The organism is Hyphomonas sp. NPDC076881, assembly GCF_050269995.1.
GTDB lineage: Bacteria > Pseudomonadota > Alphaproteobacteria > Caulobacterales > Hyphomonadaceae > Hyphomonas.
In genome coordinates this window covers 1-56,563 of sequence record NZ_JBNNJJ010000001.1, presented here as the reverse complement: position 1 = coordinate 56,563, position 56,563 = coordinate 1, and the positions used below count along the sequence as shown (strand labels likewise).

Below are 56,563 nucleotides of genomic sequence, written 5' to 3'. Positions count from 1 at the left end.
TGATCGGTGTTTCGGCCGTGGTCGCCATGCTGGCCATCGGGGAGGGTAGCCGCGCAGACGTGATGGCGCGGTTTGAGTCCATGGGGCCAAATCTTCTCTTCGTCCGACCCGGCGCCCCCGGCACGCGGATGCGGGGCGGGGCGATCGCCACGCTGACACTGGAAGACGCCCAGGCCCTCGGCGAACTCGACAACATCCTCGCCACTGTGCCCTCGCGCTCCAGCAGCGCCACCCTCCGCAATGGGGGAAAGGACTATTCCAGCTCCATTGAGGGCGTTTCGGAAAGTTGGCCCATCGCCCAGAACCGCGACATGCTCTATGGCACCTTCTTCGAGAAGGAAGATGTTGACCGCCGCATGGGCGTTGTCGTCCTCGGCACCACCACCGCCGGCAACCTCTTCGATGACATCGAGAGCGCCGTTGGCCAATATGTGTTTCTCAGCGGCGCGCCGTTCGAAGTTGCCGGCATCCTCGAATCCAAAGGCGCCTCCTCCTGGGGCCAGGATCAGGATGATATCGCCCTGATCCCCATCACCACAGGCATGATGCGCCTTTTCGGTCAGAGTTACCTCTCCTCGATCACCATTGCCGTGGATGATACGAAGCGCATCGCCGAAACGGAAGCCGAAGCGCAGGCGCTCCTGCTTGCCCGTCACGGCACGGAAGATTTCCAGATCCGCAACACCGCCTCCATCCTCGCTTCGGTCGAGGAAACGCAGAACTCCTTCTCCATCCTGCTCGGCTCTGTCGCGGCCATCTCTCTTCTGGTCGGGGGCATCGGTGTGATGAACATCATGCTGGTCAGCGTGTCCGAACGCACCCGTGAGATCGGCGTGCGCATGGCCACCGGCGCGCGGCGGTCAGACATCCTCACCCAGTTCATCGTGGAATCTCTCGTCGTCGGCGGCCTCGGCGGCATCGCTGGCGTCGCCATCGGCTTCGGCATTGTCTTCATCCTGGCCCAGTCCGGCATGAGCGTCGCCGTCACCCCGCTTCCTGCCATCCTCGCCTTCAGCTCGGCGCTCGGCACCGGCCTTGTCTTCGGCCTCCTGCCAGCCCGCAAGGCATCGCGCCTCGACCCCGTCGCCGCGCTCGCTTCGGAGTAGTTTCATGATCCGTACACTGCTCATCTCCGCCTCCGCGCTCACCCTGGCAGGCTGCGCCAGCATCAACCCCATCCAGCGGGAAACCGCCACGGATGCCGGCATTACCTTGCCCGATGGCTATGACTATGCCGCCGAAATCGCCGCCCTCAGCGCGCCCGAGCAAGCCTGGTGGGCAGGCTTCAACTCCGCTGATCTCGACGCCCTCATCACCGAGGCGCTCGCGGCCAACAATTCGCTGGCCCAGGGCCTGGCGAATGTCGATGCCTCCCGCGCATCGCTGAAGACGGCCAACGCCGCCTTCCTCCCGCAGGCCAGCGGCAGTCTCTCCTCCAGCAGCGACACCGAGGCAGGCCTCGATGATGTGGACGCCAGCGCCCGCCTCTCGGCCAGCTACCAGCTCGACCTGTTCGGGGCCAATGCCGCCAGCCGCAATGCCGCGCTGGCCAACCTTGATGCCGCCATCTTCTCCCAGCGCTCTCTGGAATTGACGGTACAGTCAGATGTCGCCGCCGGTTGGTTTAACCTGCTGTCTGCCCGCGAACAGCTCGCCGTCGCCCGGCGCAACCTCGAAATCTCCGAACGCATCTTCGAGATCGTCCGGGTGCGGTACGAGGCCGGCACGATCTCCGGCTTTGATGTGTCCAGCCAGTCGGCCCAGCTGGCCAATGCCCGCGCGCGCATCCCGCAGCTTGAATCCCAGATCACCAGCCAGGAAACTGCCCTTGCCATCCTCCTCGGCCGCGTGCCGCAGGGCTATACTGCGCCGCAGGCCGATGTGCTGGCCATTGATTTGCCCACGGCCGATCCGGGCATGCCGTCAGACCTGCTGCTGCGCCGGCCAGATCTGATGCAGGCCGAAGCCAGCCTGCGCGCCGCCAATGCCGACATTGACGCCGCCCGCGCGGCCTTCTTTCCCAGTATCGATCTCGGGGCAGGGCTCTCCACCGCGCTGACCGGCGGCACCAATCTTATCGGTTCGCTGTCGGCCTCCGTCGCGCAGACGATCTTCTCCGGCGGCCGCCTTGATGCCCAGCTTGAAAGCGCGCAGGCCCGCCGCGAAGGTCAGATCGCTGCTTATCGCCAGTCGATCCTCAACGCGCTGCGCGATGTCGATGTCAGCCTCAAGGCGATTGATGCCAATGCCGCGCGGGAGGAACAGCTTCTCATCGCCCGGGATGCGGCCCAGGAAGCGTTGCGGGCTGCTGAAATCCAGTATCAGGCAGGCACAGGCGATCTCACCAGCCTCCTGAACGCTCAGCAGAACTATTTCGATGCAGCCAACACCTATGTCCTCGGCCGGCTCGATCGTCTGACAGCGGCCATCAACCTCTATGTCGCGGTGGGCGGCGGCTACTGACCGCCAACTCCGCGACCGGAAGGTGCGGGCTGGACGGATGCCTGAACGGGCGGGGTGGCGATCCCTTAAAATCTCCTGCGACACCTTGCACAAATGCAATTTTGCACATGAGAATGACTTGCAATTGCGCATAAACTCGGGCAGTGGCTGTCTCGGATCACCAAGGGTTCGGGCCTTTCGCATTGAAACAGATTTTTGCCGCCGCACGCTCTTCCTCCGCCTGGAGCAAATCGCCTCTCCGCCATCTGGAGAAGTGGTCCACCTATGCATTCTGGAAGCGGCAGGCGCGCACCTGGCACTGGATGTCGGGCGCCATCTGCCTCATCGGCATGTTGCTGTTTGCGCTCACCGGCATCACCCTCAACCATGCCCACCAGATCCCCGCCAAACCGAAGGTGGAGGAGATGGAAATGGTCCTCTCCGAGGCGGCCCTCGCTGCGCTTTTACCTGAGATCGAAATCGCGGACGGCGCTGCCGTGCCTGGTGAGGCCGCCGCCGAAATCCGCCGCCAGATCGGCGCCGATCTCTCCGGCAAGAAGGGCGAATGGACCGATATAGATGTCTATGTCAGCCTGCCGCGCCCCGGCGGTGATGCCTGGCTCAGCATCGACCGGGAAACCGGCGACGTGCTCTACGAAGTCACCTCCCGCGGTCCGATCTCCTATCTGAACGACCTGCACAAGGGGCGCAGTGCCGGGGCCATCTGGTCGCTGTTCCTCGATGTCTTTGCCGCCGCCTGTATCGTTTTCTGCATGACGGGCCTCTGGCTTCTCCAGATCCATTCCCAGCGGCGCGGGTCCACATGGCCGCTCGTTCTGGGCGGGCTCGCCATTCCCGTCGTCATCCTTCTCTTCTTCCTTCACATATGAGGTGCTCTGTATGCGTGCAGTTCTGACAATTGCCGGTCTTTCCCTGCTCACGGGGCAGGCGATGGCGGAGGATGTCTCCATCGAAGTCGGCATTCCCCGCCTTGATGTGGCCGAATATCACCGCCCCTATGTCGCCATCTGGATTGCCAATCCCGATCACTCCGTCGTCTCCAATATCGCGGTCTGGTATCAGGCCGGCGAAACCGGTGAGGGCAAGGGAGAAACCTGGCTGAAGGACATCCGCCAGTGGTGGCGCCGCACGGGCCGCGAGCTTTCCATGCCGATCGACGGCGTGTCCGGCCCCACCAAGGCGCCAGGCACCCACGAAATCGTTCTGCCAACGGACAAAGGCCCCTTCGGAGAGCTGAAACCCGGAAACTACCAGCTTGTCGTGGAGGCCGCTCGCGAAGTCGGTGGCCGTGAACTCGTCAGCGTGCCGTTCACCTGGCCGCTGAAAGGCGCTGCCCAGACTGCCACGGGCGAGCGCGAACTCGGTAAAGTTACCCTCCGCCTTGCGGGCAAATAGCGCCCAGCCGGGCAACATCATCATGGGAGTCACGAAATGAAACCGACCTTTCTCAAAGCCTGCGCCGTTGCCGCCTTGGCACTCACCATTGCCGGCTCTGCCAGCGCCCACCGCGCCTGGATGCTGCCGTCGTCCTTCACGCTCTCCGGCGAGAACCAGTGGGTTACGGTGGATGGCGCCATCTCCAACAACCTCTTCTATCCCAACCACCACGCGATGAACCTCGATACGGTCACCGTGATCGGCCCGGATGGCAAAGCGGTGGAAGCGCAGAACAAGGCATCGGGCAAATACCGCTCGGTGTTCGATGTGGCGCTGGAAAAGGAAGGCACCTACCGTATCTCCTCCGGCGGCGCCGGCTACATGGCCAGCTGGGAAGAGGGCGGCGAGCGCAAGCGCTGGCGCGGCAATGCCGAGACGCTGAAATCCGAAGGCATCGAAGCCAAGCCCGGTGTTCAGGTGTCCGGCAATGTGCGCCGCATCGAAACCTTCGTGACCCTCGGCTCACCCACCACCACAGTTTTCGCCACCGAAGGCACCGGCCTTGAACTGAAGCCGGTCACCCACCCCAACGATGTGTTCGCCGGCGAGGAAGTGACTTTCCAGCTGGTTATGGATGGCAAGCCGGCTGCGGGCATCGAGGTCGACATCATCCGGGGGAGTGACCGTTACCGCAATTCCGAGGACGGCCTCAAACTCACCACCGACGCCACCGGCACGATCAAATTCACGCCGGAAGAAGCGGGTGCCTACTGGCTCAGCACCGACAGCGAAAGCAAGGGCATGCTGAACGGCAAGGAAATCCAGGTCCGCTCCAGCTACGTCTTCACCTTCGAGGCTCTGCCTCTTTGAGTGAGGTTCGCCTCCTGATCCCAGACGATTTCGGCCGCGGCGATATTACGCCGCGGCCGGATGCATTTATGGGCCTGCGCCTTCAGGGCCAGACGATGGGCACGAACTGGTCGGCCAGCTGGTGCTCCGCGCCGGGCCTGCCGGAAGAAACCGTCAGGGCCGCGCTTGAGGCCGGCTTTGCCAGCATGATCGCTTCGATGAGCCCATGGGAGCCGTCCTCTCTCATCTCCCGCTACAATCGCCTCGCGCCCGGTGAAAGCCTCGCCATCGACGTTCCGTTTGCGGAGGTCATGGTCATTGCGCTGGACGTTGCGCGGGCCAGCGGCGGCGCGCTCGATCCCTGCCTGGGCGGCGAAGTGATGCGCCGGGGCTTTGGGCCCGCCGGCATCGGCGCCGGGGAAGAGGGCAGGGCGCATGGCCCCGCCATCTGGGATCAGCTCTTGCCGGAGCCTGCCCGCCTCTACCAGCCGGGCGGCGTGACGCTCGATCTCAACGCCGTTGCCAAAGGATATGCCGTCGACCAGATGGCCGCCACGCTGGAGCGCTTCGGCATCACCCAATACCTTGTCGAGATCGGCGGCGAGTTTGTGGGCCGGGGCGTCAAGCCGGACCGCTCTCCCTGGTGGGTCGATCTGGAAAACCCGTCACCGGTGGAGGCGCCCTGGCGGCTCGCTCTGGTCGGCCATGGCGTGGCCACGTCTGGCGATTATCGCCAGCAGATTGTCCGGGATTGTCACAAGCTGTCCCATATTGTCCCGGCCGTGTCCCGGGCGTGCCGGTTCGGTGACCTCGCCAGCCTCTCCGTGATCGACAAAACCTGCGCTCTGGCAGATGCCTGGGCCACGGCCCTCTTCGCCATGGGCGATGCGGCCGCCCTTGCCCTGGCAGACCGTCTCGGCCTCGCCGTTCTCGCTCAATACCGCGACGCCCCCGCACGCGCTTCAGCCCGTCTTGCACGCTGGCAGGACTGAAGAGGCGAGGCGCCTTTCAAGGGGCGGCTAACTGCTTTCCGGGTGCCAATCAGCCTGCGTCAAAATGGACAAAGATCCATGAATTCGGAAAATATTCCATAAAACATTGAAAACATTTGACTTAATAATTGCGAATGATAGTCATTAAAACTTGAGTCTCCGGCCTCACCCCTATAGGGAGATTGAGATTAATTCTCAATTGCAGGGGTCTGCCATGAAAATCTATCTCGCCCGGAAAGCCGTTCTCAGCGGCGCTATCCTCGCCGCCGTTCTCTCTGGCCAGACTGCCATTGCTCAATCAGAAGCTGCGACCGGCGAGGACGACGCAGGCGCCGAACGCCTGATGCGCCTCAATGAAATCGTCGTTACCGCTACCGGCTTCGAACAGAAGCTCGTCGATGCTCCCGCCAGCATCAGCATCGTCACCGAAGAGGAGCTCAAGGAACGCCCCTACATGACGCTGATCGACGCCGTCCGCGATCTGGAAGGGGTGGATGTTGGCGAAACCGCCGACAAGACCGGACAAAAAACCATCAGTATGCGGGGTATGGGATCTGACTACACCCTGATCCTGATTGACGGCAAACGCCAGAACAATCATGGCGATATTTATCCAAACAGCTTTAGCGGGAACCAGTTCAATCATATCCCGCCCCTCGACACGATTGAGCGGATCGAAGTGATCCGCGGTCCGGCGTCCACGCTCTATGGATCTGATGCTCTCGGCGGGGTGATCAACATCATCACCAAGAAAACGCTCGACCGCTGGAGCGGATCGGCCACCCTTGGCCGCACCTTCCAGGAGAATGACGATTTTGGCGACGACACGACCGCTGATCTCTTCGTCTCCGGCCCCTTGGTTCCGGGCAAGCTCAACCTCAGCGGCCGGGGCAGCTGGTATAACCGGGAAGCCTCCAATCCGGAATACGCGCCCGTGACCGACCCCGCCGGAGTGGTTCAGACCCGATCCCTCGGCTTCGGCGGCGGCGGCAAGACTGTGGACAATACCAATATCAGCTATGGCTTCACGCTCGACTGGCTGATCGCTGAAAACCAGACCCTCAGCTTTGACTTTGACGGCTCCAAGCAAGACTATGACAATACGCCAACCGTGACTTCTTCGGGCGCTCTCGAATACCCGCTCGGCACTGTGGATGATTACGGCGCCATGCTCCGCATCGGCAGCACTGGCCGGATTGAGCCGCGCGCGGGCTACTCCGAAACGCAGGAGTTTACGCGCGACAGCTGGTCTCTGACGCACAATGGCAGCTGGGGCTTCGGCAAGAGTTTAGTTTCGCTCGCCTATATCGAAACGGACAATAATGGCCGTACACTGCCTTTCAGCGTGGATGAGCGCCAGGCGCTGCAGGGCCTGTGGAACGTGGCCTGCGCCAATGCTGGCGGCACGGTGAATGCCAATGGTTTCTGCCCGACCGCGGGCACCGGCTTTGCCAATGTCAACGCTTGGAACAATCAGTCTGAAGAAGCCAAACTCGCTTTCATGCAGGCCAATCTGACGGCAGATCAATATACGGCGCTTCTTGCCAACCTGCCGCGCCCGAAGCGGACGCTGGAAAGCTCGCAATATACACTGGATGCCAAGCTCGACATGCCGTTCCAGTACGCAGGGGAGCATATTGTCGTCGTCGGCACTCAAGTCATCCGGGGCGAGTTGACGGACGGCGTGTTCGGCCTTGAGCAGGGCCGCGCGGGCGCCGTTCAGGAGCACAATATGTATTCGCTCTTCGTTGAAGACACCTGGACGCCGATTGCGCCCTTCGCGATCACGGGCGGCCTGCGTTATGACGATCATGAGGTGTTCGGCGATCAAGTCAGCCCGCGCCTCTATGGCGTTTATACCGCCTCCCCAAGCCTGACGGTGAAGGGCGGTGTCAGCACCGGTTTCAAAACGCCGAAAACGACGCAGCTTTATGCCGGCGTGGTCGGCTTTGGCGGCCAGGGCACTTCGCCGCAATTCGGCAACCCGGACCTCAAGCCGGAAACCAGCACCAGCACCGAACTGGCTGTCTACTGGCAGCATTCAGGCGGTCACAATTTCAACGCAACGATCTTCCGCAATGAGTTCGAGGACAAGATCGCGTCCCAGCCCTGCGGTGGCAGCCTTGCGCTCAGCTGTGTCAGCACGGGCGACTATGCCGATCTCGGCTATGCCAACAGCAGCAAGACGGTGAACATCGACAAGGTGGTGATCGAAGGCGCGGAGATTGCCGGCCGTTACATGATCCTCGACAGCCTGAGCCTTCGCGGCAACTACACCTATACCGACAGCGAACAGAAAAGCGGGGCCAATGCCGGCCAACCGCTGACCAACACGGCCAAGCATATGGCCAACGCCACGCTGGACTGGAGCGTCACCGACAAGTTCAGTACACAGCTTTCCTCGGAGTTGCGGTCCAAACGGTTTCGTGGCGTCAGCAGCGTTACCGGCGAGCATCTCTACTACAAGGATTATGTCGTCTATAATCTGGGCGCGCAGTACCGTCTGAATGATCGCGTTACGGTAAGCGGGCGCGTCAACAATCTGCTGGACGAGGATTTCACCTCCTACCAGTACAGCTTCACCGACAATGGCGATGGCAGCTGGGCCCTCTCGACCGAGGACGACTATAACAACAAGGACAAGGCCCGCAGCTTCTGGGTGAGCGTCAATCTGAGCTTCTGAAGGAGGCTGGAAAGCGCTTCGCTTTCTCCAGCATCATCATTCCCGAATTCCCGGCAGGCACCCGCACATTGCGGGTGCCTGTTGTTTTTCTGGGGAATTCTGCTGATCCGGCGCCATTGTACTTGCAGTTTTGCAGTCTCGTGGATGCCTATACAATTATTGATGATACCAAATCGGCATGATTTCAGATGCCGCCCTGATTCGAGACCTGAAGACGATTGCCGGCGCCGGGCATGTGTATACCGGCGCACGCGGCATGCGGCGGTTTGTGATGGGATACCGGCACGGAGAGGGGCGGGCGCTTGCGGTTGTGCTGCCTGGATCCTTGGTCGATCTCTGGCGGACGGCGCGGGCCTGTGTGCGGGCGGGGCGGATCATCATCATGCAGGCCGCCAATACCGGGCTGACGGGCGGCTCTACCCCCGATGGCGTATATGACCGCGGCGTGGTGGTGATCAACACGATGCGGCTGAAGGGCATCCACATGCTGAATGCCGGGGCGCAGGTTGTCTGCCTTCCGGGCGCGACGCTGTTCGAACTGGAGCGGGAACTAAGGCCGCTGAACCGGGAGCCGCATTCCGAGATCGGATCATCCTGCCTGGGCGCATCGGTGCAGGGCGGGGTCTGCAACAGCTCTGGCGGCGCGCTGGTGCGGCGGGGGCCTGCCTATACCGAGGCGGCAATCTATGCGCGGGTCGACGAGACAGGTGACCTGCGGCTGGTCAACGAACTCGGCATCGAACTGGGCCGGGACCCGGAGAAACAGCTTGAGAATCTGGAGCGCGGGAACTTTGCGCGTGTGCTGAGTGACATGCATGAGCGTGCCTGTTCGGCAAAGGCTTATGTGGACCATGTGCGCGAAGTGGATGCGGCCACGCCTGCGCGGTACAATGCCGATCCGCGTTTCCTCAAGGGCGTGAGCGGAAGTGCGGGCCGGGTTGTCGTGTTTGCTGTGCGGCTGGATACTTTCCCCAAGCCGGTGGACTGCCGGGTGTTCCATCTGGCAACGGACGATCCGACGGTGTTGGCCGACATTCGCCGGCGGATGCTGAAGGATACGGCGCTGGTGCCGATTGCGGCGGAATACATGCACCGGGATATGTTCCAGATGGCGGAGCTCTATGGGAAGGATACCTTCCTGGCGGTGCGGATGCTGGGCGTTGACCGTTTGCCGATGCTTTTCCGGCTGAAGGCGGCGGTTGACGGCTTGGCAGAACGAATGGGGTTTGGCGGATTGCATGTCAGCGACCGGGCGCTGCAATGGCTGAGCCGGCTGGCGCCGCAGCATCTGCCGGACCGGTTCCGCCAGATGGGCGCGCGCTATGAGCATCATCTTCTGGTCAGGGTGGATGGGGAGCAGGTGAATGCCATTCGCGCGCTTCTGGCCGACAGACTGCCGCCGGAAAAGGGCGAGGCGAATGAATGCAGCCCGCGCGAGGGGCGGAAGGTTTTCCTGCACCGCTTCGTGGCGGCGGGCGCGGCCATCCGGTATGCTCTGCTGCGCGGAAACTCCGCTGGCGGACTGGTGGCGCTCGACGTGGCGCTGCGCCGGAACGACAAGGTGTGGTGGTATGTGTTGCCCGATCACCTTCGAGAGATGGTGGACCGCACCCTCGTATACGGCCATTATTTCTGCCATGTGTTTCATCAGGATTTCATCCTGAAGAAGGGCGCAGATGCCGAAGCCTTCAAGCGCGGGATGCTGCGCCATTATGAGGCGCGCGGGGCTGAATGCCCGGCGGAACATAATGTGGGGCATCTCTATGAGGCCAAGCCCGCGCTGGCGGAATTTTACCGCGACCTTGATCCCACCAACTCGCTCAATCCCGGCATCGGCAAGACATCCCGCCTCAAGAACTGGCGCTGAAACGTTCAGCGATGCTCGTGCCAGAGGACGGGCCGCGCGATTTCACGGGGATATTCCGTACGCATCGTTGTGAGGTATCGCCTTTCCAGGCTGCGCAGGGTTTGGGTGGCGAGCCCTTCATCGCCCGCTGCGATGGCATCCCGGATGAGGCAGAGGCCATCGAGCGCGGCTTCACGCTGGGCTTCATTTGGGCGGATGCCAGTCGTCCAGGTGATGCGGCGCAAGGCTGGCATCAGGAACAGGAACAGCGGGTTGCGGGCGGAAAGCGTCATCTGCTCCCAGAATTCCAGATAGAGCTCGTAATAGGCATCATAGTCGCCAAGATTGGCTCTGAGCGCATCGAGCAGGGCATTCATCTCTGCGATGTCCTGCGGGGTGGCGCGCTGGGCGGCAAGGGCGGCCATGCCCGGCTCGATCGCGATGCGGGCCTCGATCAGCGACTCGATGGTGGCGCCGGAAAACTGCAGCAGCAGGGCCATCGTGGAGGCGAGGCTTTCCCAATGGGGGCAGGCGACAAAGTGGCCGCCATTGGGGCCTGTGCGGATTTCCAGAACGCCCTGGATCTGGAGATAACGGAGCGCCTCGCGCAGTGTGCCGCGGGCGACACGGTATTTCTCCAGCGCCTCGGCCTCCGAGAGGTATTTCTGGCCGGCGGCGATACGCTCCTCATGGATATGGCGGACGATTTCGCGGGCAACCTTCAGGGCGCCCTTTTCGCGCGGCTTCCGGGCCGCTTGCGGCTGGGTGGCCTGCGGTGCTTCCGCCAGGCCATTTGCTAACTGTTTGGCTTTCATTCCCAGTCCAGACTTTCTAACCCGCGCCGCCTCTTTTTCCGCCGTTCCGGCAGAGACAGCGCGCCCCTTGGTTCTGGCAGTGTCCTTTCGCTGTGATGGTTAATCCAGTCAACTACTCTATGAGTTTAGCCAGAGGTGGCGCGAGGGAAGGTGGAAGGGCGCTGCGGCCAGCAGCTTTGCCCGGATCACGCGAGTGGCGTGGCCGGTAAATGCAACTGATTTCAGAGGTGGCGCTGCGGCGTCAGGATGTATCGGCGCGCAGGCCGGAGGATGGACCGGCAGGCGCCCGGGCGGCGGTGTGATTGAGGAACGCCCAGATCTCGCCATTCGGGATCATGGGTTTGAGGCGGCGCGCGCAGAGGCCGGCGGCCTTCAGAATGGCCGCCATGCGGGCGGCATGGGGATAAGGATCATCCAGCACGGCCTTGAGCGCGGCGAGGCGCGCGCCGAGCAGGGCCGCAGGATCAACCGGACAGGCGGCGGGGCCGGGAAGCGCTGGCACGGGGCGGGCCACAGGGCGCGCGCGGGACTGGCGTGCCTTCCAGGCTTCCAGCAGGGGATCGGCCTTGCCGGCCTGCTCAAAGCCCCGGGCGAGGCTCCAGAGGCTGAGTGAAAACTGTTTGGAGGCGCGGCGCGGACGGCGCGTGCGGCCGCCAGCGGGCAGCGTGTGGCTTACCACAAAGGGGGCGGGCTTGGGCGCCGCCGGGCGGGCACGCAGAACGATCAGCAGGCAGCGGAAGATATGTTCCAGCCAGCGCGTGCGCACGGCGGCAAAGCGCAGGACGCTGTTGCGGGCTTTGCCCGGCGCCATCTGCCGCGCCCAGGCCGCCGTTGCCATCAGCATAAGGAGCACCATGCGCGCCGCGACCCACACGGCCTTACCGGGTGTGCGGGGGCGCCGGGGCGCAGAGGAAGGGCGGCTGGTGATCATGCCGCAAAGTCTGCCCGCTACTGAAGGCAGGCGGATAAGGGCATGTGATTTGCCGCCAGATCCCCGATGGCAGCAGGCAGAAGCCCCGTGGATAGGCGGGGCGCCTATCCACGGAAATTTCCGTCAGCGGTCGATTTCCAGATCGTTTTCGCCCGCCTCACTCATGGAGAATTCGTTCCAGAGCGCGTTGAGGATGCCGAAGGTCAGCGCGAAGCCGAGGCCGAGAATCCAGGTGAAATACCACATTGTTCAAACTCCTCAGTATTTGCCTTCGCTGGTGGCTTCCTCGATCGTCAGCCGGCCCCAGAGCACCTTGAAGACCCAGGCCGTGTAAGCCAGCACGATGGGCAGGAAGATAACCGTGGCGATCAGCATGATGAACAGCGTGACATGGCTCGATGAGCTGTCCCAAACGGTCAGGCTGGCAGTGGGATTGACGCTGCTGGGCAGGATGAACGGGAACATCGAGGCACCGACCGAGGCAATGATGCCGGTGGCGGCGAGGCCCGAGCCCGCCATCGCCAGCGGCGACTTCCGGCCCAGCGCCCAGAAGGCGAGCAGGCTGCCGCCAAAGCCCGCGAGCGGGGCGAGAATGAGGAAGGGATACCTTCCGTAATTGCCCATCCAGGCGCCTGCCTCAACGAGGACTTCCTTGCGCAGCGGGTTTGCCTGGCCGTGGGGATCGATATCCGACACGATGCGGTAGCCCATGCCCGACTGCCACAGCCAGATGCCGGCGAGCGCATAGAAGACAATGACGGCGAGGGCGGCGATGCGGCCATATTTCACCGCGCGGTCCATCACCGGGCCATGCTCGAGCTTCACCACGAGCCAGGACGCGCCGTGAACCACCAGCATGGCGACAGAGGCGAGACCTGCCAGCAGGGCGAAGGGGTTGAGCAGGCCGAAGAGGCCGCCGTCATAAGTGGCGCGCATGGTGCGGTCGATGTCGAAGGGGACGCCCTGCAGCACGTTTCCGAGGGCCACGCCGAAGATCAGCGCCGGGACGAAACCGCCGATGAAGAGGGCCCAGTCCCAGTTGCGCCGCCAAGCTTTGCCGGCACGTTTGGAGCGGTATTTGAAGCCGACCGGACGCAGGATGAGCGCGGCAAGCACCACAAACATCGCCAGGTAAAAGCCCGAGAAGCTGACCGCATAGACAAATGGCCAGGCGGCGAAGAGCGCGCCGCCGCCGGTGATCAGCCAGACCTGGTGACCTTCCCACATCGGGCCGATGGAGTTGATCACGAGGCGGCGTTCCGCATCCGTCTTGCCGACGAAGGGCAGCAGGGTGGCGACGCCGAGGTCGTACCCGTCGGTCAGGGCGTAGCCGATCAGGAGGATGCCGACGAGCGCCCACCAGATGACTTTCAGAGTGGCATAGTCGAGTGGGATATCCATTGTTGTTCTCCCTCAGACGTCGAACTGGACAGAGCGCCCGCCGGTGGGGCCTTCGCTGGTCACACCCTCGGGGAGGATGCGCCCGCCAGGCCCGGCCTTGATGGCGCGAAGCATGAGGCTGATCTCGATCACGGCGAGTGTGCCGTAGAGGAGGGTGAAGCCGACCATCGTCATGATGACCTGCGAGGCCGACAGGCTGGAGACCCCCAGGAAGGTGGGCAGCACGCCGTCGATTACCCAGGGCTGGCGGCCGACTTCGGCCAGGACCCAGCCGAGTTCTGCCGCGATCCAGGGCAGCGGGATCGCCAGGATCGCCACCCGCAGGAACCATTTGGGCACCTTGCGTTTCATGCTGATGAAGAAGAAGGCGAGCGCAAAGATGCCAATGAAGAGAAAGCCCAGCCCCGCCATGATACGGAAGGAGAAAAAGGCCATCATCACATTCGGCACCGTGTCGAAGGAGGCCTTGGTGATTGTTTCCTTGTCTGCCGTCAGCGGATCATCGACATAGCGCAGCAGGAGGAGGGCGTAGCCGAGATCCTGCTTGGTCTGCTCGAAGGTTTCGCGGGCAGCGACATCCTCCGGATTGTCGTTGAGGCGCTGCACGGCTTCATAGGCGTGGAGACCATTCTCGATGCGGCTTTCGGCGATAGCGACGAGCGGCAGGATGCCTTCGACTTCACCGTCGAGCGAGCGGGTGGAGATCAGGCCGAGGATCCACGGGAACTTCACTTCGAAGTGGGTTTCGTGGGTTCTCTGGTCCGGAATGCCGATCAGCGTCAGCGGCGCGGGCGCTTCCTCCGTGTGCCACATGGCTTCGAGCGCGGCGAGCTTCATCTTCTGGTTATCGGTGAGCGCGTAGCCGCTTTCATCGCCGAGGACGACGACCGAGAAGGCAGAGAGAAGACCGAAGCTGGCGGCGACTGCCATGGAGCGCTTGGCGAGGCCAAGATGGCGCCCCTTCAGCACATACCAGGCCGAAACGCCGAGTACGAAGACCGAGGCAGTGACATAGCCGGCGCTGACGGTGTGGACGAATTTGGCCTGGGCGACGGGGTTGAAGATCACTTCCATGAAGTTGGTGATTTCCATCCGCATCGTCTCGGGATTGAACTCCGAGCCGACGGGGTTCTGCATCCAGCCATTGGCGACGAGAATCCAGAGCGCCGAGAGGTTCGAGCCCAGCGCCACGAGGAAAGTGACGAGCCAGTGAACCGGGCGGGAGAGCTTGTCCCAGCCGAAGAACATGAGGCCGACAAGCGTGGCCTCCAGAAAGAAGGCCATCAGGCCTTCGATGGCGAGAGGCGCGCCGAAAATGTCGCCGACATAATGGGAATAGTAGGACCAGTTCATGCCGAACTGGAACTCCATCGTGATGCCGGTGGCGACGCCGAGCACGAAATTGATGCCGAACAGCGTTCCCCAGAATTTGGTGATGCGCTTCCAGACTTCCTTGCCGGTCATCACATACGCGCCTTCCATGATCACCAGGATCATCGAGAGGCCGAGGGTGAGCGGCACGAAGAGGAAGTGGTACATTGCGGTGAGGGCGAACTGCCAGCGTGACAGGTCCGCTACGAGGAGATCGGGCATTTCCCAGCTCCGTTGTTGTGCAGCGTCATGCTGCGTATTTCACGAATCTCTAAAGTAATCCGTGGGTGAAGTCACGCCGCGATAAGTCGCATGCGTCACTTGGAGCGTCCACAGTAGAATTACGTACATGGCATCGTCAGAACTGCAGAAAGGAGCGCGGCTAAAGCGCTGGAGCGGCGCGGCAAAAGCGGCGTCGGGGCAGGCATTCCTGCTGCAGATGATCGGGCTTCTGGCCTGGGTGGGGATTGCGTTCGGCATCGGCTACGGGGTGGACAATTTGTCCAACCGCGTGCCGGCCGGGGGACTGCTGCTTCTGGCCGCAGGGTGCGCCCTGGTGCGCGCGCTGGCCGGATGGTTGCATGACGGCGCGGCGGCTCGCGCAGGGCTGGTGATTGTGGCAGCAGCGCGCGGCGAGATATTCGAGACACTGAAGGTCCGCGGCACCGGGATGCTGGAAGGCGCCGGGGCGGGCATGCGCACGTCACAGGTGATCGACCGTACAGGGAAGCTGGCCGGCTATGCCGCGCGCTGGGTACCGGGGCAGCGGATGGCGCTGGCCGGGCCGGTGATCGTGCTGGTGGCGGTGGCGACGCAGAGCTGGCTGGCGGCGGCGCTGCTGCTGGTTTCCGTGCTGGTGTTGCCGGCGTTCATCTGGCTGACGCTGAGCGAGGTGACGGCGGTGGCGCGGGCGCAGCAGACATCGCTGGATCAGCTGTCGGGCGCATTCCAGGCGCGGGCGGCGCAGGCGGGCATTATTCGCGCGTTCCGGGCGGTGACGCGGGAAACGGCGGCGCTGGCGGAAGCCTCCTCAGACCTCCGTAGCCGGACGATGAAGGTGTTGCGGGTGGCGTTCCTTTCCACAGCGGTGCTGGAGTTCTTCGCCTCAATCTCTGTGGCGATGGTGGCGGTGTATGTGGGGTTCAAGCTGCTGGGCGTATTTCCATTTGCGACCGGGGAGACGCTGACGCTGGCGGAAGGGATGACGATCCTTATCCTTGTGCCGGAATTCTTTGCGCCGATCCGCAAACTGTCGGCGTTGCACCATGACCGGGCAGACGGGACGGCTGCGGCAGGGTTTCTGGATGACTGGCTGGAGGCGGCGGCGGCGCGGCCTCTGCCGGAGCGGTTACCGGCACTCCGGGCGGCGCCGGAGATTGCGTTTCAGGATGTGGCGGTGGCGTTCGGCAATGACGCGCGGCTGGAGGGGGTAAGTTTTACAGCCCGGCCCGGTGAGATGGTGGCGCTGACCGGGCCCTCGGGCGCGGGCAAGACGACGCTGCTGAAGCTGCTGGTGGGGCAAGGCGGGGTGACCGGCGGCGCGGTGCGGGTGGATGGCGCGGTGCTGGCGCCGGGGGCGAGCCTTGCCGAAAGCGCGACCTGGATCAGCCAGACCCCCTGGATGATCGAGGGCAGCGTGGCCGACAATCTGCGGCTGGCGGCGCCGGAGGCGGGGGACGCTGACCTGCGCGCGGCGCTGGTGGCGGTGGGCCTGGCGGAGGCCGGAGAGGCAGATGCGCTGCTGGCGCGGCAACTGGGGCGGGGCGGCAGCGGGCTTTCGGGCGGGCAGCGGCAGCGGATCGGGCTGGCGCGGGTGATCCTGCGAGGATCTGGCCTTCTGCTGCTGGATGAGCCGACCGCGCACCTCGATGAGGGGGCAGAACAGGACTTCATCCGGACACTTCGGGACATTTCCCGGACAAGGACGGTCATTCTGGGGACACATTCGGACAATCTGCGCGCAGCGTGTGACCGTGTGGTCGATCTGGCCGCCCATCGGCAGGAGGCGGCGCCATGATGAAACTCTGGTCAGCGCTTGGGGCGCCGGGGCGCCTGCAGTTCGTGCTGGCGATGGGGCTGGCGGCGGTCGCCGCGATTGCCGGCGTGGTGCTGATGGGGCTGTCGGGCTGGTTCCTGGTTGCCGGCGCGCTGGCCGGCGTGGCGGGGGCGGGGCACAGTTTCAATCACCTGTTCCCGAGCGCGGGGGTGCGCGGGGCCGCCTTCACCCGGGTGCTGGGACGATATGGCGAGCAACTGGCCGGGCATGACGCGACCCTCAGCCTGTCAGCGCGGCTGCGCCCGCGCGTCTTCGAGGCCGGGGCGCGCAGCCGCAGGGGGCTGTCACCGATGGCGTCGGCAGACCTGACGGCGCTGGTGGATGACATGGACGCAGCCGAGGGCGCGTTCCTGAAAGTGGTGCTGCCGGGGATCGGAGTGATTTCCGGCTACGTGATTGCGCTCGGCCTGGCGCTGGCGAGCGATGTGGTGCTGTTTGTTCTGGCGGTGCTGGCCGCAGCCTTGGCGGCAGGGGCGCTGCCCTTCCTGGCCGTGCAGGCGGCGCAGCGGCGCGCGGCCGTTCTGAGCCTTCAGGCGGACGCCGCGCGCGGGGATGTGGCGCGCCTGATCGAGAACGCGACGGAGCTGGACGTTTATGGCGCGCTGAGGCGCTATGCCGGGGAGGCTGAAGCGACCCTGGCGCGCTGGCAGAAAGAGAGCGAGGCGCTGGAGCGGCCTTTCCGGGGGCTTTCGGCCATTCTCAGCGCCGTGGGCGTGGGGATGGGCGTGCTGGCCCTGTGGCGGGCAGCCGTGACGCAGGGCGACCTGCCGATGGCGGCGGGGGCGGCGCTGGCGCTGATGGCGGCGTTTGAAGCCGCGTCAGCCATGCTGAAGGTGATGGAGGCCGCGCCAAAGGCGAAGGCGGCGTCTGACCGGCTGGCAGACCGGCTGGAAGGCGGGGCAGCGGCGTGGGACGCGGCGCCCGAAACGGCGCAGGCGATTGACAGCGTGTTTCCACTGGAAGTGCGTGGGCTGACGGTATCAGCGGCGCCGGGCGCGCCGCAGACGCCGGTGGTGAGCTTCCGCATTGAAGCAGGCACCGTGACCCAGCTGACCGGGGCGTCGGGCGTGGGCAAGTCCACCCTGGCGGAGGCGCTGATGCGGCTGCATCCGGTGGCGCCGGGGATGCTGAGTTATGGCGGGGCGGAAGCGTGCGGTGTACGGATTGCTTCGGTGCTGGAGCGGATTTCCATGAGCCCGCAGATGCCGGCCTTCCTGCCGGGCACGGTGGCAGATCAGTTGCGGCTGGCAAAGCCGGAGGCGAGCGAGGCGGAGATGCGCGCGGCGCTGGAAACGGCGCTGGCCGATGAGTTTGTATTTGCGCGGGCCGAGGGGCTGGAGAGCCTGATCGGCGAGGGCGGGGCAGGGTTTTCGGGCGGCGAGCTGCGGCGGCTGGGGCTTGCGCGGGCGCTGCTGGCAGGGCCGGAACTGCTGATCCTGGACGAGCCCTTTGCAGGACTGGACAAGGCGCTGGCAGACCGGCTGGCGGCGCGCCTGTCAGACTGGCTGGCAGGCGGGCAGCGGGCAATCCTCATCCTGCAACACAAGGCCGATGGCCGGGGCTGGCCTCAGAAGACGGCTTTTTCTGTGGTGCTGTAGATGTGGGCCATGGCGTCAGCGAGCGCTTCGGCCAGGCGGAAATAGGCGGGCGGGACGAAGCCGGGTTCCTTGCTGACCGGCAGGACGGGCGAGCGGGCGACGCTGATGACGAAGGGCTTGCCCCCGGCCTCGACAAAATCGATGCGGCCATAGTCGAGCCCGAGACGTGCGCGCAGATCGAGAAGCTCCTGAGGCGGGGTCCATTCTTCCAGGCTTTGCGGAATGGATGTGCGGATGATGGCGGCGCCGGAAGTCTGCAGGCTGAGGAAATGCTCATCGCCGAGAAAATGATACTGGCGCAGGATATAGCGGCCGGCGCTTTCTTCCGGCAGGAATTTCTGGACGATATATCCGGGGGCGAACTTTTCGGCCGGAACATCGTTGAGGGAGGGGTAGATGCGATAATTGTCGTTGGCGATGGCTTCGCGCGGGGCAGCGGTGCGGGTGAGGCCGGTGAGGCGGCGCAGGAGGCTGGCGCGCTCGGATGTGGATGGGCCGATATAGCCCTGGTCTGACTTGACGATGACAGCGCCCCTATAGGCCGCGCCCGCCTGCAGAAGGCCGCTGGAATAACGATGCTTGCGCAGGTCGCCCGCGCCGGCATTGAAGGTGACCGGGTATTGCGCGGCAAAACGGTTGTACTCTTCCGGCACGATTGGCCGGCTGAGATTGAGGAAGAGGAGATCTGCCTCGACGAAGCTGCGCGTGCCCGAAAGCTCGATCACCTCGATGCCGCTGGCGCGCCAATGTTCGGCCAGAAGATCTGTGAGGTGTGTGCGATGGCCGGGCTCATGGCCGGAATTGTTCAGGATAGCGATCCGGTCGAGCGTGTGGCGCAGCGGCCGGGGCGCGGCCCCGCTGAGGCGAGGGACAGTCTGATTACGCACGGCGTGTCCTTTCCAGCATTCACATACAGCAGCGCCGGTGGGCACACCGGCGCGATTTCTGCCCGGGCGTTGCAAGTCTGGCGCCAGAAACGCGAGCCTCGGCAGGCGATCTTCGTGCCATTGGTGAATTTTCCGGGGCCGAAAATTAACGGAAATCGGTGGCGGGTGGGCGCGGGCAGGCTAATTGACACCATGAGTGTCAATAGATACCGTTTCCGGAATAACAACCGCCCTGGCCGCGTGCCGGTATGGGGCAGGCGGCATCGCCGGGGGAGGCCAGAATGTCATTGAAAACGCAGCTGGTCTCGCGGGTGACGCAATATGTGACAGGGGAGGCGCGCCAGTCAAAGCTGCGCGCCGCCGCCGAGCGCAAGAGGCAGAGGGACGGGCGGATGCATCAGGCAGAGTATTTCCATGTGGCGGGCGACCCCTATTCGCATCTGATGCTGCAGGTTCTGCCGCTGCTGGCCGCGCGCTATGACATCCAGGTGAAGCCGAGACTGGCGCCGCCGCCGCCCGATTGGGCCGCGCCGGAGCGGACCAAGCTGGAGGACTATTCGCGCGAGGATGCCGGGCGGCTGGCCGCGAAGGCGGGCCTGCGCTTTGCCGATCCGGGGGCGCAGCCTTCTGCCGCGCGGCTGGCGCAGGCCGAAGCAGCGCTGGCAGGCATGCTGGACGCGCCGGACTTTGCCGCGCGGGCGCTGGAGATCAGCGAGGCGCTGTGGGCTGGCGCGCCGCTACCTGCCGGTGGCGGGACAGCGGAGGCGGCGCTGGCCGAGGGCGGGGCCCGGCGCGAGGCGCTGGGGCATTATCTGGGCGGGATGCTCCATTATGAGGGCGAATGGTATTGGGGCGTCGACCGGCTGCACTATCTGGAGCGGCGCCTGCGGGAACTGGGCGCGCAGAAGGCGGGGGCGCCGGAAGCGTTTCTGTTTGTTCAGCCTGATAGTCCGCAGGCGGATGCAAAGCCCGGCGGAGCGGCGAAAGAGGTTCACTTCTATCTCTCCTTTCGCAGTCCCTATACCTACATTGCGGCCGAGCGCATCCGGGCGCTGGCGGAGGCCTATGGGGCGGAACTGAAGCTGCGCTTTGTGTTGCCGATGGTGATGCGGGGCCTGCCTGTACCGCGGATGAAGGGCATGTACATCACCAAGGATGTGGCGCGGGAAGCGCGCCGGATGGGCATTCCGTTTGGCAAGATTGCCGATCCGGTCGGCACGCCTGTGGAACGGGGCTACGCCATCCTGCCGATGGCGATGGAGGCGGGCCTGGGCTTTGAATACTGCCAGTCATTCCTGAAAGGCGTGTGGGCCGAAGGGATTGATGCGGGAAGCGATGCCGGCCTGCGGCAGATCGTCGAGCGCGCGGGGCTGGACTGGGGCAAGGCGCGGACGCTGATTGGCGGGGACCATTGGCGCGCGGAGGCCGAGGCCAACCGTGCGGAGATGATGGGCCTGGGCATCTGGGGTGTGCCGAGTTTCCGGGTGGGCGATGTTGCCACCTGGGGGCAGGACCGGATGTGGATCATTGAAGACGCACTGGCGAAATAGACAGGAAAATCCGTACAGGGAGAAATAAATGCAGGTTACAAACGAAGTGTTTCCGACAGATCCCGCAGTGGTGCAGGAGCTGATGAAGCCTGGGCCGGATGGGCCGATCTTCATGGTCAATCTCCTGAAGTTCAAGGAGAAGGCCGAGTATGAGGATGGGCGCCCGAGCGATCTTTCCGGGCGGGATGCCTACATGATCTATGGGCGGGCGGTGACCGAGATTCTGCCCAAGTTTGGCGGCAAGGCGATCTTTGCCGCCGACGTGACTTTCCTGTCGCTGGGCAAGGCCGAGGAGCTTTGGGATGAGGTGGCCATCGCCATGTATCCGAAGCGTGCCGATATGGTCCGCATGTCGATGTCGGCCGAGTGGCAGGCGGCGGCTGTCCACCGCACGGCGGGCCTCAAAGGGCAATTGAACATCGAAACAGTGCTTCAGGAGAGCATGAAGGAGGCCTTGCTGTCACAAATGGGCATCAAGGCATAGGCAGGCGCGGACTTAACCGCTATTAAAGCGCCAGAAAACTGGCCTAGCAAGGAAGCGGAATGGCAGACCTTCTCGAAAATGAGCCCGAACTCATGGACGCAGCAACCGAAAGCGAAGACGGCCGCAAACGCCGCTCAGAGCGCAGCCGGGAGCAGATCATCGAAGCGATGTTCGAGCTTGTGGCCCAAGGCGAGCTTGATCCTGGCGCCGCGCGGATCGCAGAGGTGGCAAATGTCAGCCTGCGCACGGTGTTCCGGCACTTCGAAGAAGTCGATGGCCTCTACCAGGAGATGAACCGCCGGGTGAAAGAGGAGGTGATGCCGATCGTCAAGGCGCCGTTCAGCAGCACCAACTGGCGCGACACGGTACTGGAACTTGTCGATCGCCGGTCTGAAGTGTTCGAGCGGATCATGCCCTACCGCGTGTGCGGCAGCATCCGGCGGTTCCGCTCCGCCTATCTGATGCAGGGGCATCAGGATTTCGTGGCAATGGAACGGTCGATCCTCGATTCGGTGCTGCCGGAGGAGATACGCTCGAATGTGGTGCTTGAGGCCGCGTTCGACAGCGTTCTGGGCTTTGATATCTGGCGGCGGCTGCGTCAGGATCGCGGGCTTTCGGTTGAGGAAGCGCGGGCAGCGGTGCGCAAGCTGGTTGAAGCACTGCTGGCGTCTGTCTGATCTGATCCCATGCGCGCCCGCCTTGCCCTTCTGACGCTGTGCGCGCTGGCAGCTTGTGGGGCCTCCCCATCAGGCGATCCGGTGGCGGGAAGCTGCGGGCTTGATGCTGGGGCGATGGGGCAGTTTGTGACCGTGCCCGGCGGCGTGCTGCAGAAGGGGCGCGACGCGATCTATCCTGAAGAACGGCCGGAGATGGAACTGCATGTGGATGGCTTCCGCATTCAGGCGCATGAAGTGACGAATGATCAGTTCGCGGCCTTTGTGGCGGCGACGGGTTATGTAACCGATGCTGAGCGCGGCGTGATCGAGAACCGGCCGGGGGCAGGCTCGGCGGTATTTCGCAATGCGCGCTGGCATCTGATTTCCGGCGCAAGCTGGAAGGCGCCCGATGGTCCGGGAACAGACATTGAAGGCAAGGGCAACTGGCCGGTGATCCATGTGTCGCTGGCGGATGCGATGGCCTATGCGGCCTGGGCAGGGGGGCGTATCCCCAGCGAAGAGGAATGGGAGCATGCCGCGCGCCTGGGCCTGCCCGATCCGGAGCGGGACACTTCCGGCGCTTTTACCGATGACGGCAAGCCGCGCGCAAACACATGGCAAGGCATTTTTCCGGTGGCCAATACCGGGGATGATGGTTTTGCAGGGGCTGCGCCGGTGGGCTGTTTCCCGGCGGACAGGCTGGGCCTTTACGACATGATCGGCAATGTGTGGGAGTGGACGGATACGCCGTTTGCGCCCGGCAACAATACGATCAAGGGTGGCAGCTATCTTTGCGCCGATAATTTCTGCCGCCGGTATCGCCCGGCCGCGCGCCACCCGCAGGAGGTGGACTTCTCCTCAAACCATATCGGCTTCCGGATCGTGAAGGATCTGGAAGCCGAATAGGCAGGGTTCAGTTTGGCCAGTAGATGTATTCCTCACCCTCGACGTAGTCGTCAGCCAGGGTGTGGTCGATCTTGATCGGGCTTTCAATCGTATACGGATAGAGCGGCTGGCGCGCATCTTTCCAGTGAGCATCGATCAGGGCTTGCAGCTCTGCCAGTTTTTCAGGCTCGGAAGCGGCGAGGTTCGTCTGTTCGGTAGGATCATTGTTCAAATCGAACAGCCAGGACTTGTTCTGGCGGCCATTGACCTGAAGCTTCCAGCCGCCGGCGCGAACCACCTTGTAATAGCCGCTGGACCAGAAAATGGCGTCGCCGGGCCGCGAGAAGCCGCCAGCGCCTGTGGCAAGTGGCAGGAGGTTCTGACCGTCAATCTCGACACCTGCGGGAAGGGGCGCGCCCGCAATCGCGGCGAGCGTTGGCATCATGTCGATATGGGCGACAGGCTCATTGACGACCGTGCCAGGCTGGATGGCGGCAGGCCATTTCATGAAGAGGGGCACCCGAATGCCACCTTCGAACAGGGTGATCTTCCAGCCACGATAAGGCTCATTCACCTCCGGAATGCCGATATAGCCAGCGCCGCCATTGTCGCTTGAGAAGACGATGATGGTGTTGTCGGCGAGGCCTTCTTCTTCGAGCTTCTCCATGATGCGGCCGACGCTGCGGTCCACGGCGCGCAGCATGGCGGCGTAGACGCGCAGGCGGTGGGGCTCGATATCGCCGACGGCCTCATAGTCTTCCTTGGTGGCCTGGAGCGGGGTGTGGACGCCCCAATGGGCAAGGTAAAGGAAGAAGGGCCGGTTGCGATTGGCTTCGATGACTTTCAGCGATTCGTCGGTCCAGTAATCGGTGAGATAGCCGCCCGGCTCGAACCAGTCGCTGCCATTATAGCTGGCGGCAAAATCCATGCGTGCCCAGAGAAATTTGTCGATGGGGTCGAAATCCAGCCTTGCCTCCACGCCTCGCGGATCACCGGGGGGGAGGAACATGCCGCTCGCCATGTCGAGGCTTTCGTCAAAGCCCTGATCGTTGGGGCGGAAAGGGGCGGCATTGCCCAGATGCCATTTGCCGATATGGACAGTATGGTAGCCCCGTTCCTTCAGCACTTCGGCGATGGTGATCTCCTCGCTCGGCAGGCCCTGCTCAGCGAAGGGGGGCATGATCTTGTCGTTTTCCTTCACATACTCCGTAGGCGGCAGGCCTGTGCGCATGTCGTTGGCAAACATGGGCACGATGCGGGACATGCCGGGTGGAGTGGGCGTATATTCAAAGCCTGTGCGGGTGGGGTAGCGGCCCGTCATCAGCATGGCGCGCGAGGGCGCGCAGGTGCCGGTGCCGGAATAGGCGGTGGAGAAGAGGGCGCCTTCGGCGGCCAGACGGTCTATGTTCGGCGTGGGCACGCGCCCGCCCGCGACGCCGCCGCCGAAGGTGGAGATGTCATTGATCCCGAGATCATCGGCGAGGATGAAGACGATGTTGGGCGGGCGCTCAGCGCCGGAGGTGTCCGCCGTTTCCGGGCCCTTCATCCACTCGATCGGCCGATTGGGGGCAATCGGCGGGCGCTCAGCGCGCGTGACGAGGTAGAGGATGATTTCCTTGCGATTGAAAAAAGCCAGGGCGCCCGCGCCGGCGATCAGTATGACCAGTGCAATAAGGATCTTGCGTAGCATGGATCAGGCCTCTTTTTTCCGGTTACGGAGGACTTTGACGATCAGCCAGATGACGCCGCCGAGGAGCAGCAGGCCGATAATGCCGAAGGTGATGATTTTCGGCATGTTCCGCTTGAGCACGGCGGCGGTCATGTTCTTTTCGACCTGGGCCACGGAATTATAGCCCGTGGGCACTTCGAGCACACCCACCCGGTCTGCATAGGCGGCGTAGTCTGCCTGAAGGTGCTGGAAGATTTCCGGATGGTCAGCGGCAAGATCCTGAGTTTCGCCAGGATCGTTTTCCAGATTGAACAGGCGCCAATTGCCATCGCCCCAGGGCTGGAGATTGCGGACAATCTTCCAGGGGCCCCTATAAAGCGCTGCATTGCCGGACACTTCGATGCCGATGGCATCATCGGGCGCGTAGACATGTGTGGCATCACCAGAAAGCAGGGGGAGCAGGCTGCGGCCATCTATGGAGACGCTGCCTTCCGGCGCGGGGCCGGCGTCTGCCATTTCCAGCAGGGTGGGCGCAACGTCAGTGACGACTGCGAAGGCATCCACCCGGCCGGGAGATATTCCGGGGCCGGACATGATGAGCGGTACGCGGAGCCCGCCCTCGGAAACGTAGAACTTGAAAAGATAGCTGGGCGAAGATGCGGCGCTGGCAAATTCCGGGCCGATGAAACCGTAGCTGCCTTTCTCGCCGATGCCCTCAAGGCCGATATGATAGCCATTGGCGGCCAGCCAGGGGCCGAAGCGCGGGTCTTCTGCGGTGGAGGGCTCAGGCCCGTTATCCGAGGTGATGACGAAGACCGTGTTGTCGTAGTCTCCGGTTGCCTTGAGATGCTCGATCAGGCGGCCGACATGATGGTCCATCGCTTCCAGCATGCCGGCATTGACCGCCATGCGCGCGGCGAAGAGGCGCTGCTGGTCTTCCGAAAGGTCATCCCATTTGCGCAGGTCCGGGTGGAGGGCGGGCTGGGCGGCGCCAGCGGGCACGAGGCCGAGTTCCTGGGCACGTTGCCAGCGGCGCGCCTGCAGCGCTTCCCAGCCGTCGCGGTAGGTTTCGAGATAGTTGGCGGTAAATTCCGGCGGCGCCTGAACCGGGATGTGGAGCGCCTGAAAGCCGAGATAAGCGAGGAAGGGCGTGCTTGCGTCTCCTTCGTTCATATAGTCGATCATCTTGTCGACGATGAAGGTGGAGGAATAGAAATCCTCTGGCAGGGAAGCGGGCTCGCCATCTTCATACCACGGGGCATCCGCGTAGAAGGGCATGTAGGATTTGTCTTCCCAATTATCCGCCCCCGACGCATCGAGCGCGAAGGACCGGTCAAAACCATGGCCATCGGGAAGGTCTCCCTTGCCGCTGCCAAGGTGCCATTTGCCGGTCATCAGCGTGCGGTATCCCAGCGGCTTCAGGCGCGCGGCCAGCGTGGTGACGCCAGGTTCCAGGCGCATCGTATAGCCGGGCTTGCCGACATGTTCAGGGGGCAGGACTTCCGGGATGGTGGAGATGCCGGTGCGGTGGTTGTCGACGCCCGTGAGCAGCATGGCGCGGGAGGGCGAGCAGAGCGGGGAGGAGCGATATTGCGTGAACATCGCGCCGGAGGTGGCGAGGGCGTCAATGTTGGGCGTGGCCGCTTCCCCGCCATAGATGCCGAGATCCATCAGGGCGGCATCATCGATCACCATCACCACGAAGTTGGGTTTTTGGCTCTGGGCCTGCGCCGATACCGGCACGGCGGCCACAAGGATAGTCAAGGCAGCAAACAGCCCGCGCCTCATGATGAAACCCTCCCTCATCTTATCGTTATGCCCATCTGACATTATGGCACGCATCGCGTCAATTGATTCCTGCGCCCGGCTTGCCAGCGCGCTGGAAGAGGCCAGATTGAACCTTCCGGCGCGCCGGCGCGTTTGACGGTGAGGATGAGTTTGCCAATCGACTGGATAAAGCCCGGCGCGGGCGGAATTGAGGTGGCGGGCGGGGCGGCGTTTGTGGACCCGTCATTGCCCAGGCCGCTGGCGATCGTGACGCATGGCCATGCCGATCATGCGCGGTCCGGGCATGGCCGCGTCATCGCAACGCCCGAGACGTTGGCGATCATGGAGGCCCGGTATGGGCCGACGCCGGGCTGGGCGGTGGCCTATGGCGAGACTGTGGAAATCGGAGATGTGCGTGTGACGCTCTATCCGGCGGGGCACGTTCTGGGCTCGGCGCAGGTGTTGCTGGAGCGGGGCGGCGAGCGTGTGATCGTGACCGGCGACTTCAAGCGGGCGGCGGACCCGACCTGCCCGCCCTTTGTGCCGGTTGCGTGTGATGTGCTGATCACCGAGGCGACCTTTGGCCTGCCGGTGTTCCGGCATCCGCCGGCGGCGGGCGAGGTGGCCAAGGTGATGGAGCGCCTGGCTGAGGCACCGGAGCGTAGCGTGCTGATCGGGGCTTATGCGCTGGGCAAGGCGCAGCGCGTGATCTGCCATCTGCGCGAGGCAGGATATGACCGGCCGGTTTACCTGCACGGCGCGATGGAGAAGCTTTGCGCGCTGTATCAGGCGCATGGCGTGGCGCTGGGCGAGCTGCGCTCGGCGACGGGTGCGACAGCAGAGGAAATGGCGGGGCATGTGGTGGTAGCCCCGCCGAGCGCGCTGCGGGACCGCTGGACGCGGCGGCTGCCGGACCCCGTGCTCGCGATGGCGTCTGGCTGGCTGCAGGTGCGCCAGCGGGTACGGCAGAACAATATCGATCTGCCGCTGGTGATCTCTGACCATGCAGACTGGGCAGAGCTGACGCAGACGATCCGCGAAGTGGCGCCCTCTGAAGTGTGGGTGACGCATGGCAGCGAGGCGGGGCTGCTGCGCTGGTGTGAGCTGAACCAGATCCGCGCGCGGGCGCTGCATATGGTGGGGCGGACGGATGAGGGCGAGGCATGATTGCCGACTTTGCCCGCCTGCTGGACCGGCTGATCATCACGCGCTCTCGCAATGAGAAGCTGAGCCTGATTGCGCGCTATCTGCGGGAGGCGGATCCCGAAGACCGGGGCTGGGCGCTGGCGGCGCTGGGCGGATCACTGGACCTGCCGCAACTGACGTCGAGCGTGGTGCGCAAGATGGCAGCAGAGCGGGTGGACGAGGAATTGCTGCGCCTCAGCCGGGAGTTTGTGGGGGATACCGCAGAGACGGTTGCGCTGATCTGGCCAGCCCAGGACGGCGGGGCGGCCGCGCCGCTGACGCTGCGCGGTGTGGTGACGGCGCTTCAGGCGGCGCGGCGGGGGGATGCGCCGGGCTTGCTGGCGGGGTGGCTTGATCAGTCCACGGTGGAGGCGCGGTTTGCGCTGCTGAAGCTGGCGCTGGGGAACTTCCGGATCGGGGTTTCCGAACGGTTGGCGAAGACCGCTTTTGCCGAAGCGTTCGGCGTGGCGCTGGCGGATGTGGAGGAATATTGGCATGCGAGCGCGGCGCCACATGACGAGCTTTTTGCCTGGGCAACCGGGGCCGCGCCTGCGCCGGATGTGAGCGCGGTGGTGCGCTTCCGGCCTTTCATGTTGTCTGTGCCGGTGGAGGGGGCCCCGCCGGACTTGCGGAACTTTGCCACAGAATGGAAATGGGATGGCATCCGCGTGCAGCTGGCGCGGGCGGGCGGCGAAGCGCGCCTCTACAGCCGGGGCGGGGAGGACATCTCCGAAGCCTTTCCGGAGTTTGCAGGGGCGATCCCGCATGGCACGGCATTGGACGGCGAACTTCTGGTGGCGGACGAGAACGTTCCGTATCGCACGGCGCCCTTCTCGGAATTGCAGAAGCGCCTCGGACGCAAAGCGCCGCCGCGCAGCCTGCTGGAAGGCTCCCCGGCCTTCATCAGGGTGTATGACCTGCTGGAGCATGAAGGCGAAGATCTGCGCCCGCAGAGCTGGGCTGAGCGGAGGCGCATTTTGGAGATGTTTGTGCAGCGTTTGCCGCCGGACCGGTTTGATCTTTCGCCGCTGGTGCCGGTGACGGATGCTGTCATGCTGGAGGCCATGCGCCGGGAACCGCCCGCGCCGGCCATCGAGGGCGTGATGCTGAAGCGGCGGGACAGCGCCTATATGGCGGGGCGGATTTCGGGGCTGTGGTATAAATGGAAACGCGATCCGTATACGGCAGACTGTGTGCTGATGTACGCGCAGCGCGGGTCGGGCAAGCGATCCTCTTTCTATTCCGACTATACCTTCGGCTGTTGGACGGAAGATGGCCAGTTGGTGCCGGTGGGCAAGGCGTATTCCGGTTTTACCGATGAGGAACTCGTGCGCCTCGACAAGTTTGTGCGCGGAAACATTGCCGGGCGCTATGGGCCGGTGCTGGAGGTGCGCAAGGAGCTGGTTCTGGAGGTGGCGTTTGATTCCATCGGGGCGAGCAGCCGGCATAAATCCGGGCTGGCGATGCGCTTTCCCCGGATCAGCCGTATCCGCTGGGATAAACCGGCAGCCGAAGCCGATACGGTGGCGACGCTCCGGAGCCTGATCCTGCAACCCGGGTGAATACCGGACTTGGCAAGGCGCTCTCCGGGCGATAGCAGATGTTGCATAAGGTGTGCCAAAAGGCATCGCACATATCCGGGGAGAGACACATGCGCCGTCATCTTGTTGCAGGCTTTGCGGCCCTGCTGGTTCCAGTTCTGGGCGCGGCGGCAGAGCCGGCGAAAGCGACCCCGTCAACGATCAATGCCAACAAGGCGTTTGCCGAGGGGCTGCCCTGGGAAGATACCTCGGAGGCCGAGCTTGCCGCGCGCGGCTTTGTGGCGACGCGGGAAGACCCCGTGATCCTGGGCGCCAATGGCGAGAAAGTGTTTGATCTCAGCGCTTATGATTTCACTGACGGCCCCACTGCCGATACCATGAATCCGAGCCTCTGGCGGCATCTGGGCCTCTTGAAGCAGCACGGCCTGTTCGAGGTGACGCCCGGCATCTGGCAGGTGCGCGGCTTTGACATTTCGGTGATGAGCATCATCGAGGGCGAGACCGGCTATATCATCGTTGATCCGCTGACAGTGACCGAATCGGCGGCTGCGGCGTTCGAACTGGTGAAGCAGCATCTGGGCGACAAGCCGATCCATGCGGTGATCTACACCCATAGCCATGGCGACCATTTTGGCGGCGTGAAGGGTATTGTCTCGGTTGAGGATGTCGCAGCCGGAAAGGTGCAGATTATCGCGCCGGAAGGCTTCATGGAACATGCCGTCAGCGAGAACCTGATCGCTGGCCCGGCGATGAGCCGGCGCGCGAACTTCCAGTTCGGTTCGCGGCTGGAGCCCGGCCCGGCGGGGCAGGGCGGGGCGGGCATCGGCACGGGCATTCCGCGCGGCACGATCAGCCTGATTGCGCCGACCCATTCGATCACGGAGACCGGCGAGACGCTGGTGATTGACGGGATCGCGATCGAATTCCAGCTGACGCCCGGCACCGAGGCGCCCGCCGAGATGAACTTCTATATTCCGCATCTGCGCGCGCTCTGCCTGGCGGAGAATGCCAATGCGACGATGCATAATGTGCTGCCGCCGCGCGGCGCGCTGGTGCGCGACTCCAAGGCGTGGGCGGATTATCTGACCGAGTCGATTGCGCTGTATGCCGACAAGACCGATGTGATGTTCGTGTCTCATGGCTGGCCGCGCTGGGGGCAGGCGGAGATTACCGAATACATGTCGCATCACCGTGACGCCTATAAATACCTGCATGATCAGACCATCCGTCTGATGAACAAGGGCTATGTGGCCAGCGAGATTGCCGAGGTCATTGCCCTGCCGGAGAGCCTGGCAAGCAAATGGTACAATCGCGGCTATTACGGCACGATGTCTCACAACTCCAAGGCGGTCTATCAGCGCTATCTTGGCTGGTATGATGGCAACCCGGCCAACCTCAACCCCTGGCCGCCGGAAGAAGCCGGTAAGCGCTATGTGGCGGCCATGGGCGGGGCAAAAAAGGCGCTTAAGGTGGCGCAGAAAGCCTATGATGGCGGCGACTATCGCTGGGCGGCGCAGGTGGCGAGCTATATCGTCTTTTCTGACGACACCAACATGAAAGCCCGCGAACTTCTGGCAAAAGCGTTCGAGCAGATGGGCTATCAGGCGGAAGGCTCATTGTGGCGGAACATGTACCTGACGGGCGCGGCCGAGGCGCGGGAAACCCCGGCCGATCGTCAGATCACCACCGTTTCTCCGGACATGATCGGCGCGATCAGCACACCGCAGGTGTTCGACATGCTGGCGATCCGCGTTGATCCGGCCAAGGCCGAGGGCATTGCAACGTCTGTGGCATTTGTTTTCCCGGACCGGGGCGAGACGCGCCGCGTTTCCATCCGCAATTCCGTGCTGATCCATGAAGACGGCGCGGCAGGCCCCGTGGACGCAACGGTTACCATTCCGCGCCCGGCTTTCCTGGCGATGCTGTTTGCCGGGCAGACCGCCGCAGCGCTGATGGAAGCAGGTGTCATGAAAGTGGAAGGCGAGCCGGGCGCCACGGCCGCGTTGATGTCTGTGTTCGATCCGGCCGACACCGGCCCGCCTTTCGAAATCGTCACGCCGTAAGCAGAAAGGCCGGGTGTTGAGCCCGGCCTTTTTCGTTTTCGCAGCAGTCTCGGAAGCCTATTTCACCGCGCAGCGGCTGTTGAAGGCGGCAACGTCGTCATTGTACTGGCGGACGCTCGCCTGCAGCGCCAGCTCCTGGCGGGCAAGGCGTTTCTTGGCCTCGTCATAAACGGTCCTGGCAGCGTCGGCAGCTGCGGCATGGCCAGCAGATGCGCGGCGGTGAATTTCTGTATCTTCCCAGGCCTCGCCGGTGGAGTCCACGGCTTCTGCAGCCGCATCACGCTCTGCCGTCAGCTGCGTGATCTCGGCTTGCTTTGGCGGCAGTGTGGCAGCCATGGCCTTGCAGGCCTGCATGTCCGCCGTGCCATTGGCCTGTGCGGCCGCCACGGGGCCGGCAATCATCAGCGCGGCCAGAAACAGGGGACGAGACAGGATCATTGAGGGCTCCTTGCAATCGGCCTGATTATCGGGGCCGGCGATGAAGCGAGGCTGAACAGGTCTGCCACCTCACCGCCGCATTTCAGCTGTGGTTCTGGTCCACCCGGATGCGGCCCGCGGTGATTTCATCGATGATGTTGAAGACAGCGTTGAAGTCTTCCAGAAGCTCGCGCACGCGGTCTGCGCTGTCGAGCGGTTTGAACATGCTGCCGGGTTCGAACAGGTTGCCGCCCTGGACCGTGATCAGCACTTCGCCGCCGTCAAAACAGGCTTTCAGCTTGCCCCCCTTGAACACTTGTTCGAGGTCTACGAGTTTCTGCATCACGTCGGGGGTGAGCAGATACCGGCTCTCAACCTGGTCAGTGGTGTAAACTTCGAAGATCTTTTCAAAGGTCGGGTCTTCAAGGCCTGCGCGCTGCATACCTTTGCCGCCGCCAAAGCGGTTGAAGAAACCGGCATCCCGCGTCACCAGGGTTCGCCCGTAGAAGGTCTTGTGGAAGTCGAGGCGCAGGCATTGACCCTTGAACACCGTAACCCAGGTTGTTCGTGTGCGGCCTTTTGAGTCTGTCGTCGTGCGCTTTTCCTCAAGATGAGCTTCGAAGAGTTCGAAGTTTACCTCACGGCGCACGCCGGTGATATAGTCCTCATACTTGGAACGGTCCCAGCCGGGAACGACGCCAACTTCCTTGTGGCGATAGATCGACTCCACGGGGCCAGGTTCAGAAGTGAAATTCAGGCCGAACTGTTCGGCGATCGGCACGACGATCAGGCCCTTGGCTTCCTTGGCAAGCTGGGTGACCCCATGCTCGCCGCCGGCGTAGAGGATTATGCCGATGACCCCCGCGACGATGGCTATCCAGAGCATCTGCGAGAGGAAGGCAATTGCCAGACCTGCCGCGATCACGCCTCCGGCGATCCAACGCATCAGGATGGCCCGTTTGGTGACCTTTATCCGCTCTTCCTCGCGCGCCAGCAGGGCGGGGCGGATGCGCTCCTCGAAGATCTGGCCGAAGCCCTGAAACTCCCTGGGAAGACCCGCAAGCGCCTGGCGAATGGCGAGATTACCTGCGGAGGTGTCCGTGGAAGGGGGGGTATCCGTCATGCCAGCTGTCCCGAACTGTCAATTGTCCCGGCAAGTCTAGGGCGAGTTGGCCGGGGCCGAAAGGCCCCGATTCCGGCCTCAGAGGGGGAGACGCAGCAGATATTCGAGATCTTCGTGCCGGCCGACGGGAAAAATGAAATCTCCCACCTTTTCCCAACCATAGCGGGCGTAGAGACGCTGCGCGCCTTCATTTTCCGAATAGACGCTGAGATAGATTTCCGGCGCGCCCCGGCCGCGAGCCCAGGCGAGGGCTTCATCCACAAATCGTGAGCCGAGCCCGCGCCCCTGCAGCGGCGTATCGACATAGAGGCGTTTGAGTTCCACAGCGCCGGGCTCTGCATTATCCGCAGGCAGGGAGAGCGGGCCGCACAGAAGGTAGGCCGCCAGCGCGCCCGATTCTGTCTCCGCCACGCGGATCAGGTTGCGCGGATCGGCGAGCCAGGCGGCATAGGCGGCCGTTCCGTGGGACTCTTCGAGAAAGCTTGCGAGGTCTTCAGGGTGGTAGAGGTGCCCGAATTTGTCCGTGAAGGTCTTCTGCGACAGGGCAACCAGCGCCGGAAGATCGCCGGGAACTGCGGTGCGAACCGTCAGTTGCGAAGAGGCATGGTCAGTCTGCATCGCTCTGGCCGTAGATGGCGGTGCCGGAACCGGTGGCATCGATCCAGCCGCGATACATGCCGGCGGAGTTGAAAACGAAGCCATAGTCGCCATTGCCGCCAATCACGATGACGCCGCCATCGCCGCCGAGCGCGGCGACTTCATCCAGCGCCACGCCAGCTGCCGTTTTCACGTCTTCGCCTGCCAGCTTCACCCGGTCACAGATCGTCTTGGCGACCGCCACACGGATGAAATATTCGCCATGACCGGTGGCCGAGACGGCGCAGACGCCATTTTCGGCATAGGTGGCCGCGCCGATCAGCGGTGTATCGCCGACGCGGCCTGCGGCCTTTGCGGTCATCCCGCCGGTGGTGGTGGCAGCGGCGAGGTTTCCGTTGGCGTCGATGGCGACCGCGCCGACGGTACCGTGACGGTCGGCGGCGGTGCGGGCGCGTTCCTGCAGGACACGCTCCAGCGCCTCGCGGCGCCGGTCTGTGTCGAAATAGCCGTTCTCGACCATTTCGAGGCCCTGCGCCTGCGCAAATTCATCGGCGCCCGTGGCCGCGAACATGACGTGCTCGGATTTTTCCATGACGGCCCGGGCGGCTTTGATCGGATTTTTCACGCGCATCACGCCCGCAACGGCGCCGGCATTCCGGTCGCGGCCGTCCATGATCGCTGCGTCGAGTTCATGGGTGCCTGCGGCGGTGAACACTGCGCCATGGCCAGCATTGAACAGCGCGTCATCTTCCATCGTCAGCACGGCAGCCTCCACCGCGTCGAGCGCGCTGCCGCCTTCGCGGAGGACGGCCGCGCCCGCTTCCAGCGAGACGTTCAGCGCGGCGATATAAGCGGCTTCCAGTTCCGGCGTCATGCTGCCCGGAAGGATCACGCCTGCGCCGCCATGGATGACGAGGCGCCACTCAGGCGCCTTTGTTTCTGGGGTGGGAGCGGGCTCGGCGGAGACACTGGCGCAGGCGGTCATGATCAATCCTCCAAAGGCGAGGGCAAGCTGCGTCAGTGTCTTCATTTTCAGATCCCTTCAAGGCTCTTGCGGGCCGCTCTCAGTTTCTCCCGCCGCGCGGTCCAATCACGGATACGCTCCCGGTTTTCCTCGACGATTTCTTCAGGCGCCTTGGCGACGAAGTCTGCATTGCCGAGTTTCTTTTCGGTGCTGGTGATGTCCTTGTCCAGCGTGGCGATTTCCTTGTCGAGGCGTTTACACGCTTCGGCCACGTCAATCAGGTCCGCGATGACAAGGGCCGCCACGGTTGATCCGACTACGGCGGAAACGGCGCCTGCCGGCATTTCATTCGGCAGTGTCACATCTTCCACACGCGCCATGCGGCGAAGGATTTCTCCGTGCGCCTCGGCGCGCATGATATCGCCATTGCTGGCATTGACGAAGGCGAGCGGAACCTTGGCGCCGGCGGGCACGCCGAGATCGTTCCGCAGGGAGCGGATTTCGGTGATCAGGTCGATCAGCCATTCGATCTCTTCTGTGGCTGCTGCGTCGCGCCAGCCGGTGGCTTTCGGCCAGGTCTGAAGCATCAGGAAGCCCTGATCGTTGGCGCGGCCAGGCGCGCGGCGCTCCCACAGCTCCTCGGTCACGAAGGGCATGAAAGGATGAAGCAGCTTCAGCGCTTCATCGATCACATAACCGCAGACCATGCGCGTTTCGCTCTTGGCGCCGTCATCCATACCTGCGAGCAGGGGTTTGATCAGCTCCAGATACGAGTCGCACAGCGTGTTCCAGATGAAGCGGTAAAGCGCGCCAGCCGCTTCGTTGAAGCGGTATTCCTCAAGGCCGCGCGTCACGTCTTCGACACAGGCCGCCAACTCGCTGAGTATCCAGCGGTTGACGGGACGTTCGATTGTGGACGGATCAATCTGGCCCGGCGCGCCGCACTCGTTCATCTCGGCAAAGCGCACGGCGTTCCAGAGCTTTGTGGAGAAGTTCCGGTTGGTTTCAACCACCTGTTTCGACAGGCGAATGTTGCGGCCCTGGCCAGCCAGGCGGCTCATCGCAAAGCGCAGCGCGTCGGCGCCATACTCGTTGATGAGGTCCAGCGGGTCCATCACGTTCCCTTTGGACTTCGACATCTTCTGGCCTTTCTCGTCGAGGACGAGGGCGTGGATGTAAACGTCCTTGAACGGAACCTGGCCGGTAAACTCGATGCCCATCATCATCATCCGGGCAACCCAGAAGAAGATGATGTCGAAGGCCGTCACCAGTGTGGCCGTGGGATAGTAGGTTTTCAGCGCCTCGGTTTCATCCGGCCAGCCTTGTGTGGAGAAGGGCCAGAGCGCAGAGGAGAACCAGGTGTCGAGGACGTCTTCGTCCTGATAGATGCGGATCGGCTCGGCATCTCCCTGGATGAGGGAGCTTTCCTCCAGATCGCGGATCGCGGCGTCCTGGTCGGAGAAAGCCTTGATGGGCCGCCCCTTATAAAAGGCTTCGGCCAGCTTTATCGCTTCTGCCTCAGTGGGTGCCACGAAGCATTCCGGCGGCTCGGCGCCCGAAAAATCATAGCTTTCACCGCCTTCGAGCAGCTTGCGCGGGCCATACCATGCCGGAATCCGGTGGCCCCACCAGAGCTGGCGCGAAACGCACCAGGGTTGGATGTTGTCCATCCAGTTGTAATAGGTCTTCGTCCAGTTCTCGGGCACGAAGCGGGTAAGCCCGTCTTCAACCGCCTTGCGCGCAGGCTTGGCCAGCGTACCGGCATCGACATACCACTGGTCCGTCAGCCACGGCTCGATGACCACGCCAGAGCGATCCCCGAAAGGCTGCTCGATCTTCAGCTTTTCGATCCGTTCAAGGAGTTCCAGCGCTTCAAAGGTCTCAACCACCTTGTCGCGCGCCTTGAACCGGTCGAGGCCCTGGAAGTCTTCCGGGATGCCGGCTGCATCAGCTTCCACGCCGCTGACAATCGCAGCGACAGCATTGAGAATGTTCAGCGGCGTGTGGCCCGCGCGCTTGCCGACTTCAAAGTCGTTGAAGTCGTGCGCCGGGGTGATCTTCACCGCGCCGGAGCCCTTTTCCGGATTGGCATATTCATCCGCAACAATCGGCACACGGCGGCCAACGATGGGCAATTCCACGAACTTACCGACAAGGCCCTTATAGCGCTCGTCTTCGGGGTGAACGGCCACGCCGGTATCGCCCAGCATGGTTTCGGGACGCGAGGTGGCGACCACGATATAGTTGCGCGTTTCGGTGCCGGCCGGATTGCCGTCTTCATCCTTGAGCGGATGTTCGTAGGTGACGCCATCAGCGAGGGGATAGCGCAGGTGCCAGTAATGGCCATCGACTTCCTTCTGCTCCACTTCGAGGTCGGAAATCGCGGTCTGGAAATGCGGGTCCCAGTTCACAAGGCGCTTGTCGCGGTAGAGCAGGCCCTTGCGATAAAGCTCCACGAACACCTTGGTGACGGCTTTCGAGAGGCCCTCATCCATGGTGAAGCGCTCGCGGCTCCAGTCGCAGGAGGCGCCGAGGCGTTTGAGCTGGCCCACGATGGCGCCGCCCGATTGTTCTTTCCAGCTCCAGACGCGCTCAAGGAAGGCTTCGCGGCCCATCGTGCGGCGGTCCTGATTGCCTTCCTGGGCCAGCTGGCGCTCAACCACCATCTGGGTGGCGATGCCGGCATGATCCGTGCCCGGCTGCCAGAGGACATTCTTGCCGCGCATCCGCTCAAACCGGATCAGCACATCCTGAAGTGTGTTGTTGAGCGCATGGCCCATATGCAGCACGCCGGTAACGTTCGGCGGCGGAATGACGATGGAATAGGCCTGGGCGCTGGTATCGCCCGATGGATGGAAGCAACCCGCTTCCTCCCAGGCTTTATAGAGCCTCGGTTCGGCTTCGGCGGGGTCAAATCTCTGATCAAGCATCGTTTTCGTGTGGGCTTTGCGGGCAGGGCATAAAAGAAAAGCGCGCCGGTTAAGGCGCGCCGTTCCCTATAGCAAGTTTGAGGGATGAGGCTAGCGCGCCATGCGGGCAATCCGCTGGACTTCGGCTTCTACCTTCTCTTCGACGATCCGGGCGAGGTTGGCATCGAGCCATTCCTTGACCATCGGCTTGAGAAGTTCGCGCACCAGGCCTTCCAGCGTGTTGTCGCTGCCAAGGTCCATCTTGGAGATCAGCTTGCCGAGAGCGCCGGCAGCTGATTCGGCTGTTTGGGCGTCCGTCAGAGGCTCATTTGCATAGCGCGGTGCGGCAGGCATTTTCGGCTCCGATTGAGGGGCGGGTTGAGCGGCGCGGGGGGCAGGTCTCGGGGCTGGGCGGAATGGCTCCTCGATTTCAGGCTCCGGCTCCGGCTGGGAGGCAGGGGCTGGCGCGGCGGCTTCCCGTGCGCTCGATGCGCCGAGAATCGCCTCGAAGGAGAATTCCGGGCCCTTGATCTCGGTGGTGAACTCTTCGGCCATTTCCCCGGCAATTTCGTCTGCCAGGTCCGACTCGTCGCCCTCGAACATGCCCAGATCGTCAGCATCATTGTCGTAAGAGAAGTTGGGGCGGCTGCTGGCCGGCTCGGGCCTCACTTCGCGCATCACGGGCCGCCCGGCGGTGGGCGCAGGACCGTCATCGGCGATGATCTTCCGGATCGATGCGAGGATTTCCTCCATCGTGGGTTCTTTATGTGCTTCGTTGGCCATCTCAGCCCCTCGCTGGCGGAATCACAATGTCTGAATACCACCGTTAGGCCGCCGGGGTTAACAAGCGTTTGACATTGTTAACGCCTGAGAGGCGAGTGGATCAGCCAATAGTGCCCAGTGCGCCGGTTGCGCGCAGCAGGTTGTGGGCAGCAACATAGGCGTCTCTTTCCGCCGCGACCAGTGCCAAGCGTGCTTCGAACAGCTGTTGCTCCTGATCCAGGGCGTCGAGCGTCGAGCGCACGCCAACGGCGAGTTCTTCCTGGGCGCCTTCATAGGCGATTTCCGCCGCTTCGACCTGGCGGCGCGAGGCTTCGATTGAACGCAAGGCGGCCTCATAGCTGAACCAGGCCTGAGTAATCTGGGCGCGCACCTGGGTTTCCAGATTATCGACAAACCGGCGCGCCTGTTCGCGGCGCAGCTTGGCGCCTTCGGTCTGTGCTTTCACGACGCCGCCGGTGAGCAGGGGAATGCGCGCCTGTGCGAGCGCCGAAACACTGGTGTCGCGCTGATCACTGCTGCCGAATGTTTCCTGAAGGGAGGCCGTGCCCACGAGGTTTACCTGCGGGCGGCCATCGGCTCTTGCGGAATCTACGGCGGCGCCTGCTGCGCGGAGATCTTCGCGCGCAGCAGCGATGCTGGGATTGTCCTTGATCGCTGTCTCCAGCGCCGTCTCGAGGCTCGCCGGCAGCGGTGGCACGGGTGGGGGCGGGGCCAGATCGCCGGGGCGCAGCCCGGTCAGATACTGATAATTGGCCTCGCTGGCCTGGAGCGTGGCTTCAGCGCCGGCGAGCGCTGCGCGGGCGCCTTCCAGCCGGGCCTGGGCCTGCGCCACATCTGTGCGGGTGACGACGCCGACATCAAACCGGTCCTGCGCCGCGCGCACCTGTTCGCTGGTGACCTCCACATTGTTCTTGCGGATGGCCACGGCCTCGCGATCGCGCACGACATCCATATATGCCGTGACCACTTGGAGAATCAGATCCTGGCGGGCGGCGGCAAAGCCGAAGTCAGCAGAGCTTATGCCTGCTTCAGCCTGCCGGATGCCGGCGGAAATCTTACCGCCCGTGTAGAGGGGCTGGATGGCTTGCAGCTGGGCGGAAGCGACCGGGCGGTCTCCCACGCCGAAGGCGAAAGGACTGGTCGTGTCGATATATTCATAGCCGCCGCCGGCGGTCAGGTTGACGGTGGGCCGTCCGGCACCGCGCGCGGCCTCAAGGTTCTGCCGGGCGATATCCGTGCGGTAGCGCTCGATTTCGAGCTGGGGATTGGTTGCAAACGCCGAGGCAACCGCTTCCGGCAAGGTCTCGGCGAGCGCCGGCGCTGCCATGAAGAAGGAAAGAAGGCTGGTGCCAATCAGCAGCCGGGGCGTGAGCTTACGCATGATGGAATACCCTGTTGGTCCTGTCAGCAGGGTATATAAGCTTTTCTTTTAATAAGGTGAACGCTGTTCACCAAAACATATGGACGCAGGGCCCTTTAGAAGGTGAAGGCCGGTTTGCGGTCAAATTCCACAAGGCGCGGCGGGCAGGCATCGAAGCCGTCGCGCGAGGAGAGCGTGTCGCCGGCCTTGGTGAAGACCTTGCCGCGGCCCAGGCGCCCATCATCGCCGACCACCGCCACGAGGCGTCCCCCTTCGGAAAGCTGCGCGCCCCATGCTTCCGGCAGGGTTTCAACCATGCCGCATACATAGATGACGTCAAACGGCGCCTGTTCGGCAAGGCCGCTGGCCAGTTGCCCCTCTACCGGCGCAATGCGATCAAGGCCGAGTTCGGCAAAGCGGGTGCCCATCGCGTCTACGAGGCCGGCCTTGTCTTCCAGCGCGATCACCGTGTCCGCCAGATGGCTGATGAGGGCGGCTTCGTAGCCTGAGCCTGCGGCAATCACCAGCACCACATCTGTTGGCTTGATCTGGGCGAGCTTGATCAGCTTGGCCGTATCGCGCGGCGTCCACAGGGACCGGCCGGGCGCTGTTTCGATTTCCATCTCTGAATAGGCAACCGAGCGGCGCGAGCTGGGCACAAATTCCTCGCGGGGGGTGCGCAGGAAGGCGGCCACAATCGCCGGATCGGTCACATCATTCGGGCGGATCTGGCTGTCCACCATGATTTCGCGCGCAAGGTCGAAGTCCATCTCAAAACGCCGTTTCTGAATCGCTGGATAGGTATGCTCCCTGTATCACGGCGGCCGCGCCGCGCAATGCGCAGGATCGCCGCGACATGCTTCTTCTGTGAAAGGTGATGAAAGGCCGATTGTCTCCGCGCCCAAGCGCTGCTAGAGGGCCTTTCTCCTGAGGCCCTATGGCGGAGTGGTGACGCAGCGGATTGCAAATCCGTGCACCCCGGTTCGATTCCGGGTGGGGCCTCCACAGACTTTTCCCCGATATCACAGACCCAGAGCGTGCAGCCGGTTATGCTGAACGCGCCTATTCGCATTTATTGCAAACTGTTTACCTGGCATTAACCATTTCGGGCGAATTTGGGCATGTCTTCTCTTGGAGACACCCACCATCACCCAACGCCTTCGGCGGGAGCTTGTCTCCCGCCTCTTTTCTTTCCGGGGTGAGGTTTGCCGGCGCGGTGGCGCTATCCACAATTCTGCAGCCTGCCGCAGCGGATTTTCTGCAGAAGGCGCTATTTGCCTCTTGAACCGGAAAGCCGGTCTGGCTATTCCCCCGTCTCCAGCTGTTCCGCGATAGCTCAGTTGGTAGAGCAGGCGACTGTTAATCGCCCGGTCGCAGGTTCGAGTCCTGCTCGCGGAGCCACTCTTTCCCGGACAATCAAGACGAAGAATGCTTTCGGGCATGTTTTGGTAATTGCGGCGAGCAGCAGGTGATGAGCGCGGCATGACTCCGCTGGCTCCCTCGTCACAACACGCTGGTGGCGCTCCGGATAGGAGCGGCGCGCCGCCTGTTTTACCCTAGCGCCCAATCAACAGAAGCTCGCCGCCGGACACCGGCGGGTGAGTGGTGATGCCCATCTGCGGGGCCGCGAGGCAAATCAGACGATAAAGGATGTCTTTGCAGGAGCGCCTAGCGTTTCCAGTTCCAAGTGAGGCGCGTCAATCCCTCGGTAGGGACCATTCGCCTTCGCCCAGATGGCGTTGCATCATGACCGTGTCTTCCCATTGGCCGAATTTCAGGCCGACAGCCTTCAGCGTGCCGACATTGCTGAAACCGAGGCTCCGGTGAAGCGCCATGCAGGCCTCGTTGCGGCTGGTGCCCATCACCGCCAGCATCTGCCGCCATGGCCCAACTTCACACCGCGCGATCAGTTGGGACAGCAGCGCGCTGCCCGCGCCGCGCCCGCCGAAGAGATCGCTTACATAGATGGAATCCTCGATCGTATATTTGTAGGCAGACCGGCCGCGATAGGGCGAGGCATATGAAAAGCCGATCACCTGACCGTCAGCTTCCGCCACGAGGAAGGGCAGGCCCGCGGCGAGTACATTCGCGCGGCGCAGTTTCATCTCGGGCACCGAAGGGGGTATTTCCTCAAAAGTGGCCGAACTCGTCAGGACGTAATGGGCGTAGATGGCCTGGATGGCCTCCATGTCGGCATCATCCGCATCGCGGATATGGAGGGCGGCATCTGGCCAGCCTGTGGATGTTTCGGATTTCAGCGCGTATCCCATGGGCACTCCAGCTGCGGTGTTCAGTTTCCCCGAGGAGACACTGGAGTGTGGCGCGAAAACAACACTCGAATGCGCCGGGAGGGAGAAGACTGCGCGCTATCCTGCTTTTTGAGCAGAGATTTGCGCAGGAATGCGAATTCCGGGCACGGATGCGGAAATCCAAAAAATTTCATGTGTAAGTAATTTAAACAAAGGATCGGCAGCGGGCGCGCCCGCTGTCCGAAAGTTCAGACCGTGGGGAGCGTGCCACCATCAATCACATACTCCGCGCCGTGGATGGCGGAGGCCCGATCCGAAGCCAGGAAAACCATCAGGTCCGCCACTTCTTCGGGAAGGGCGGGCCGGCCGATCGGAATCCCGCCCAGCGCCTCGAGAATGGACTGCCGCGCGGCTTCTTCACTGCTGCCACTGCTCTGCGCAATGCGCTTCACCATCGCTTCGGCAGCGCTGGTATAGATCCAGCCGGGCGAGACCACGTTTACCCTTACGCCTTTGGGCCCCACCTCTTTCGACAGCGCCTTGCTGTAGGCTACCAGCGCCGCCTTGGCTGCTGCATATGCGGTCGTGGAATCATATAGCGGCAGGCGCGACTGGATCGAGGCAGTATGAATGATCGCGCCTTTGCCGCGCGCGATCATCTGCGGCACCAATAGCCGGTCGAGGCGCACTGCCGACATCAGGTTGAGATCAAGCTCTGCCTGCCAGACTTCGTCTCCGCTCGCTGCGAAACCGCCGCCGGGCGCGCTGGATCCGCCCAGCACATGAACCAGAATATCAACTCCGTCCATGCGTTCCTGCGCAGCATGGGCGAGCGCTTCGGCGCCCGCCGCCGTGCTGAGATCGGCGCGCACGAATGCCGCTTCCGGCATTGTTTCGGGGCGTGCAGAGCGGGCTGCGGTTACAAGTTGGGCGCCCTCTGCCGCCAGCTTCTGGAAGACGGCATGGCCTGCGCCCTGGGTGCCGCCGGTTACGACCACACGCTTGCCGGAAAACTCGGATTTGAAGACCGGCTGCACTACACGATCTCCAAATGCGAGATTTCTTTTCCGGCAAGCTGGAAGCGAAAGGTGAGCGGTACCGGACTGCCGGGAAAGTCGCCGGCAACATTGGCCACCACGATATGGAGATCATCTTCCTGAGTGGCAGAAACAGGCGTCGCGACGGCTTTGACGCCGACCGTTGCTTCCTTGATCCAGGCGCGCAACTCGTCCGTTCCCTTACGAGTCTGGCGTTCGTCCACCACAATGGCATCGGCCGCAAACGGCGCCAGCATCCCTTCGACATCGAAACTCGGGTTGGCCGCAAAATAGCGTGAAATGGGGGCGGGAAGGGGCGGGGTGGACGACATGGGGTCTTATCCTCTTGGCTCGCGGCATCATTGCCTTTCGGTTTCAGATGCGTCTATGCTGCCAGAATGGCAAGAACCGACAAAAAAGTAAGGTACTAACCTATGGGTAAGAGACCCGAATATACAGCCCCTTTGGCAGCCGAAGGCGTGCAGAATGCGCTGCGCATCCTTGAAGGACGGTGGAAACTCGTCATCCTGTTCCAGCTGTTTGGCGGCAAGGTCATGCGGTTTTCGGAGCTTGAGCGCGCGATTCCCGGCATCTCTCAAAAAATGCTGATCCAGCAGCTGCGCCAGATGGAGAAAGACGGCGTGGTGACCCGCATCGTGCATCACGAAGTTCCCCCGCGCGTTGAATATCACCTGACAGAGTGGGGGCAGTCGCTTTGTCCGGCTCTGGACGCGCTCCTTCTCTGGGCAGAGAGCGCGCCGGCTGAAATCCGGGAAGGGCTGCTCGGCGAAACCGCCCAGCCCGTCCCGGCGGCGTTCATTGACATGCCCGAGGGCTGAACCCCACTTTTGCAGCGGGCAACGCAGGTTTCGGGGCGGCCATGGCAGACAGGATCAACCCTCACTGGGTACTCGCGCGCACGCCGCCGGAAGGCTGGCCGGTGGATGCCGATTTTGCCTGGAGAGAAGCGCCGGCGCCCTCACCGGGGCCGGGCCAGATGCTCACGCGCACGATTTATCTCTCGCTGGATCCCTACCAGTGGGGCCGCCGGCGTAGGGGCGTCGAGGCGGTTGGGGAGGTCTGCCACGGGCGGACAGTGTCCCAGGTCGTGGAAAGCCGCCTTGAGGGTTACGCGCCCGGCGACTTCATCTTCAACACCAATGGCTGGCAGACTTACGGATTGACCGGTGAGGGCATCTCCACCTTCGGCTACATGTTTCCGCGCAAGCTTGATCCTTCTTTGGCGCCAATTTCATCCGCTGTCGGAGTCATGGGGATGCTCGGCCTCACCGCCTATGCGGGGCTCTATGTGCAATGCGCGCCGCGGCCGGGCGAAACCGTGGTTATCTCTGCCGCGTCCGGCGGAGTGGGGCAAGTTGCCGGGCAGCTCGCAAAACTGCGCGGCTGCAGGGTGGTGGGCATCGCGGGCCGCGCGGAAAAGTGCGCCTATGTGAAAGGCGAACTTGGCTTCGATGAGTGTATCTCGCATCTTTATCCGGATTTTGCCGAGCGCCTGCGGGCAGCCTGCCCGGATGGGGTGGACGTTTATTTCGAAAATGTCGGCGGGCGGGTGTTCGAAGCGGTGCTTGGGCTCTTCAACAATGGGGCGCGCATCACGCTGTGCGGCCTTGCCTCACAATATGGCGCCATGGGGGAAGACATCATCCAGACATGGAAGGCGGCTGGTGAGGAAACGTTCAGTGAACAGAATATGAGTGTGCACCCTCTGTTTGTGGGGGACTATGTTGCCAGTCATCAGGACCGGTTTCTGGCGGAAATGGGTGATTGGTTGCGGAACGGTCGCATTCGTTACCGGGAAGATATCCATGAGGGGCTCGAAACTGCCCCGCGTGCTTTCCAGGCTATGCTGGCAGGCGGCACGTTTGGCAAAACCCTGGTGCGGGTATCACCGGACCCGGCGGGGCAGGCTTGACCTGATTGGCAGAAAAGAAAAGGGGACCATGCCGTGCACAGTCCCCGAAAGTATAAGTGCCGGGAGGCTTAGAACCGCAGGCCAGCTTCCAGGGCGATGGTCCGCGGTGGTTCGACATAGAAGATCGCACGGGGCACGCTGGTGATCGGTGAGGGCAGGTTAAAGGCGCTGCCGGTGGTGATCTCGTCTGTCAGGTTTTTGCCGACAAGCGCCACGTGCCAACGCTCGTTCTGCGGGGCGACCTGAAGGCGGAGGTCCACTTTCGCGAAGCCTTTCTGGAGGCCGTAGGCCGGGCTCTGGTTATCGGAGTCGAAATATTCGGAACGGCCCGTGACCGCCAGAATGCCGTCAAATACCAGATCGTTCCAGAGGTCCTGAGTGTAGTTCAGTTGTACGTTTCCGCTAAAATCGGAAATGTAGGGCAGGGGCCTGCCTGCGATATTGTTCTGCGCAACACTTGTGGGATCGGCGGAATTGCATTCCGTCAGCGGCTGGCTGGCAAGGCAGGCTGCGCCGGGATAGTCTTCATACTTCGCGTCCTGATATGCCGCTGAGGCGTTGACGCTGAACTGGTCAGAAATGATCCAGGCGAGCGATGCCTCGACACCGGTGGATTTGGCGCTGGCGGCATTGCCTGTGATGTAGGTTGACAGGTTAGGATCGTATACGGAGGTTTGAAGATCCTTGAAGCTTGTCTCATAGACTGCGCCGTTCAGCACAAGCGCGCCATTCAGCAGGGTGGATTTGACGCCGGCCTCGAAGCTCTCGGACTTTTCCGGATCATAGGTGAATGTGGAATCGACTGTCCCATAGGTGTTACCCACGAAACCGCCCGATTTTGAGCCGCGGCCATAGGTGACGTACACGATCGCGCTGGGGTGAGCGTCCCATTGCAGGGTGATCGAGGGGTCCACGCCATCTTCGCTGATGCTGCCGTCGGCCTTGGTCAGTGGGCGCAGCGGATAGGGGCCGTAGATCAGTTCGCCGTCAAAGCCCGCGCGCTTTTCCGTGTTGGTGTAGCGCAGGCTGCCAATCGCCCGAAGGGTGTCCGAGAAGTGGTAGGTGCCCTGACCAAACAGAGAGTAGGACTTGCTGAACTGCGAAAAATCCGACCGTCCAAGGCCTTCATAATTGAATGCCGCGATGTTGAAGCCACCGAACTGGGACAGCAGATAGCGGGACGAGTCGTAATATCCGCCAATGATGTATTCGAACTTGCGCCCTGTGGGCGACAACAGACGCAGTTCCTGTGACACCTGACGGAAGTGTTCCGGATAGCTGTTGTAGACGCTGTTTGGAACGATGGTTCCGTCCGGTGACTGCTGATCGAAATAGTTGTTGATGTCAGCGCGGAACCAGGAATAGCCCGTCACGGAGGTGAGGGTGTATTCGCCAATATCCCAGTTGCCGGTGCCCGACACGAGCCAGGAAGTTGCCTCAGTGCCCTCTTCGCCGACAACACTGTCGACGCTGTAGCGGGTGAGGTCAGGATTCTGGGGAATGTCCAGGCGGCCGGAAACGTTCATGCCGCCGATCCGGCGGTTGTCCCCGAACTCGGCCTTGACGGTGTAGTCAAAGTCGCCCTCGCCTTCATAGCGCAGCGTGGCGCGCGCCAGAAACTGTTCTACCTGTGGCTCTTTCTGGCCGCCTTTGCCGAGGTTGCTGATCCAGCCATCCTGGTCGAGTTGCTTGACGGCGAGCCGACCGGAAATACGATCCGTAATCGGACCAGAGACGTGGCCGGACAGCTCATATCCTTCAAGGTCGAAATTGTAGACCCCCTTCACGGCGCCTTCAAACGTGTCGGTGGGGCCAGCAGAAACGATGCTGACGGCGCCTGCAGCCGTGTTCTTGCCGAACAGCGCGCCTTGTGGGCCGCGAAGCACCTCGACGCGCTCCAGATCGAAGAACGGGCCCTGGGTCTGCCGCGATTTGCCGGCATAGACCCCGTCAATGTAGAGGCTGACGGCCTGATCAAACGAGAAGTTCGCGGCCGGAGAGCCGAAGCCGCGAATATATACCACATTGTTGCCGGCCGTTAGCTGAACGGCAACGTTCGGCACGTATCTGGTCATGTCCTGAAAGTCGTTGACCTGCAGGTCTGCAAGCGCTTCCCCCGACATGACCTCCATCGAGATTGGAACATCCTGCAGGCTTTCTTCGCGCTTCTGCGCCGTTACAGTGACAGTGGCGAGCTTGCGTGTTTCCTCGCCAGTGTCAGCCGCCTCCTGCGCGTTTGAGGTGCCTGACAACGCCGACAAGGCCACGACCATGGCGAGTGTGGATATACCCGATTTCATTTGTTCCTCCCTGTGAGCCGGTATCGTCCTGTCCGGCCTTATTTGGTTAGTTAGCTAATTGATATTTGTGCACTCGGCAAGGACAGACTTGTGTGACGTATCCGGATGAAGTGCATTTCAGGCTGGTACTGAGGTAAGGTGTCCGAGTTGACTGGGATTGTTGGTTCGTAATCTAACTGTTTTCCCCGTGTGCCGGCGTCTTTACAAACATCACGCCGCCGAACTGGTCTCTCAGCTTCTTCTTGTCGATCTTTCCGGTAGGGCCTGTGGGCATCTCTTCGATGAACTCCACCCGGTCCGGCATCCACCAGGTGGCGATCTTGCCCTCAAGGAATGCGAGCATCTCCGCAGCGGTTGCGGTGGCGTCCTTCCGGAGTTTCACGAGCAACAAAGGGCGCTCGTCCCATTTGGGGTGGGGGATGCCGATGACGGCGCAGAGATCTGCAGCCGGGTGGCCCATTGCGATGTTCTCGACATCAACCGAACTGATCCATTCCCCCCCGGACTTTATGACGTCCTTGGCGCGATCAGTGATCTGCATATAGCCATCGCCGTCCAGGGTGGCGATGTCGCCGGTGTCAAAAAAGCCTTCGGAATCCAGAGCGTTATGTCGCTCTCCATAGTATTGCGAGGCAATTGTTGGGCCGCGGATCAGCAAGCGGCCGGGAGTGCGTCCGTCATGTGCGAGAGGCGCGCCAGCATCGTCTACAAGTTTCAGGTCGATGCCCGCCAGGGGACGGCCCTGTTTCAGTTTCCAGCCAATCTTCTCTTCGTCCGTGAGCGTATTGATGCGCCGGTTCGGAAGGGACACGGTTGCCAGCGGAGAGGTTTCGGTCATGCCCCAGCCCTGGATCACGTCAACGCCGTGCCGGTCGCGGAATTCGCGAATGATCGACTCGGGGCAGGCCGAGCCGCCGACGGTGACCCGCTGAAGGGTGGAGAAGGAAGCGCCGGTTTCGCGCAGGTGTGTCAGAAGCATCTGCCAGATGGTGGGCACTCCGGCCGAATAGGTCACGCCTTCGGATTCCATAAGTTCATAGAGGGAGGCGCCATCGAGCCGTTGCCCTGGCAGGACAAGGCTCGCGCCAATCATCGGGGCTGCATAAACCACGCCCCAGGCATTGGCATGATACATCGGCACGGCGAGAAGCACCGTGTCTCGTGCGGACAGGTTCAGAGCGTCGGGCCCGAGGACCATCAGGGCGTGAAGATAGTTGGAGCGGTGCGAGTAAAGAACGCCCTTGGGGTTTCCCGTCGTGCCGGATGTATAGCAGAGACCCGCAGCCTGGCGCTCTTCAAATTTCCCCCATTCTGCCGAATCCGGGTACGGATCAATCCACGCTTCATACCCCGTCACTGGAACAGGGCAGCTTGAGAGGGGCGCGGGCGCCTCCTCGTCCAGAAGGATGACCGCTTCGACGCAGGGGCAGGAGGGGAGAATGTCCTCCAGAATGCTGCGGCAGGCACTATCAGCCAGAATGATCCGGTCCTGCGCATGATTTACGAGATAGGCAATCTGTTCGTTGAGAAGGCGCGGGTTCAGCGTATGGCATATGGCGCCGATGCCAATGATGCCATACCAGGCCTCGAAATGCTGATGACCGTTCCAGCCCAGCGTGCCGACCCGGTCGTCCTTGGCGATGCCCGCTGCGCGCAGAGCGTTGGAGACGCGCTGGGCCCGCCGCGCAAGCGTGGCGTAATCTGTGCGGCTGATCTGGCCTTGCGCCGAACGGGATGTAACCGGCGTTTGACCGTGCCAACGGGCGGCGTGGGTGAGCAGCCGGTCCAGTGTAAGTTCTGCTTCCTGCATCAGGCCGTGCATGAAATTTCCCTCCTCCGCTGCCCGGCTCAGATGACGCCGCGTTGTTGCAGGGATGCCAGTTCGCTCTCACTCAGTCCGAGATCTGCTCCGTAAACGGCCAGATTGTCCTGGCCCGGAAGTGCCGGCGCGGGACGGCGTACCCCGCCGGGAGTTTCGGACAGCTTGGGGAAGGCGTTCTGCATCGGCAGTTTCCCCCATTTGGGATGGTCAATCTCGATCAGGGATTGGCGCGCCTTGAACTGCGGGTCTGCGAGCATATCGGCGGGGGTATACATCCTCCCCGCAGGAACGCCCGCTTCCGCCATCATGTGTTCCAGAGTGTCGGTCGTCTGTGTGCGGGTCCAGGCTGCGATAATCTCGTCGAGTTCCTTCTGGTGGTTGCCGCGGGCGATGTGGGTTGCGTAGCGCGGGTTCTCTGCCAGGTCGGGTTGCCCCATCGTGCCGCAAAGGCGTCTGAAAACGGAATCCTGATTGGCGGCGATGAGGTAATATCCGTCAGCCGTGGGGTATACATTTGAGGGCGCGACGCCGGGCAGGATGGAGCCCGAGCGTTCCCGCGTGAAGTTGCCGATGGCGTAGTCGGGCACCAGGCTTTCCATGACATGCAGAACGGCTTCATAGAGAGAGGAGTCCACGATTTGTCCCTTGCCGGTGCGATGGCGCGCTTCCAGCGCAGCGAGCGCGCCGAGACAGGCAAAGGTTGCGGCCAGGCTGTCGCCGATGGAGACCCCCATTCGTGCGGGCGGTCGATCAGGATCACCCACGACGCGCCGCCAGCCACCCATCGCCTCTCCGATACCGCCGAAGCCAGCTCTGCCGGCGTAAGGACCGGTTTGTCCGTAGCCGGATACACGTACGATGATGAGGCGAGGGTTCTCCGCCATCAGATCTGCTGGGGAAAGCCCCCATTGCTCCAGCGTGCCCGGCCGGAAGTTCTCAATCAGGATGTCAGCGCCTGCAATGAGCTGGCGAGCGAGCGCCTGGCCTTCTTCTGTGCGCAGATTGGCAGTGACAGAGCGTTTGTTGCGGCCAAGGACTTCCCAGAACAGGGGATAGCCGGGCTGCCCCCACTGGCGGAGCGCATCACCGGTCCCTGGCGGTTCGATTTTAATGACGTCGGCGCCGAAATCGCCCAACAGCTGCCCGCAGAACGGGCCTGCAATCAGCTGGCCCATTTCAACAACGCGGATACCGTGCAGGGAGCCGGCCGGCGGGGATCCGCTGGTGGCGCTCATTTATCCCTCCCTTGGGCATTTTGTATTCAATTAAACCCATAATGACAAATAAATTGACGTTTTCAAGTCATAAACGAATATATTGTATACAAAGTGAGGCTGCGGCCCGATCAATGCCTAGCCATGGGGAGAAATCCCCGGCAGGGTGACGGCAGGACCAGCAAGGGTAGTGTCGAGGATCAGGTGATGGCGAGTGCCAGTGTTCAGGCGTATGAGATCATCCGGGAAGAGATCATCTCCGGCCGTTTTCCGCCGGGGCACCGGCTGATCGAATCTGACCTGACCGCACTCTGCAACGTATCGCGTACGCCGGTACGCGAGGCATTGCGCCGCCTCGTAAATGAGGGCCTGGCCGAGTTCAGCCCCAACTATGGCGCGCAGGTTGCCGATCCGGGAGATGAGGATCTTGAGGCACTGTATGAACTGCGAACCCTGATCGAAGGGTATGGCGCGGCCCGCGCCGCTACCAGGATTTCGGAGGCCGAGATTGCAGAACTGGAGGCGCTGGCCGGCCAGATGGAGGCGCTCGTCAGGAAAGGCGCAGACCATACCCCGGAGGCCGCTGGCGCCAACAGCCGGTTTCACCGGATCATCCTGGAAGCCGCCCGCAGCGCCCGGCTATTGAGTGTGGCTGGGCTGGTTGTGGAAACGCCCTTGGTTTTGCGCACGCTGGCCCGCTATTCTGCCGATGAGCGCGAACGCTCCATGCGGCATCACCGCGAACTCATCGCGGCATTCCGCGCTCGGGACGGCCGCTGGGCGGAGGCGGTAATGACGGGGCACATCAAGGCGGCATTTGCAGCCATCCGCCGGGACCTCGCTCAGCGCAGCCCCGGCGACAGGGCCGGTCAGCGCTGATCGGAGGGGCGTGAGGAGAGGAAGTCTGCCGTGCTGAAGCCTTCGGGGGCATCGACCTCCACAATCGCTTCAGGCCGGTCATCGAATTCGGTCTTCAGCGCGCGGGACATGATGGCGTGCATCACATACATGGATACGATGTAGGTGAACTCTAGGATTTCCTCATCGCTGAGGAAGGTCTTGAGCCTGGCCATCACTTCGGGCGGCGTCCGGCCACGGCCGGTAGATAGACAGTCCGCATACGCCAGTACAGCGCGTTCCTGATCGCTGAAGAGATCAGATACCTGCCAGGCCGGGACAGCCTTGATCTTATCATCCGAAATGCCAAGGGCGCGAAGAAGCTTGCAGTGCTGGGAGAAGACAAACTGGCTGCCAATGGTCCAGCCAACCCGTGTCTGCCCAAGTTCGCGCAATACCGGATCAAGATGGATGTTCGGGCTGCGATAAAGCTTGAAGCCATTCACGGCGTGTTCGAACACCTCTTCGGAGTTGGCAAAAACGCTCCACCAGTCACCCGGCGATCCTGTCGCTGTACCCGGATCGGTGATCGGATCCCGGTCCGGTCCGAACAGGCGTTCGAAATAGGCCAGCATCGTGGCGTTAGTGAGTTCGGCGCGGGGAACTTGTCTGATAGCGGGCATGAGGTGTTCCTTGTCAGGCGTTTGCAAATTTCCGGAATTCGGCAACATGGGCAGAATCGAAATACTCATCCAACCGGATAATCCGGCCATCTTTCACCTGGCAGACAATGCAGGCCGGAAGCTGGAGCCGGGCGCCGTCATGGATGCGGGTTCCCCGCAGAATATGCTGCTGAACAAAGCCGCCTGCGAACACGTCAACCCGGCGATTGTCATATAGGCGGTCGCTGATGCGGGTAACCATTCCGGCAAGGGTCTTCCGGTTGTCTTCAGGGGTCTGCTCGGCCTGGTCTGTATTGTGCCAGATCTTCGCGTCTGGCGCATAACAGGCCACCAGCGTGTCAATGTCGCCTGCCTCTACAGCGTCAAAGAAGCGCTTCGCCAGCGCACGGATGTCTGTCTCGGACATGGAGCCTCCCATTTGCGTCTGCTTATCCTTTGAAGTCAGATGCCGGTTTGTATACGGCGTGTTTCGTGATCAGAGGTGATGGTGCGCGCCATCATGATGTAGAGCCCCATCGCGATCAGGGAAACGGGGATCGTGGAGGCAAGTGCCCAGCGCAGGCTGTTCTGTGATCCCAACGATGTGAAGAGATCCGACAGGATACCGATCATCAGGGGGCCGCCGCCGATGCCAACCAGATTGAATGACAGAAGGAGCAGAGCCGTCGCCGTGGCGCGGGCGCGCAGAGGCGCAAGATTCTGCGTCAGGGCGAGGGCAGGGGCCACATACATCACCACACTGACCATGGGGATAAGCATCAGGATAAGCGTCAGTTCCCAGCCCGGCATGAACAGCGCCAGGAGCAGGAACGGGCACCCGATCATCACCGAGAGTGCTGGGGCCCAAGCGTACGCTGTCAGGCTTTTCTTCACCCCGATATTCACGATTGCGCCGCCACCCCAGATCCCGAGACCCATGCAGATCCCCGCCGCCGGGCCAAACCACAGCGCCAGTTGTTCGAGGGCCATGCCATTCTCCCGCATGAGAAAAGCCGGGATCCAGTTCAGCAGACCATAGCTGACAAAGGCGAGCAGGCCACTGGCGGGGAGGAGAAGCCGCAAGGTGGGCAACATCAGGAAGATGCGGATTGTGGAAAGCAGGGAGGGTGCTTTTTCATGCGCGCCGGAGGACGCCGCTGCTTCGGTTGCGCCCCGCAAAGGTTCGCGCACCAGCAGCCAGAGGAGGGGTGCCAGCGCAATGCCGAGGATGGCCACAGTGAAAAATGCCATCCGCCAGCCATACTGCGCTGCGATGAAGCCACCCAGCGAGATGCCTATGAAAACGCCGATTGGTCCGTTTACGGTATACAGTCCTATGATTGCCGGGCGTTGTTCCGGCTTGAAGTAATCCGCCAGGATGGAGAGGGAGGGCGCCGTGCCGCCGGCCTCGCCAACCCCAACGCCGAACCGGGCAAGGGCAAGCTGCCAGAAATTCTGCGCGAACCCGCAAAGGCCGGTGCAGACGCTCCACATTGTGCAGGCAACAGCAACCAGCTTCACGCGATTGATCCGGTCCGCCAGCATCGCAACGGGAACCCCCATTGAGGCATAAAACAGCGCGAAGAACAGGCCGGTCAGAAGACCAAAGGCAGTATCACTGAGCGGAATGTCCTGCCGGACAGGCTCGATCAGCAGGGAGAGGAGCTGGCGGTCCACATAATTGATGGAACCGATGGCCATCAGGATAACCAGGGCGAGGGTCTTCTGCAGCGGTGTAGCCGGGGTCACCGGTCCTGCCGAAACGGCAGTCGCCTGAGCGGTTTCAAGCATGTTTCTCCCCTTTGAAGCGTCTGCGCGCTTTGGCCGGAAGCGTATCGCGTCTGGCACTTCTGTCAACTTAGTTTACGGTCAGTGGTCGGATTATGATGGGCGAGATCTATTGGCCGCTCTTCAGCATGTTCTCACCGAAGAGGTTCGACCATGCTTCCTCGGTGAGGTGAGGGCGCAGGCTGGAAAGGTTGCGCTCATTGCTGACCTCGGTTCCCCGCTGCACACTTGGCCGCTCCCCAATCTCTGCAAACCAGCGCTGGATGGCCGGATAAGGCTCCAGCGGCAGCTGGATTGCCCGGACCGCGCGCACCCATGGCCATGTCGCGATATCCGCGACTGAATAAGTCTCGCCAGCCATGTAGGGTGTTTCCTGCAATCTGCGTTCGAGAACGTTCAGCAGGCGGATTGCCTCATTGCGGTATCGCGTAACTGGATACTCCTGGCCTTCGGGCGCATAGCGGATGAAGTGGTGCGCCTGGCCGTGCATCGGGCCGAAGCCGGCCATCTGCCATATCAGCCATTGTTGCGCGAGCGAGCGGCCGCGCGTGTCCTCCGGCATCAGGGCGCCTCCATGCTTCTCCGAAAGGTAAAGCAGGATGGCTCCGGATTCGAACACCGGAAAAGGCGCCCCGCCGTCTGCAGGCGTATGATCGACGATGGCAGGCAGGCGCCCGTTCGGGTTGATCTGCCGGAAAGCCTTCGTCAGATGATCACCGGCCAGCATATCGTAAGGAATAAGCCGGTGGGGTACATCAAGCTCAGCCAGCATGATCGACACCTTGTGGCCATTAGGTGTCGGCACGAAATGTACGTCTATCACGTCAGCGGCCCTTACGAGGGCTGAAGAACGCTGAGGTCTGGCGTACCATCGGCGCGGACAGGCGCGTGCCGCACATCGCTGTCGTCAAACTCGCGCGTCCAAGCGGCCAGCTCAAGGCAGATGCCGTCGGGATCGAAGAAGTAGACAGACCGGACGAACACGTCCTTCGTCAATTCCTTCGACATCTGGGTCGGGGAATTGTCGTGATTGAATATCTCGGTCACATCGACGCCCTTGGCTTTCAGCTTGGCGTAGTATTCGTCAAACCGCTCGGCGGGCACGTTGATGGCGATATGGTTCATAGAGCCGTGTGCGGAACGGATGTTGCCGCGGGTGGGCAGGTTTTCCGGCGCGGCAATTCCCGGCGCAGCCTGGGGGGCATCCGGGAACCAGAAGAAGGCGATCGCATCGCCATTTCCAACATCAAAGAAAAAATGCTGACCTTTGCCGGCGGGCAGATCGATCGTCTTGATGAGCGGCATGCCAAGCACATCACGGTAGAAGGTAACGGTCTTGGCCATATCCTTACACACCAGCGCGAGGTGGTTCACACCCAGAAATTCGAACTCCTGATTGCGGGGTTTGCTCATCGGCTATTCCTCCTTTGTGGCGGGTTTTCCCAGCGCATCTTGTAGAAATCAGGCTACCTCATCCTAACAATATGTCAATTAAATTGACGATAAATTTTGCACCCAGATATATATTCGGCGCTATGAAAGGTGGCTGGTGTTTGCATCAGCGCGCAGGCGGGGTAAGGCGCAAGGATGCCAAAGACTGAAGATGAGATGATGCAGGCCAATCAGATTCTCCTGAATCTGCTTTCTGGTTTTTACTGGTTTGACGAGGGGCTCCAGAGCTATATCCGCGCCTGCGGGTGGCCGGAGGTAACCCGCCCTCAATCCATGGTGATGGCCAATGTGGTGATGGGGGTTCGCCGCCCCTCCGATATCGCGCGCCGTCTCGGCATCAGCCGGCAGGCGATCCATTCGACGCTCAAATCCATGATCGATATGGGCATGGTTGAGCTGGCCGATGATCCTGGCAATCTGCGTGTGAAGGTCGTGGTTCTCACGCCCACCGGGGAGGCAATGCGCAGGGATGCCCAGCGCGCAATGCAGCTGATGATCGAGGCGCTGGTGGGGCGGATCGGCGAGGATGCCTTCCGGGCAACTGCAGACACCCTCGCCAGGGACTGGGGCGCTCCGATGTCCTTCCGCGCGGAGGATATTGTCGAGGATGCGGGCCGGAAGCCCGGCTAGCCCCCGATTCAAGTGGCCTCCGTTGAGGCGGAGGCTTTCTCCAGGCTGCGCCGGAAGGGGGCAAGGCCCAGCGTGAGAATGATCGCCGCCACCGGCAGCGCGACTGCCGACACGATAAAAATCGAATACCTCAAGGCATTGTCATCGCGAAAAATGGTGTCTGTCACGAGCGCAATCGCTGTCGGTCCAAAGCCGAGGCCGATAAGGTTCACTACGAAGAAGTAGAGGGCGGTAATCCGTGCCCTGTATTCATTCGGTGTGATCAATTGAAGGGCGACGCTGCCGACGCCATGCATGGTGATCAGCAGGAAGCCCGGCGCAAGCAGGGCGAGCGCCAGGGCCGAAGACGGCATCAGCGGCGCCAGTATCAGAAACGGGCCGCCAAGCAGGAGCGACAGCCGCATTGTGCGGATGTGCGCATCGTTGCGGCCTTTTGAGAACATTCCGTCGGCGATGAAGCCACCGAGAAGGAGCCCGCCCGCGCCGCAAACCGCCATGATGGCGCCAAACCATAGCCCCGCATCGGTGATGCTGATGGGATAGGTGCGCGCAAGAAAGGCGGGTATCCACGCAATGGAGCCATACATCACCATGCCGATCAGTGACATGCCGGCAAAGAGGCAGCCCAGAGCCGCCTTGTTACGCATGACATGTGCGATGAAGTTTTGCGCGGTCGCGGGATCGGCTGTTTCTGCGGCCCGTCCACGCCGGAAGGGTTCGCGCACGGTGAACATGAGCAGCGCCAAGAGCAATCCGGGAAGCGCCACGATGGCAAAAGTCAGCCGCCAGGCCTCCACTTCTCCCAGCAGGGGCAGGTGGATCGCGGGCGCTGCAAGGATCGCTTTGATCACCAGCGCGCCCAGCATCAGCGCGATGCCTGATCCTAAGGGAACGCCTATGGAATAGACTGCGATGGCCCGCGCCAGTTTCTCGCGCGGAAAGTAGTCGCTGAGCATCGAGTATGCGGCCGGCGACAGCGTGGCCTCTCCAACCCCGACCCCGACGCGCGCAAGAAACAGGCCTGCATAGTTTGTGGCGGTGCCGCATAACAGGGTCATGAAGCTCCACACCGTCACGCCGCCGACGATCAGGTTGCGGCGGCTGTGCCGGTCGGCGATCCAGGCAAGCGGCAGGCCGGCGAGCGTATAAAACAGGGCAAATGCCAATCCGATCAGTAGGCTGAACTGCGTATCGCTGATGTCCAGAGCCGCCCGCACAGGCGTGACGAGAAGGCTCAATATCATCCGGTCGATGAAAGAAAGGGTATAGGCTGACCCAGCCCCCTGATCCGGGCCGTTTAATTGGAGACTCTGTTCGCCTTTTGAACTTGACCCCATTCCTGGACCATCTGACCGGAGAAAATCCCGGCTGATTTGCTCAGGGTGGACTGCCTGATCCTGAGCTCATCATCAATGTT

49 protein-coding genes and 2 tRNA genes (1 of these 51 cut by a window edge) are annotated in these 56,563 nt (G+C 62.5%); 23 read left to right on the top strand and 28 right to left on the bottom strand.

Features of this window, described 5'->3' with window-relative positions:
* From ACQKI2_RS00255 to dld, 8 genes are all read left to right on the top strand, one after another.
* Positions 1-1,106, top strand: the 3' portion of a protein-coding gene (locus ACQKI2_RS00255; protein ID WP_427377741.1) for a MacB family efflux pump subunit. 832 nt of this gene lie to the left of the window's left edge; 1,106 of the gene's 1,938 nt are visible here — the last part of the coding sequence; its start codon lies beyond the left edge, outside the window; its stop codon occupies positions 1,104-1,106.
* Positions 1,107-1,110: 4 nt separating this feature from the next.
* A complete protein-coding gene (locus tag ACQKI2_RS00250; protein ID WP_427377740.1) occupies positions 1,111-2,463 on the top strand; it encodes an efflux transporter outer membrane subunit in 1,353 nt (450 codons plus the stop codon).
* Between the two features lie 302 nt (positions 2,464-2,765).
* Complete coding sequence (locus ACQKI2_RS00245; RefSeq protein WP_427378032.1) at positions 2,766-3,332, top strand: PepSY-associated TM helix domain-containing protein; 567 nt, start codon at positions 2,766-2,768, stop codon at positions 3,330-3,332.
* A gap of 10 nt (positions 3,333-3,342) precedes the next feature.
* Positions 3,343-3,858, top strand: coding sequence for a DUF2271 domain-containing protein (locus ACQKI2_RS00240; RefSeq protein WP_427377739.1), 516 nt, complete (start codon positions 3,343-3,345; stop codon positions 3,856-3,858).
* A gap of 36 nt (positions 3,859-3,894) precedes the next feature.
* The gene (locus ACQKI2_RS00235; protein WP_427377738.1) at positions 3,895-4,710 is read left to right on the top strand and encodes a DUF4198 domain-containing protein; all 816 of its coding nucleotides are present in this window, start codon (positions 3,895-3,897) and stop codon (positions 4,708-4,710) included.
* Between the two features lie 68 nt (positions 4,711-4,778).
* The gene (locus ACQKI2_RS00230; protein WP_427377737.1) at positions 4,779-5,681 is read left to right on the top strand and encodes an FAD:protein FMN transferase; all 903 of its coding nucleotides are present in this window, start codon (positions 4,779-4,781) and stop codon (positions 5,679-5,681) included.
* Between the two features lie 214 nt (positions 5,682-5,895).
* On the top strand, positions 5,896-8,364 hold the full coding sequence (locus ACQKI2_RS00225) for a TonB-dependent receptor domain-containing protein (protein ID WP_427377736.1): 2,469 nt from the start codon (positions 5,896-5,898) through the stop codon (positions 8,362-8,364).
* A 178-nt stretch (positions 8,365-8,542) separates the two neighbouring features.
* Complete coding sequence (gene dld, locus ACQKI2_RS00220; protein ID WP_427377735.1) at positions 8,543-10,231, top strand: D-lactate dehydrogenase; 1,689 nt, start codon at positions 8,543-8,545, stop codon at positions 10,229-10,231.
* Positions 10,232-10,236: 5 nt separating this feature from the next.
* Here dld and ACQKI2_RS00215 read toward each other — a convergent pair whose 3' ends face one another.
* From ACQKI2_RS00215 to ACQKI2_RS00195, 5 genes are all read right to left on the bottom strand, one after another.
* A complete protein-coding gene (locus ACQKI2_RS00215) occupies positions 10,237-11,025 on the bottom strand; it encodes a FadR/GntR family transcriptional regulator (protein ID WP_427377734.1) in 789 nt (262 codons plus the stop codon).
* 241 nt (positions 11,026-11,266) lie between these two features.
* Entirely contained in the window at positions 11,267-11,956 is a 690-nt protein-coding gene (locus ACQKI2_RS00210; protein WP_427377733.1) for a hypothetical protein, read from the bottom strand.
* A gap of 123 nt (positions 11,957-12,079) precedes the next feature.
* Positions 12,080-12,202, bottom strand: coding sequence for a cytochrome bd-I oxidase subunit CydX (gene cydX, locus ACQKI2_RS00205; protein ID WP_035595576.1), 123 nt, complete (start codon positions 12,200-12,202; stop codon positions 12,080-12,082).
* 12 nt (positions 12,203-12,214) lie between these two features.
* Entirely contained in the window at positions 12,215-13,357 is a 1,143-nt protein-coding gene (gene cydB, locus ACQKI2_RS00200; RefSeq protein ID WP_427377732.1) for a cytochrome d ubiquinol oxidase subunit II, read from the bottom strand.
* A gap of 12 nt (positions 13,358-13,369) precedes the next feature.
* Positions 13,370-14,950 (bottom strand): cytochrome ubiquinol oxidase subunit I, encoded by a 1,581-nt coding sequence (locus tag ACQKI2_RS00195; RefSeq protein WP_427377731.1) that lies wholly within the window; start codon positions 14,948-14,950, stop codon positions 13,370-13,372.
* A gap of 127 nt (positions 14,951-15,077) precedes the next feature.
* On the opposite strand from ACQKI2_RS00195, the gene cydD reads away from it, so the two are divergent.
* Positions 15,078-16,745 carry a thiol reductant ABC exporter subunit CydD gene (cydD, locus tag ACQKI2_RS00190; RefSeq protein ID WP_427377730.1) on the top strand — a complete coding sequence of 556 codons (1,668 nt, stop codon included), beginning with the start codon at positions 15,078-15,080 and terminating at the stop codon, positions 16,743-16,745.
* Positions 16,742-18,382: an ATP-binding cassette domain-containing protein gene (locus ACQKI2_RS00185; RefSeq protein WP_427377729.1), complete on the top strand. Its 1,641-nt coding sequence runs from the start codon at positions 16,742-16,744 to the stop codon at positions 18,380-18,382. Before cydD ends, ACQKI2_RS00185 begins: the two co-directional genes overlap by 4 nt.
* On the opposite strand, the gene ACQKI2_RS00180 is transcribed toward ACQKI2_RS00185, so the two are convergent.
* A complete protein-coding gene (locus ACQKI2_RS00180) occupies positions 18,352-19,269 on the bottom strand; it encodes a hypothetical protein (protein WP_427377728.1) in 918 nt (305 codons plus the stop codon). The two genes, ACQKI2_RS00185 and ACQKI2_RS00180, sit on opposite strands and share 31 nt — an antisense overlap.
* Before the next feature lie 281 nt (positions 19,270-19,550).
* On the opposite strand from ACQKI2_RS00180, the gene ACQKI2_RS00175 reads away from it, so the two are divergent.
* The 4 genes from ACQKI2_RS00175 to ACQKI2_RS00160 are packed head-to-tail and all read left to right on the top strand — an operon-like array spanning position 19,551 to position 22,865.
* Positions 19,551-20,819 (top strand): DsbA family protein, encoded by a 1,269-nt coding sequence (locus ACQKI2_RS00175; RefSeq protein ID WP_427377727.1) that lies wholly within the window; start codon positions 19,551-19,553, stop codon positions 20,817-20,819.
* A gap of 28 nt (positions 20,820-20,847) precedes the next feature.
* Positions 20,848-21,303, top strand: coding sequence for a DUF1330 domain-containing protein (locus ACQKI2_RS00170; RefSeq protein WP_427377726.1), 456 nt, complete (start codon positions 20,848-20,850; stop codon positions 21,301-21,303).
* A gap of 59 nt (positions 21,304-21,362) precedes the next feature.
* Complete coding sequence (locus ACQKI2_RS00165; RefSeq protein ID WP_427377725.1) at positions 21,363-21,980, top strand: TetR/AcrR family transcriptional regulator; 618 nt, start codon at positions 21,363-21,365, stop codon at positions 21,978-21,980.
* A 9-nt stretch (positions 21,981-21,989) separates the two neighbouring features.
* Entirely contained in the window at positions 21,990-22,865 is an 876-nt protein-coding gene (locus tag ACQKI2_RS00160; RefSeq protein WP_427377724.1) for an SUMF1/EgtB/PvdO family nonheme iron enzyme, read from the top strand.
* A gap of 7 nt (positions 22,866-22,872) precedes the next feature.
* Here the strand turns inward: ACQKI2_RS00160 and ACQKI2_RS00155 are convergent, their stop codons facing one another.
* Positions 22,873-24,534 (bottom strand): sulfatase, encoded by a 1,662-nt coding sequence (locus ACQKI2_RS00155; protein WP_427377723.1) that lies wholly within the window; start codon positions 24,532-24,534, stop codon positions 22,873-22,875.
* Between the two features lie 3 nt (positions 24,535-24,537).
* Positions 24,538-26,301 carry an arylsulfatase gene (locus tag ACQKI2_RS00150; protein WP_427377722.1) on the bottom strand — a complete coding sequence of 588 codons (1,764 nt, stop codon included), beginning with the start codon at positions 26,299-26,301 and terminating at the stop codon, positions 24,538-24,540.
* 144 nt (positions 26,302-26,445) lie between these two features.
* Between ACQKI2_RS00150 and ACQKI2_RS00145 the strand changes: the two genes are divergently transcribed.
* The 3 genes from ACQKI2_RS00145 (at position 26,446) to ACQKI2_RS00135 (ending at position 31,069) form a co-directional block, all read left to right on the top strand.
* A complete protein-coding gene (locus tag ACQKI2_RS00145) occupies positions 26,446-27,447 on the top strand; it encodes a ligase-associated DNA damage response exonuclease (protein ID WP_427377721.1) in 1,002 nt (333 codons plus the stop codon).
* Positions 27,444-29,027 (top strand): cisplatin damage response ATP-dependent DNA ligase, encoded by a 1,584-nt coding sequence (locus tag ACQKI2_RS00140; RefSeq protein WP_427377720.1) that lies wholly within the window; start codon positions 27,444-27,446, stop codon positions 29,025-29,027. The genes ACQKI2_RS00145 and ACQKI2_RS00140 overlap by 4 nt, the downstream gene beginning before the upstream one ends.
* 89 nt (positions 29,028-29,116) lie before the next feature.
* Entirely contained in the window at positions 29,117-31,069 is a 1,953-nt protein-coding gene (locus ACQKI2_RS00135) for an alkyl/aryl-sulfatase (RefSeq protein ID WP_427377719.1), read from the top strand.
* A gap of 57 nt (positions 31,070-31,126) precedes the next feature.
* Here the strand turns inward: ACQKI2_RS00135 and ACQKI2_RS00130 are convergent, their stop codons facing one another.
* From ACQKI2_RS00130 to ACQKI2_RS00095, 8 genes are all read right to left on the bottom strand, one after another.
* Complete coding sequence (locus ACQKI2_RS00130; protein WP_427377718.1) at positions 31,127-31,507, bottom strand: hypothetical protein; 381 nt, start codon at positions 31,505-31,507, stop codon at positions 31,127-31,129.
* Between the two features lie 82 nt (positions 31,508-31,589).
* The gene (locus ACQKI2_RS00125) at positions 31,590-32,609 is read right to left on the bottom strand and encodes a DUF3137 domain-containing protein (protein WP_427377717.1); all 1,020 of its coding nucleotides are present in this window, start codon (positions 32,607-32,609) and stop codon (positions 31,590-31,592) included.
* Between the two features lie 78 nt (positions 32,610-32,687).
* Positions 32,688-33,227 (bottom strand): N-acetyltransferase family protein, encoded by a 540-nt coding sequence (locus ACQKI2_RS00120; protein WP_427377716.1) that lies wholly within the window; start codon positions 33,225-33,227, stop codon positions 32,688-32,690.
* Entirely contained in the window at positions 33,217-34,236 is a 1,020-nt protein-coding gene (locus ACQKI2_RS00115; RefSeq protein ID WP_427377715.1) for an isoaspartyl peptidase/L-asparaginase family protein, read from the bottom strand. Before ACQKI2_RS00115 ends, ACQKI2_RS00120 begins: the two co-directional genes overlap by 11 nt.
* A gap of 2 nt (positions 34,237-34,238) precedes the next feature.
* Complete coding sequence (locus ACQKI2_RS00110; protein WP_427377714.1) at positions 34,239-37,100, bottom strand: valine--tRNA ligase; 2,862 nt, start codon at positions 37,098-37,100, stop codon at positions 34,239-34,241.
* Between the two features lie 90 nt (positions 37,101-37,190).
* Positions 37,191-37,862 carry a PopZ family protein gene (locus ACQKI2_RS00105; RefSeq protein WP_427377713.1) on the bottom strand — a complete coding sequence of 224 codons (672 nt, stop codon included), beginning with the start codon at positions 37,860-37,862 and terminating at the stop codon, positions 37,191-37,193.
* A gap of 100 nt (positions 37,863-37,962) precedes the next feature.
* Positions 37,963-39,243, bottom strand: a complete 1,281-nt coding sequence (locus ACQKI2_RS00100; protein ID WP_427377712.1) for a TolC family outer membrane protein — start codon at positions 39,241-39,243, stop codon at positions 37,963-37,965.
* 95 nt (positions 39,244-39,338) lie between these two features.
* The gene (locus ACQKI2_RS00095; protein WP_427377711.1) at positions 39,339-39,992 is read right to left on the bottom strand and encodes a protein-L-isoaspartate O-methyltransferase family protein; all 654 of its coding nucleotides are present in this window, start codon (positions 39,990-39,992) and stop codon (positions 39,339-39,341) included.
* A 161-nt stretch (positions 39,993-40,153) separates the two neighbouring features.
* On the opposite strand from ACQKI2_RS00095, the gene ACQKI2_RS00090 reads away from it, so the two are divergent.
* Positions 40,154-40,227 (top strand) — tRNA-Cys (locus ACQKI2_RS00090).
* 320 nt (positions 40,228-40,547) lie between these two features.
* Positions 40,548-40,623: transfer RNA gene (locus ACQKI2_RS00085), tRNA-Asn, on the top strand.
* Positions 40,624-40,919: 296 nt separating this feature from the next.
* On the opposite strand, the gene ACQKI2_RS00080 is transcribed toward ACQKI2_RS00085, so the two are convergent.
* From ACQKI2_RS00080 to ACQKI2_RS00070, 3 genes are all read right to left on the bottom strand, one after another.
* Positions 40,920-41,492, bottom strand: a complete 573-nt coding sequence (locus ACQKI2_RS00080; RefSeq protein WP_427377710.1) for an N-acetyltransferase family protein — start codon at positions 41,490-41,492, stop codon at positions 40,920-40,922.
* A gap of 227 nt (positions 41,493-41,719) precedes the next feature.
* Positions 41,720-42,508 (bottom strand): SDR family oxidoreductase, encoded by a 789-nt coding sequence (locus tag ACQKI2_RS00075; RefSeq protein ID WP_427377709.1) that lies wholly within the window; start codon positions 42,506-42,508, stop codon positions 41,720-41,722.
* Positions 42,508-42,840 (bottom strand): nuclear transport factor 2 family protein, encoded by a 333-nt coding sequence (locus tag ACQKI2_RS00070; RefSeq protein ID WP_427377708.1) that lies wholly within the window; start codon positions 42,838-42,840, stop codon positions 42,508-42,510. Before ACQKI2_RS00070 ends, ACQKI2_RS00075 begins: the two co-directional genes overlap by 1 nt.
* Positions 42,841-42,942: 102 nt before the next feature.
* On the opposite strand from ACQKI2_RS00070, the gene ACQKI2_RS00065 reads away from it, so the two are divergent.
* Together ACQKI2_RS00065 and ACQKI2_RS00060 are read left to right on the top strand one after the other, a co-directional pair.
* On the top strand, positions 42,943-43,347 hold the full coding sequence (locus ACQKI2_RS00065) for a winged helix-turn-helix transcriptional regulator (RefSeq protein WP_427377707.1): 405 nt from the start codon (positions 42,943-42,945) through the stop codon (positions 43,345-43,347).
* Positions 43,348-43,388: 41 nt separating this feature from the next.
* On the top strand, positions 43,389-44,441 hold the full coding sequence (locus ACQKI2_RS00060; protein ID WP_427377706.1) for an NADP-dependent oxidoreductase: 1,053 nt from the start codon (positions 43,389-43,391) through the stop codon (positions 44,439-44,441).
* A 68-nt stretch (positions 44,442-44,509) separates the two neighbouring features.
* On the opposite strand, the gene ACQKI2_RS00055 is transcribed toward ACQKI2_RS00060, so the two are convergent.
* From ACQKI2_RS00055 to ACQKI2_RS00045, 3 genes are all read right to left on the bottom strand, one after another.
* Positions 44,510-46,741: a TonB-dependent receptor gene (locus tag ACQKI2_RS00055; RefSeq protein WP_427377705.1), complete on the bottom strand. Its 2,232-nt coding sequence runs from the start codon at positions 46,739-46,741 to the stop codon at positions 44,510-44,512.
* 172 nt (positions 46,742-46,913) lie between these two features.
* On the bottom strand, positions 46,914-48,563 hold the full coding sequence (locus ACQKI2_RS00050; protein WP_427377704.1) for a long-chain fatty acid--CoA ligase: 1,650 nt from the start codon (positions 48,561-48,563) through the stop codon (positions 46,914-46,916).
* A gap of 26 nt (positions 48,564-48,589) precedes the next feature.
* A complete protein-coding gene (locus ACQKI2_RS00045; protein WP_427377703.1) occupies positions 48,590-49,798 on the bottom strand; it encodes a CaiB/BaiF CoA transferase family protein in 1,209 nt (402 codons plus the stop codon).
* Between the two features lie 186 nt (positions 49,799-49,984).
* Here ACQKI2_RS00045 and ACQKI2_RS00040 point away from each other — a divergent pair, with 186 nt between their 5' ends.
* Complete coding sequence (locus tag ACQKI2_RS00040) at positions 49,985-50,656, top strand: GntR family transcriptional regulator (RefSeq protein ID WP_427377702.1); 672 nt, start codon at positions 49,985-49,987, stop codon at positions 50,654-50,656.
* Here ACQKI2_RS00040 and ACQKI2_RS00035 read toward each other — a convergent pair.
* From ACQKI2_RS00035 to ACQKI2_RS00015, 5 genes are all read right to left on the bottom strand, one after another.
* The gene (locus ACQKI2_RS00035; protein ID WP_427377701.1) at positions 50,647-51,297 is read right to left on the bottom strand and encodes a carboxymuconolactone decarboxylase family protein; all 651 of its coding nucleotides are present in this window, start codon (positions 51,295-51,297) and stop codon (positions 50,647-50,649) included. The genes ACQKI2_RS00040 and ACQKI2_RS00035 overlap by 10 nt on opposite strands.
* 13 nt (positions 51,298-51,310) lie before the next feature.
* Positions 51,311-51,703 (bottom strand): nuclear transport factor 2 family protein, encoded by a 393-nt coding sequence (locus ACQKI2_RS00030; protein ID WP_427377700.1) that lies wholly within the window; start codon positions 51,701-51,703, stop codon positions 51,311-51,313.
* A gap of 35 nt (positions 51,704-51,738) precedes the next feature.
* Positions 51,739-53,067 carry a spinster family MFS transporter gene (locus ACQKI2_RS00025; protein ID WP_427377699.1) on the bottom strand — a complete coding sequence of 443 codons (1,329 nt, stop codon included), beginning with the start codon at positions 53,065-53,067 and terminating at the stop codon, positions 51,739-51,741.
* A 106-nt stretch (positions 53,068-53,173) separates the two neighbouring features.
* Positions 53,174-53,887 carry a glutathione S-transferase family protein gene (locus ACQKI2_RS00020; protein WP_427377698.1) on the bottom strand — a complete coding sequence of 238 codons (714 nt, stop codon included), beginning with the start codon at positions 53,885-53,887 and terminating at the stop codon, positions 53,174-53,176.
* Between the two features lie 11 nt (positions 53,888-53,898).
* A complete protein-coding gene (locus ACQKI2_RS00015) occupies positions 53,899-54,477 on the bottom strand; it encodes a VOC family protein (RefSeq protein WP_427377697.1) in 579 nt (192 codons plus the stop codon).
* A gap of 174 nt (positions 54,478-54,651) precedes the next feature.
* On the opposite strand from ACQKI2_RS00015, the gene ACQKI2_RS00010 reads away from it, so the two are divergent.
* Positions 54,652-55,146 (top strand): MarR family winged helix-turn-helix transcriptional regulator, encoded by a 495-nt coding sequence (locus ACQKI2_RS00010; RefSeq protein ID WP_427377696.1) that lies wholly within the window; start codon positions 54,652-54,654, stop codon positions 55,144-55,146.
* 8 nt (positions 55,147-55,154) lie between these two features.
* Here the strand turns inward: ACQKI2_RS00010 and ACQKI2_RS00005 are convergent, their stop codons facing one another.
* Positions 55,155-56,483 (bottom strand): spinster family MFS transporter, encoded by a 1,329-nt coding sequence (locus tag ACQKI2_RS00005; RefSeq protein WP_427377695.1) that lies wholly within the window; start codon positions 56,481-56,483, stop codon positions 55,155-55,157.
* Positions 56,484-56,563 lie beyond the last annotated feature (80 nt).

Bases quoted from the DNA above. Each gene is read 5' to 3' on its own strand.
- ACQKI2_RS00035 (WP_427377701.1), bottom strand. From the start codon at position 51,297: ATGCCCGCTATCAGACAAGTTCCCCGCGCCGAACTCACTAACGCCACG.
- ACQKI2_RS00100 (WP_427377712.1), bottom strand. From the start codon at position 39,243: ATGCGTAAGCTCACGCCCCGGCTGCTGATTGGCACCAGCCTTCTTTCC.
- ACQKI2_RS00195 (WP_427377731.1), bottom strand. From the start codon at position 14,950: ATGCCCGATCTCCTCGTAGCGGACCTGTCACGCTGGCAGTTCGCCCTC.
- ACQKI2_RS00055 (WP_427377705.1), bottom strand. From the start codon at position 46,741: ATGAAATCGGGTATATCCACACTCGCCATGGTCGTGGCCTTGTCGGCG.
- ACQKI2_RS00250 (WP_427377740.1), top strand. From the start codon at position 1,111: ATGATCCGTACACTGCTCATCTCCGCCTCCGCGCTCACCCTGGCAGGC.
- ACQKI2_RS00215 (WP_427377734.1), bottom strand. From the start codon at position 11,025: ATGAAAGCCAAACAGTTAGCAAATGGCCTGGCGGAAGCACCGCAGGCC.
- ACQKI2_RS00135 (WP_427377719.1), top strand. From the start codon at position 29,117: ATGCGCCGTCATCTTGTTGCAGGCTTTGCGGCCCTGCTGGTTCCAGTT.
- ACQKI2_RS00155 (WP_427377723.1), bottom strand. From the start codon at position 24,534: ATGCTACGCAAGATCCTTATTGCACTGGTCATACTGATCGCCGGCGCG.
- ACQKI2_RS00245 (WP_427378032.1), top strand. From the start codon at position 2,766: ATGTCGGGCGCCATCTGCCTCATCGGCATGTTGCTGTTTGCGCTCACC.
- ACQKI2_RS00070 (WP_427377708.1), bottom strand. From the start codon at position 42,840: ATGTCGTCCACCCCGCCCCTTCCCGCCCCCATTTCACGCTATTTTGCG.
- ACQKI2_RS00120 (WP_427377716.1), bottom strand. From the start codon at position 33,227: ATGCAGACTGACCATGCCTCTTCGCAACTGACGGTTCGCACCGCAGTT.
- ACQKI2_RS00040 (WP_427377702.1), top strand. From the start codon at position 49,985: ATGGCGAGTGCCAGTGTTCAGGCGTATGAGATCATCCGGGAAGAGATC.
- ACQKI2_RS00125 (WP_427377717.1), bottom strand. From the start codon at position 32,609: ATGACGGATACCCCCCCTTCCACGGACACCTCCGCAGGTAATCTCGCC.
- ACQKI2_RS00105 (WP_427377713.1), bottom strand. From the start codon at position 37,862: ATGGCCAACGAAGCACATAAAGAACCCACGATGGAGGAAATCCTCGCA.
- ACQKI2_RS00210 (WP_427377733.1), bottom strand. From the start codon at position 11,956: ATGATCACCAGCCGCCCTTCCTCTGCGCCCCGGCGCCCCCGCACACCC.
- ACQKI2_RS00240 (WP_427377739.1), top strand. From the start codon at position 3,343: ATGCGTGCAGTTCTGACAATTGCCGGTCTTTCCCTGCTCACGGGGCAG.
- ACQKI2_RS00010 (WP_427377696.1), top strand. From the start codon at position 54,652: ATGCCAAAGACTGAAGATGAGATGATGCAGGCCAATCAGATTCTCCTG.
- ACQKI2_RS00065 (WP_427377707.1), top strand. From the start codon at position 42,943: ATGGGTAAGAGACCCGAATATACAGCCCCTTTGGCAGCCGAAGGCGTG.
- ACQKI2_RS00185 (WP_427377729.1), top strand. From the start codon at position 16,742: ATGATGAAACTCTGGTCAGCGCTTGGGGCGCCGGGGCGCCTGCAGTTC.
- ACQKI2_RS00050 (WP_427377704.1), bottom strand. From the start codon at position 48,563: ATGCACGGCCTGATGCAGGAAGCAGAACTTACACTGGACCGGCTGCTC.
- ACQKI2_RS00235 (WP_427377738.1), top strand. From the start codon at position 3,895: ATGAAACCGACCTTTCTCAAAGCCTGCGCCGTTGCCGCCTTGGCACTC.
- dld (WP_427377735.1), top strand. From the start codon at position 8,543: ATGATTTCAGATGCCGCCCTGATTCGAGACCTGAAGACGATTGCCGGC.
- ACQKI2_RS00130 (WP_427377718.1), bottom strand. From the start codon at position 31,507: ATGATCCTGTCTCGTCCCCTGTTTCTGGCCGCGCTGATGATTGCCGGC.
- ACQKI2_RS00110 (WP_427377714.1), bottom strand. From the start codon at position 37,100: ATGCTTGATCAGAGATTTGACCCCGCCGAAGCCGAACCGAGGCTCTAT.
- ACQKI2_RS00175 (WP_427377727.1), top strand. From the start codon at position 19,551: ATGTCATTGAAAACGCAGCTGGTCTCGCGGGTGACGCAATATGTGACA.
- ACQKI2_RS00015 (WP_427377697.1), bottom strand. From the start codon at position 54,477: ATGAGCAAACCCCGCAATCAGGAGTTCGAATTTCTGGGTGTGAACCAC.
- ACQKI2_RS00115 (WP_427377715.1), bottom strand. From the start codon at position 34,236: ATGAAGACACTGACGCAGCTTGCCCTCGCCTTTGGAGGATTGATCATG.
- cydD (WP_427377730.1), top strand. From the start codon at position 15,078: ATGGCATCGTCAGAACTGCAGAAAGGAGCGCGGCTAAAGCGCTGGAGC.
- ACQKI2_RS00140 (WP_427377720.1), top strand. From the start codon at position 27,444: ATGATTGCCGACTTTGCCCGCCTGCTGGACCGGCTGATCATCACGCGC.
- ACQKI2_RS00080 (WP_427377710.1), bottom strand. From the start codon at position 41,492: ATGGGATACGCGCTGAAATCCGAAACATCCACAGGCTGGCCAGATGCC.
- ACQKI2_RS00095 (WP_427377711.1), bottom strand. From the start codon at position 39,992: ATGGACTTCGACCTTGCGCGCGAAATCATGGTGGACAGCCAGATCCGC.
- cydX (WP_035595576.1), bottom strand. From the start codon at position 12,202: ATGTGGTATTTCACCTGGATTCTCGGCCTCGGCTTCGCGCTGACCTTC.
- ACQKI2_RS00145 (WP_427377721.1), top strand. From the start codon at position 26,446: ATGAGTTTGCCAATCGACTGGATAAAGCCCGGCGCGGGCGGAATTGAG.
- ACQKI2_RS00225 (WP_427377736.1), top strand. From the start codon at position 5,896: ATGAAAATCTATCTCGCCCGGAAAGCCGTTCTCAGCGGCGCTATCCTC.
- ACQKI2_RS00170 (WP_427377726.1), top strand. From the start codon at position 20,848: ATGCAGGTTACAAACGAAGTGTTTCCGACAGATCCCGCAGTGGTGCAG.
- cydB (WP_427377732.1), bottom strand. From the start codon at position 13,357: ATGGATATCCCACTCGACTATGCCACTCTGAAAGTCATCTGGTGGGCG.
- ACQKI2_RS00160 (WP_427377724.1), top strand. From the start codon at position 21,990: ATGCGCGCCCGCCTTGCCCTTCTGACGCTGTGCGCGCTGGCAGCTTGT.
- ACQKI2_RS00060 (WP_427377706.1), top strand. From the start codon at position 43,389: ATGGCAGACAGGATCAACCCTCACTGGGTACTCGCGCGCACGCCGCCG.
- ACQKI2_RS00005 (WP_427377695.1), bottom strand. From the start codon at position 56,483: ATGGGGTCAAGTTCAAAAGGCGAACAGAGTCTCCAATTAAACGGCCCG.
- ACQKI2_RS00230 (WP_427377737.1), top strand. From the start codon at position 4,779: ATGGGCCTGCGCCTTCAGGGCCAGACGATGGGCACGAACTGGTCGGCC.
- ACQKI2_RS00030 (WP_427377700.1), bottom strand. From the start codon at position 51,703: ATGTCCGAGACAGACATCCGTGCGCTGGCGAAGCGCTTCTTTGACGCT.
- ACQKI2_RS00045 (WP_427377703.1), bottom strand. From the start codon at position 49,798: ATGAGCGCCACCAGCGGATCCCCGCCGGCCGGCTCCCTGCACGGTATC.
- ACQKI2_RS00165 (WP_427377725.1), top strand. From the start codon at position 21,363: ATGGCAGACCTTCTCGAAAATGAGCCCGAACTCATGGACGCAGCAACC.
- ACQKI2_RS00025 (WP_427377699.1), bottom strand. From the start codon at position 53,067: ATGCTTGAAACCGCTCAGGCGACTGCCGTTTCGGCAGGACCGGTGACC.
- ACQKI2_RS00150 (WP_427377722.1), bottom strand. From the start codon at position 26,301: ATGAGGCGCGGGCTGTTTGCTGCCTTGACTATCCTTGTGGCCGCCGTG.